Source organism: Ruegeria arenilitoris (assembly GCF_013032445.1).
In the GTDB taxonomy this organism is placed as follows: domain Bacteria; phylum Pseudomonadota; class Alphaproteobacteria; order Rhodobacterales; family Rhodobacteraceae; genus Ruegeria; species Ruegeria arenilitoris_F.
In genome coordinates this window covers 168,451-223,240 of sequence record NZ_WQCA01000006.1, presented here as the reverse complement: position 1 = coordinate 223,240, position 54,790 = coordinate 168,451, and the positions used below count along the sequence as shown (strand labels likewise).

Annotated in this window: 57 protein-coding genes, 1 other RNA gene and 1 pseudogene (2 of these 59 running past the window's edge); 36 read left to right on the top strand and 23 right to left on the bottom strand. The window is 59.2% G+C overall.

Translation table 11 applies throughout. From position 1 onward, the window contains the following. The 3 genes and pseudogenes from GOW98_RS10660 to GOW98_RS10650 form a co-directional block, all read right to left on the bottom strand. A protein-coding gene (locus GOW98_RS10660) for a toxic anion resistance protein (protein WP_170331768.1) crosses the window boundary here: on the bottom strand, positions 1-293 show its start. 898 nt of this gene lie to the left of the window's left edge; the window shows 293 of its 1,191 coding nt (coding positions 1-293); its start codon is at positions 291-293; its stop codon lies off the left edge, out of view. A gap of 30 nt (positions 294-323) precedes the next feature. Next, the gene (locus tag GOW98_RS10655; protein WP_170331767.1) at positions 324-1,238 is read right to left on the bottom strand and encodes a 5-bromo-4-chloroindolyl phosphate hydrolysis family protein; all 915 of its coding nucleotides are present in this window, start codon (positions 1,236-1,238) and stop codon (positions 324-326) included. A 177-nt stretch (positions 1,239-1,415) separates the two neighbouring features. Next, positions 1,416-2,222: pseudogene (locus GOW98_RS10650) on the bottom strand (pseudouridine synthase); the annotation flags it as partial. Positions 2,223-2,283: 61 nt separating this feature from the next. Here GOW98_RS10650 and GOW98_RS10645 point away from each other — a divergent pair. Further along, complete coding sequence (locus tag GOW98_RS10645; protein ID WP_170331762.1) at positions 2,284-2,745, top strand: nucleoside deaminase; 462 nt, start codon at positions 2,284-2,286, stop codon at positions 2,743-2,745. On the opposite strand, the gene GOW98_RS10640 is transcribed toward GOW98_RS10645, so the two are convergent. Then, the gene (locus tag GOW98_RS10640) at positions 2,735-3,427 is read right to left on the bottom strand and encodes a metal-dependent hydrolase (RefSeq protein ID WP_170331760.1); all 693 of its coding nucleotides are present in this window, start codon (positions 3,425-3,427) and stop codon (positions 2,735-2,737) included. The genes GOW98_RS10645 and GOW98_RS10640 overlap by 11 nt on opposite strands. 60 nt (positions 3,428-3,487) lie before the next feature. On the opposite strand from GOW98_RS10640, the gene GOW98_RS10635 reads away from it, so the two are divergent. Next, complete coding sequence (locus GOW98_RS10635; protein ID WP_170331758.1) at positions 3,488-4,144, top strand: ceramidase domain-containing protein; 657 nt, start codon at positions 3,488-3,490, stop codon at positions 4,142-4,144. Here GOW98_RS10635 and GOW98_RS10630 read toward each other — a convergent pair. After that, a complete protein-coding gene (locus GOW98_RS10630; RefSeq protein WP_170331757.1) occupies positions 4,135-4,698 on the bottom strand; it encodes a DUF4202 domain-containing protein in 564 nt (187 codons plus the stop codon). The genes GOW98_RS10635 and GOW98_RS10630 overlap by 10 nt on opposite strands. A 145-nt stretch (positions 4,699-4,843) precedes the next feature. Continuing rightward, positions 4,844-5,002, bottom strand: a complete 159-nt coding sequence (locus GOW98_RS10625) for a hypothetical protein (RefSeq protein ID WP_170331755.1) — start codon at positions 5,000-5,002, stop codon at positions 4,844-4,846. 228 nt (positions 5,003-5,230) lie between these two features. On the opposite strand from GOW98_RS10625, the gene gatC reads away from it, so the two are divergent. From gatC to rnpB, 5 genes are all read left to right on the top strand, one after another. Further along, positions 5,231-5,518 (top strand): Asp-tRNA(Asn)/Glu-tRNA(Gln) amidotransferase subunit GatC, encoded by a 288-nt coding sequence (gene gatC, locus GOW98_RS10620; protein WP_170325838.1) that lies wholly within the window; start codon positions 5,231-5,233, stop codon positions 5,516-5,518. 3 nt (positions 5,519-5,521) lie between these two features. Beyond that, positions 5,522-7,009, top strand: a complete 1,488-nt coding sequence (gene gatA, locus GOW98_RS10615; protein WP_170331753.1) for an Asp-tRNA(Asn)/Glu-tRNA(Gln) amidotransferase subunit GatA — start codon at positions 5,522-5,524, stop codon at positions 7,007-7,009. Positions 7,010-7,049: 40 nt separating this feature from the next. Next, positions 7,050-7,763, top strand: coding sequence for a hypothetical protein (locus tag GOW98_RS10610; RefSeq protein WP_170331751.1), 714 nt, complete (start codon positions 7,050-7,052; stop codon positions 7,761-7,763). A gap of 58 nt (positions 7,764-7,821) precedes the next feature. After that, entirely contained in the window at positions 7,822-8,433 is a 612-nt protein-coding gene (locus GOW98_RS10605; RefSeq protein ID WP_254437972.1) for an N-acetylmuramoyl-L-alanine amidase, read from the top strand. A gap of 91 nt (positions 8,434-8,524) precedes the next feature. After that, positions 8,525-8,916, top strand: an RNA gene (gene rnpB / locus GOW98_RS10600) — RNase P RNA component class A. 8 nt (positions 8,917-8,924) lie between these two features. Here the strand turns inward: rnpB and GOW98_RS10595 are convergent. From GOW98_RS10595 to GOW98_RS10585, 3 genes are all read right to left on the bottom strand, one after another. Further along, complete coding sequence (locus tag GOW98_RS10595; protein WP_170331747.1) at positions 8,925-9,257, bottom strand: GYD domain-containing protein; 333 nt, start codon at positions 9,255-9,257, stop codon at positions 8,925-8,927. 70 nt (positions 9,258-9,327) lie between these two features. After that, on the bottom strand, positions 9,328-10,164 hold the full coding sequence (locus GOW98_RS10590; RefSeq protein ID WP_170331745.1) for a DUF2182 domain-containing protein: 837 nt from the start codon (positions 10,162-10,164) through the stop codon (positions 9,328-9,330). 11 nt (positions 10,165-10,175) lie between these two features. Beyond that, positions 10,176-10,811 (bottom strand): DUF1326 domain-containing protein, encoded by a 636-nt coding sequence (locus GOW98_RS10585; protein ID WP_170331742.1) that lies wholly within the window; start codon positions 10,809-10,811, stop codon positions 10,176-10,178. Between the two features lie 346 nt (positions 10,812-11,157). Between GOW98_RS10585 and GOW98_RS10580 the strand changes: the two genes are divergently transcribed. The 3 genes from GOW98_RS10580 to GOW98_RS10570 all read left to right on the top strand — a co-directional run bounded on the left by GOW98_RS10580 (position 11,158) and on the right by GOW98_RS10570 (position 12,866). Further along, positions 11,158-11,862 carry a tellurite resistance TerB family protein gene (locus GOW98_RS10580; protein ID WP_170331741.1) on the top strand — a complete coding sequence of 235 codons (705 nt, stop codon included), beginning with the start codon at positions 11,158-11,160 and terminating at the stop codon, positions 11,860-11,862. A gap of 127 nt (positions 11,863-11,989) precedes the next feature. Continuing rightward, positions 11,990-12,157, top strand: a complete 168-nt coding sequence (rpmG, locus tag GOW98_RS10575; RefSeq protein WP_010441901.1) for a 50S ribosomal protein L33 — start codon at positions 11,990-11,992, stop codon at positions 12,155-12,157. 202 nt (positions 12,158-12,359) lie between these two features. Beyond that, on the top strand, positions 12,360-12,866 hold the full coding sequence (locus GOW98_RS10570) for a hypothetical protein (RefSeq protein ID WP_170331739.1): 507 nt from the start codon (positions 12,360-12,362) through the stop codon (positions 12,864-12,866). 183 nt (positions 12,867-13,049) lie between these two features. Here GOW98_RS10570 and GOW98_RS10565 read toward each other — a convergent pair whose 3' ends face one another. Both GOW98_RS10565 and GOW98_RS10560 read right to left on the bottom strand, forming a co-directional pair. Then, a complete protein-coding gene (locus tag GOW98_RS10565; RefSeq protein WP_170331737.1) occupies positions 13,050-13,829 on the bottom strand; it encodes a Bax inhibitor-1/YccA family protein in 780 nt (259 codons plus the stop codon). A gap of 183 nt (positions 13,830-14,012) precedes the next feature. Then, positions 14,013-14,222 (bottom strand): DUF1127 domain-containing protein, encoded by a 210-nt coding sequence (locus GOW98_RS10560; protein ID WP_170331735.1) that lies wholly within the window; start codon positions 14,220-14,222, stop codon positions 14,013-14,015. Between the two features lie 127 nt (positions 14,223-14,349). Between GOW98_RS10560 and GOW98_RS10555 the strand changes: the two genes are divergently transcribed. Continuing rightward, the gene (locus GOW98_RS10555) at positions 14,350-15,231 is read left to right on the top strand and encodes a LysR family transcriptional regulator (RefSeq protein WP_170331733.1); all 882 of its coding nucleotides are present in this window, start codon (positions 14,350-14,352) and stop codon (positions 15,229-15,231) included. Here GOW98_RS10555 and GOW98_RS10550 read toward each other — a convergent pair. Then, the gene (locus GOW98_RS10550; RefSeq protein ID WP_170331732.1) at positions 15,228-16,184 is read right to left on the bottom strand and encodes an NADPH:quinone oxidoreductase family protein; all 957 of its coding nucleotides are present in this window, start codon (positions 16,182-16,184) and stop codon (positions 15,228-15,230) included. The genes GOW98_RS10555 and GOW98_RS10550 overlap by 4 nt on opposite strands. Positions 16,185-16,517: 333 nt before the next feature. Here GOW98_RS10550 and GOW98_RS10545 point away from each other — a divergent pair, with 333 nt between their 5' ends. The 3 genes from GOW98_RS10545 (at position 16,518) to GOW98_RS10535 (ending at position 19,177) form a co-directional block, all read left to right on the top strand. Next, positions 16,518-16,889 carry a helix-turn-helix domain-containing protein gene (locus GOW98_RS10545; RefSeq protein WP_170331730.1) on the top strand — a complete coding sequence of 124 codons (372 nt, stop codon included), beginning with the start codon at positions 16,518-16,520 and terminating at the stop codon, positions 16,887-16,889. 45 nt (positions 16,890-16,934) lie between these two features. Then, on the top strand, positions 16,935-17,726 hold the full coding sequence (hisN, locus tag GOW98_RS10540) for a histidinol-phosphatase (protein ID WP_170331728.1): 792 nt from the start codon (positions 16,935-16,937) through the stop codon (positions 17,724-17,726). Between the two features lie 116 nt (positions 17,727-17,842). Next, entirely contained in the window at positions 17,843-19,177 is a 1,335-nt protein-coding gene (locus tag GOW98_RS10535; RefSeq protein ID WP_170331726.1) for an 8-oxoguanine deaminase, read from the top strand. Here the strand turns inward: GOW98_RS10535 and guaD are convergent. Beyond that, complete coding sequence (guaD, locus tag GOW98_RS10530; RefSeq protein ID WP_170331724.1) at positions 19,174-20,463, bottom strand: guanine deaminase; 1,290 nt, start codon at positions 20,461-20,463, stop codon at positions 19,174-19,176. The genes GOW98_RS10535 and guaD overlap by 4 nt on opposite strands. Positions 20,464-20,603: 140 nt before the next feature. Between guaD and mgtE the strand changes: the two genes are divergently transcribed. Both mgtE and GOW98_RS10520 read left to right on the top strand, forming a co-directional pair. After that, on the top strand, positions 20,604-21,998 hold the full coding sequence (mgtE, locus tag GOW98_RS10525; RefSeq protein WP_170331722.1) for a magnesium transporter: 1,395 nt from the start codon (positions 20,604-20,606) through the stop codon (positions 21,996-21,998). Continuing rightward, positions 21,995-22,558: a 5-formyltetrahydrofolate cyclo-ligase gene (locus GOW98_RS10520; protein WP_170331720.1), complete on the top strand. Its 564-nt coding sequence runs from the start codon at positions 21,995-21,997 to the stop codon at positions 22,556-22,558. The genes mgtE and GOW98_RS10520 overlap by 4 nt, the downstream gene beginning before the upstream one ends. Positions 22,559-22,563: 5 nt before the next feature. Here the strand turns inward: GOW98_RS10520 and GOW98_RS10515 are convergent, their stop codons facing one another. Further along, complete coding sequence (locus tag GOW98_RS10515; RefSeq protein ID WP_170331718.1) at positions 22,564-22,797, bottom strand: putative hemolysin; 234 nt, start codon at positions 22,795-22,797, stop codon at positions 22,564-22,566. Between the two features lie 89 nt (positions 22,798-22,886). On the opposite strand from GOW98_RS10515, the gene GOW98_RS10510 reads away from it, so the two are divergent. The 3 genes from GOW98_RS10510 (at position 22,887) to GOW98_RS10500 (ending at position 26,397) form a co-directional block, all read left to right on the top strand. Next, on the top strand, positions 22,887-23,702 hold the full coding sequence (locus tag GOW98_RS10510; RefSeq protein ID WP_170331716.1) for a TIGR00282 family metallophosphoesterase: 816 nt from the start codon (positions 22,887-22,889) through the stop codon (positions 23,700-23,702). Between the two features lie 80 nt (positions 23,703-23,782). After that, positions 23,783-25,561: an SLC13 family permease gene (locus tag GOW98_RS10505; RefSeq protein WP_170331714.1), complete on the top strand. Its 1,779-nt coding sequence runs from the start codon at positions 23,783-23,785 to the stop codon at positions 25,559-25,561. Positions 25,562-25,656: 95 nt separating this feature from the next. Next, positions 25,657-26,397, top strand: a complete 741-nt coding sequence (locus GOW98_RS10500; protein ID WP_170331712.1) for a YbaY family lipoprotein — start codon at positions 25,657-25,659, stop codon at positions 26,395-26,397. A gap of 10 nt (positions 26,398-26,407) precedes the next feature. On the opposite strand, the gene GOW98_RS10495 is transcribed toward GOW98_RS10500, so the two are convergent. From GOW98_RS10495 to GOW98_RS10480, 4 genes are all read right to left on the bottom strand, one after another. Continuing rightward, the gene (locus GOW98_RS10495; RefSeq protein ID WP_170331710.1) at positions 26,408-28,069 is read right to left on the bottom strand and encodes an FAD-binding dehydrogenase; all 1,662 of its coding nucleotides are present in this window, start codon (positions 28,067-28,069) and stop codon (positions 26,408-26,410) included. Between the two features lie 11 nt (positions 28,070-28,080). Beyond that, positions 28,081-28,938 (bottom strand): bile acid:sodium symporter family protein, encoded by an 858-nt coding sequence (locus GOW98_RS10490; RefSeq protein WP_170331708.1) that lies wholly within the window; start codon positions 28,936-28,938, stop codon positions 28,081-28,083. A 72-nt stretch (positions 28,939-29,010) separates the two neighbouring features. Further along, positions 29,011-29,745 (bottom strand): glutamine amidotransferase, encoded by a 735-nt coding sequence (locus tag GOW98_RS10485; RefSeq protein WP_170331706.1) that lies wholly within the window; start codon positions 29,743-29,745, stop codon positions 29,011-29,013. Positions 29,746-29,761: 16 nt separating this feature from the next. After that, on the bottom strand, positions 29,762-31,534 hold the full coding sequence (locus GOW98_RS10480; protein ID WP_170331704.1) for an SLC13 family permease: 1,773 nt from the start codon (positions 31,532-31,534) through the stop codon (positions 29,762-29,764). Positions 31,535-31,644: 110 nt separating this feature from the next. Between GOW98_RS10480 and GOW98_RS10475 the strand changes: the two genes are divergently transcribed. Beyond that, the gene (locus tag GOW98_RS10475) at positions 31,645-32,385 is read left to right on the top strand and encodes a YebC/PmpR family DNA-binding transcriptional regulator (RefSeq protein WP_170331702.1); all 741 of its coding nucleotides are present in this window, start codon (positions 31,645-31,647) and stop codon (positions 32,383-32,385) included. 125 nt (positions 32,386-32,510) lie between these two features. Then, complete coding sequence (locus GOW98_RS10470; protein ID WP_170331700.1) at positions 32,511-33,785, top strand: permease; 1,275 nt, start codon at positions 32,511-32,513, stop codon at positions 33,783-33,785. Positions 33,786-33,794: 9 nt separating this feature from the next. Here the strand turns inward: GOW98_RS10470 and GOW98_RS10465 are convergent, their stop codons facing one another. Further along, positions 33,795-34,685: a LysR family transcriptional regulator ArgP gene (locus GOW98_RS10465; protein WP_170331698.1), complete on the bottom strand. Its 891-nt coding sequence runs from the start codon at positions 34,683-34,685 to the stop codon at positions 33,795-33,797. 87 nt (positions 34,686-34,772) lie between these two features. Here GOW98_RS10465 and GOW98_RS10460 point away from each other — a divergent pair, with 87 nt between their 5' ends. The 6 genes from GOW98_RS10460 (at position 34,773) to GOW98_RS10435 (ending at position 40,540) form a co-directional block, all read left to right on the top strand. After that, on the top strand, positions 34,773-35,372 hold the full coding sequence (locus GOW98_RS10460) for a LysE/ArgO family amino acid transporter (RefSeq protein WP_170331696.1): 600 nt from the start codon (positions 34,773-34,775) through the stop codon (positions 35,370-35,372). 40 nt (positions 35,373-35,412) lie between these two features. Continuing rightward, the gene (locus tag GOW98_RS10455) at positions 35,413-36,321 is read left to right on the top strand and encodes a DMT family transporter (RefSeq protein WP_170331694.1); all 909 of its coding nucleotides are present in this window, start codon (positions 35,413-35,415) and stop codon (positions 36,319-36,321) included. Positions 36,322-36,411: 90 nt separating this feature from the next. Then, positions 36,412-36,984, top strand: coding sequence for a choline-binding transcriptional repressor BetI (gene betI, locus GOW98_RS10450; protein ID WP_170331692.1), 573 nt, complete (start codon positions 36,412-36,414; stop codon positions 36,982-36,984). Next, positions 36,981-38,489 (top strand): choline-sulfatase, encoded by a 1,509-nt coding sequence (betC, locus tag GOW98_RS10445; protein ID WP_170331690.1) that lies wholly within the window; start codon positions 36,981-36,983, stop codon positions 38,487-38,489. The genes betI and betC overlap by 4 nt, the downstream gene beginning before the upstream one ends. A gap of 74 nt (positions 38,490-38,563) precedes the next feature. Then, positions 38,564-40,222, top strand: coding sequence for a choline dehydrogenase (gene betA / locus GOW98_RS10440; protein WP_170331688.1), 1,659 nt, complete (start codon positions 38,564-38,566; stop codon positions 40,220-40,222). A 78-nt stretch (positions 40,223-40,300) separates the two neighbouring features. Next, positions 40,301-40,540: a YdcH family protein gene (locus tag GOW98_RS10435; protein WP_170325806.1), complete on the top strand. Its 240-nt coding sequence runs from the start codon at positions 40,301-40,303 to the stop codon at positions 40,538-40,540. Between the two features lie 55 nt (positions 40,541-40,595). Here GOW98_RS10435 and GOW98_RS10430 read toward each other — a convergent pair whose 3' ends face one another. Then, positions 40,596-41,993, bottom strand: coding sequence for a helix-turn-helix domain-containing protein (locus GOW98_RS10430; protein WP_170331686.1), 1,398 nt, complete (start codon positions 41,991-41,993; stop codon positions 40,596-40,598). 65 nt (positions 41,994-42,058) lie between these two features. Then, complete coding sequence (locus GOW98_RS10425; RefSeq protein ID WP_170331684.1) at positions 42,059-43,264, bottom strand: multidrug effflux MFS transporter; 1,206 nt, start codon at positions 43,262-43,264, stop codon at positions 42,059-42,061. Between the two features lie 183 nt (positions 43,265-43,447). Here GOW98_RS10425 and GOW98_RS10420 point away from each other — a divergent pair, with 183 nt between their 5' ends. The 3 genes from GOW98_RS10420 to GOW98_RS10410 all read left to right on the top strand — a co-directional run bounded on the left by GOW98_RS10420 (position 43,448) and on the right by GOW98_RS10410 (position 46,051). Then, positions 43,448-44,980: an acyl-CoA carboxylase subunit beta gene (locus GOW98_RS10420; RefSeq protein ID WP_170331682.1), complete on the top strand. Its 1,533-nt coding sequence runs from the start codon at positions 43,448-43,450 to the stop codon at positions 44,978-44,980. 98 nt (positions 44,981-45,078) lie between these two features. After that, positions 45,079-45,564, top strand: a complete 486-nt coding sequence (locus GOW98_RS10415) for a DUF6497 family protein (protein ID WP_170331680.1) — start codon at positions 45,079-45,081, stop codon at positions 45,562-45,564. 133 nt (positions 45,565-45,697) lie between these two features. Continuing rightward, positions 45,698-46,051, top strand: a complete 354-nt coding sequence (locus GOW98_RS10410; protein WP_170331678.1) for a hypothetical protein — start codon at positions 45,698-45,700, stop codon at positions 46,049-46,051. 87 nt (positions 46,052-46,138) lie between these two features. Here GOW98_RS10410 and GOW98_RS10405 read toward each other — a convergent pair whose 3' ends face one another. Next, on the bottom strand, positions 46,139-47,290 hold the full coding sequence (locus GOW98_RS10405; RefSeq protein WP_170331676.1) for a DcaP family trimeric outer membrane transporter: 1,152 nt from the start codon (positions 47,288-47,290) through the stop codon (positions 46,139-46,141). Between the two features lie 650 nt (positions 47,291-47,940). Here GOW98_RS10405 and GOW98_RS10400 point away from each other — a divergent pair. Both GOW98_RS10400 and GOW98_RS10395 read left to right on the top strand, forming a co-directional pair. After that, positions 47,941-48,144, top strand: coding sequence for a hypothetical protein (locus GOW98_RS10400; protein WP_170331674.1), 204 nt, complete (start codon positions 47,941-47,943; stop codon positions 48,142-48,144). Between the two features lie 114 nt (positions 48,145-48,258). Beyond that, on the top strand, positions 48,259-50,304 hold the full coding sequence (locus GOW98_RS10395; RefSeq protein ID WP_170331672.1) for an acetyl-CoA carboxylase biotin carboxylase subunit: 2,046 nt from the start codon (positions 48,259-48,261) through the stop codon (positions 50,302-50,304). Positions 50,305-50,380: 76 nt separating this feature from the next. Here GOW98_RS10395 and GOW98_RS10390 read toward each other — a convergent pair whose 3' ends face one another. After that, positions 50,381-50,827: a DUF4174 domain-containing protein gene (locus tag GOW98_RS10390; RefSeq protein WP_170331670.1), complete on the bottom strand. Its 447-nt coding sequence runs from the start codon at positions 50,825-50,827 to the stop codon at positions 50,381-50,383. A gap of 284 nt (positions 50,828-51,111) precedes the next feature. Between GOW98_RS10390 and GOW98_RS10385 the strand changes: the two genes are divergently transcribed. From GOW98_RS10385 to GOW98_RS10370, 4 genes are all read left to right on the top strand, one after another. Continuing rightward, positions 51,112-51,744: a hypothetical protein gene (locus GOW98_RS10385; protein ID WP_170331668.1), complete on the top strand. Its 633-nt coding sequence runs from the start codon at positions 51,112-51,114 to the stop codon at positions 51,742-51,744. 26 nt (positions 51,745-51,770) lie between these two features. Further along, positions 51,771-53,897: a methylmalonyl-CoA mutase gene (scpA, locus tag GOW98_RS10380; RefSeq protein WP_170331666.1), complete on the top strand. Its 2,127-nt coding sequence runs from the start codon at positions 51,771-51,773 to the stop codon at positions 53,895-53,897. A 102-nt stretch (positions 53,898-53,999) separates the two neighbouring features. Then, on the top strand, positions 54,000-54,602 hold the full coding sequence (locus GOW98_RS10375) for a VOC family protein (RefSeq protein WP_170331665.1): 603 nt from the start codon (positions 54,000-54,002) through the stop codon (positions 54,600-54,602). Further along, a protein-coding gene (locus GOW98_RS10370; protein ID WP_170331663.1) for a GNAT family N-acetyltransferase crosses the window boundary here: on the top strand, positions 54,599-54,790 show its 5' end (the start). 300 nt of this gene lie beyond the right edge of the window; only the first 192 of its 492 coding nucleotides appear in the window; it begins with the start codon at positions 54,599-54,601; its stop codon lies off the right edge, out of view. The genes GOW98_RS10375 and GOW98_RS10370 overlap by 4 nt, the downstream gene beginning before the upstream one ends.

Sequence of the window (54,790 nt, the reverse complement as noted above, 5' to 3'; positions counted from 1 at the left end):
ACAATGTTGCGCAGGCTGTCCCCGGCGGGCCCTACATCCTTGTTGCGTACGTCCGCAAGCATCGCCTGGCTGATCTCCTGCAACTCGGCCTGTGCGGACGATCCGAAAGAGACGATCGAGTTGGTGTTCTCCATGTCGATCTCGTCCATCCGCTTGCGGATTTCAGCGCTTACAGGTTCGTCTGCTTCTTCAAGAGAGACAACTTCGGCAACAGGCTCGGGCAGAGCAACGGCGGTTACTTCCTGAACCAACGTTTCGGCCTCGACCGCCTTGTTCTTGATTGCATCGGACATGGGGTAATCCTTTCTCAAATAACTGTCCGGTCAGTCCAACCGGACGCCTTCGCGCTGTAACCGCTCGCGCAATACGTCAATTTCAACCGTCAGATCACTACGGTCATCCAAAAGCATCTTGCGGGTGCGGGCCGCGAAATTCTGTTCCAGATCGTCTAGCAGGGCGGTGTAGTCAGCCAGCGCCTGCGCATCACGGGTTCGGGCATAGACATCGGAGAACTTCACTGTCGCATCGCGCGCACCCTGCAGATAGACAGTCAGATACTTGCGGGCACCGGCCAGATCGCGCGGGTCTTCCTCGACCGTGCGGAACAGGTCGCGGGCTGTGTCCTGAAAACGTTCGACCCGTGCCTCGACCCGTCGATCGCCGGCGCGCTTGATGGCGTCGGTCATTTCGGACAGGTGCGTTTCGGCGTCTTCGACCACACGGGCGACGCGGTCCTGTTGAAAGGTATCGATCCCTTCCATGCCCTTGTCCTTCATCGGGTCCAGCCCGAAAGACACCGAATGCAGCACCGTGGCCACCGCGCCAAACAGGATAGGGGCCACCAGACTGGCCTGCGCGGCGGTCTCGGCGTCCAGATACTCGGACCGATAGGCGGCCAGCGCAGTACCAAGGCCGGTTAGAACGCTGGCGATAATCTTGCGGGGAAAGGCAGGGCGGCGCGCAGTGCGGCGTGCGTTAAAGGCAGCCTCGGCGCGCAAACCCTCGCGCAGCATAAAGGCCGCGCCGGTCAGCAGGCCTGCTGCGATCAGCCCGATCGTCATCCCGATTGCGCCGTCGTTCAGCGACAGAAATACCAGCGGAATGGCAGGCAGGAACAGGATGTTTACCCGCGCGCCCGCCGGTTCGACCCGTGCGCCGTGGAATTGCCCGCGCGGCGGTTTGTCGTCGTCAGACCCGCCGCCTTGTGGGCTGAATTTTCCGCCATATCGCTGTGACATGCGCTACAGGCCCCCCAGCACGCCGGTGCAGACACCGAACAACAGCACCAACAGGGCCGCGTAGGCCAGTTTTTGAACTCCGGTCCCTGACATGACGCCCCCCAAAAGCAACGCTCACGGAAAATTTAGGCGATACGAGGGCTTGGCGCTAGGGGGAAGGTTACTAAACCCGCGTCACTTGCGAGATTTCTTGCCGACAGGTGCCCGTTTTCTTTGCGGTCGCGCCGGACGTTTCGGCTTGGTTTCGGGTTCCGCGTCCAGCCCCAGCTGATCGCGCATCACGCGGCGGCGGATCTCCTCAACCTCTCCCGGTTTCAGACTGCCCAGCTGAAATGGCCCGTAGGAGACGCGCAGCAGGCGGTTCACCGCATAGCCGATATCTTCCATCGCGCGGCGAATCTCGCGGTTCTTGCCTTCGCGCAGGCCGATGGTCAGCCAGGCGTTTGCGCCCTGCTGACGGTCCAGCGAGACATCCATGGGCAGAAAACGCTCGCCCTCTATCACCAAACCTTTGCGCAACGGCGCAAAATCCTCGTCCTTAGGCCGTCCATTCACCCGAACACGGTATTTCCGCAGCCATCCGGTCGAAGGCAGTTCCAGCTTTCGCTTGATACCGCCATCGTTGGTCAGCAGCAGCAACCCTTCCGAATTCAGGTCCAGCCGCCCAACGCTCATGACGCGGGGCATATCCTCGGGCAGGTTGTCGAAAATGGTCGCGCGGCCTTTTTCGTCGCGCGTCGTCGTCACCAGACCGGGCGGTTTGTGATAGAGCCACAGGCGCGAGGGTTCCGGTTCGGACACCGGTTTGCCATCCACGGTGATCTTGTCTTTGCCGGTGACGTTCAGGGCAGGGCTGTCGATGGTCTTGCCATTCACGGTCACACGACCGGCTTCGATCATGCGTTCCGCTTCACGGCGCGAGGCGATACCTGCGCGGGCAAGGACTTTGGCGATCCGGTCGCCGGGAGGAGGGGTTTTGGTCATCCGCAGGCCATAGCGCATCCCGCCCGCTTGCGAAAGGCAGGTTTCTGTAGCAGTCAGAGGCATGGAGTTCAGATCGCATATGGATAAGGCGCTGATTGAGGCGCGCGCAGCGGCAGATCGTGGAGAGGTGCCGGTGGGGGCCGTCATCGTCGCGCCTGATGGTCGTGTTGTCGCGGCTGCGGGCAATCGGACGCGCGAACTGAACGACCCCACCGCCCATGCCGAGATTCTGGCCCTGCGCGCCGCCTGCGCTGAGGCCGGGTCTGAACGGCTGCCCGACCACGACCTCTATGTGACGTTGGAACCCTGTGCGATGTGCGCGGCGGCGCTGGCCGCGGCGCGTATCCGGCGGATTTATTACGGCGCCGCTGATCCGAAATCCGGCGGCGTGGCGCATGGTGCGCGTGTATTCTCTCATAAACAGGCGCACCATGTTCCCGAGATTTACGACGGCATCGCCGGGCAGGAATCCGCAGACCTGCTGAAAGCCTTCTTTGCCGAACGGCGTGATCCTAGAGAGTGATCGGTTTCATCAACTCCGGTTCGATCACATCCACCCCAGGCAACCCGTCGATCAACGCCTGAGCGGATTGTTCCAGAATCGGGAAGGTCTTGTAGTGGCAGGGAATCACTGTCTGGAAGTTGAAATACCGCTTGGCTGCGTAAGCCGTGGCTTTCATATCCATGGTGAAATGACCGCCCGCTGACAGGATGCCGATATCGGGTTTGTAGTAGTCTCCCATCCAATCCATGTCCGCCATGATGTCGGTGTCGCCTGAAACATAGAGCATATGCCCTTCCGAGGCGATCATAAAACCGACCTCGCTGCCACCGGTACGCAAGCCGTCGGGCGTTGAGAACGTCGAACTGTGAGAGGCCGGAACCATCGTCACCTTGACGCCGTTCAGGTTCACCGTGCCGCCTTTGTTGAAACCTATGGTTTCAAGTCCTTCGGCCTCACTCCAATACCCCATCAGGTCGTACTGGCCTACAACGGGCACTTTCAGATGCTTGGCCAGTGACACCACGTCGGCCACATGATCGAAATGCGTGTGCGTCAGAAGGATATGCGTCGCCCCGTCCAGAGCATTGTCGTGATGCGCTTCGTCCAGCACCGGATTTCCGGTCAGCCAGGGGTCGATCAGTAGAACCTGCCCTTCGGTTTCGATGCGAAAACTGCCGTGCCCCAGCCAAATGATGTTCATGAAAACGTCCTCCCAAAACAAGCTCTTGGCATCAGCCTAGCATCGGTTATGTAAAAGTTCATGGACTGGTTTCAGGAAATTGACGGATATTGCGAGCGCCTGTCGCCCGCCTATTGGGCTGAGCCGATAAACGCGGTGACAAATGCGGCGTTTCTGGTCGCGGCGTTCATCATGTGGCGGCGCGTACGCGGGCAGCGGATGCCTCTGGCGATGGTGCTGGTGATCATCCTCGCGGGAATCGGATTGGGCAGTTACCTGTTTCACACCCATGCGCAGGTTTGGGCGGCAATGGCCGATGTTGCGCCGATCTTGCTGTATATCCTGGTCTATATCTTCGCCATCAATCGTGATGTCTGGCTTATGCGTCCGACCTATGCCCTGATCGTCGCCGCCCTGTTCGTGCCGTACGCTGTAGCCACAATCCCCTTGTTTCAGTTCATCCCGGGTTTGGGCGGGTCGTCGGCTTATGCTCCGGTGCCGCTACTGATTCTGATCTACGCATTTCTGCTGCGCAAACGCGTACCCGACACTGCGCGCGGCCTTGCGATCGGCGCAGGCATCCTGATCGCCTCAATCACCTTCCGCGCGTTGGATGAACCCCTTTGTGCCCTGCTTCCGCTGGGCACGCATTTCATGTGGCACATTCTGAACGCCACCATGCTGGGCTGGATGATCGAGGTTTATCGCAGGCACATGGTCCGTGCGTCTCAGCCCTGAAAGGCTGCAGCCAGATGTTCCGGCAAGTCAAACTCGGACAGAACCCGCGCGCGGCCCTCGGCCGACATCTTGCGTGCGGTCTTTTCGACGATGTTCTGGATTTTCTCGGCTGAGTGTTTCTCGGCGAAAGGCGCGAAATACCATTTCAGGAAAACGAAGCAGATCACATCTTCCAGCGCCTGAACCTCGTCGTCGCGCTTGATGCCCTGTTTGCGCAGCATCCGCCCGGCGGCTTCGATCTCATCCGCACTGTAACCGGCCTGTTCCATAATCGCCATGACAACGTCCGCGTGATGGACGCCTTGCGCCTTGCGCCAGGCCAGATATCCGGCGCGGCCCTCGGGATATTCGCTGCGCGCCAGTTTCCAACGTTCAACATGCTGACCCCGAGCCGCAATCTGCAGCACATCCGAAGCGTCCGGGAAAAGTCGGTCCAGTTCGGCGCTCATGCGCTGGCCGTACAGCAACTCGATCGGTTGGCCGTTATCATGGTTGGGGTCTTGGGTGTTGGCCGCATCAATTGCGTCCAGAACTGCTTGTTTGCGCGCGCTCATATTCCGCTCCGTTGGCTTGCCGAACCTGATGCTTGGTTCGGCGGATCACTGTGTTCACCCTAGCGGTTGGCCGTATTAAGCGCAGCAGTCAATTGCAGCTTTTCCGGGCCGGACGTCGAATACCCGACCCGGACAGGGGGTTATGTCATTTACCCAGTTTGGTCTGATCCTGCGTGACGGGCGCCGAGACTGTTTCGGGGAATGTCAGGTCGCGCGTCAGGGTGTTCATGGTGGGGCCAAAGGCCTGGGCCTGGGCAGCAAGAACAGTGGTGGCCAGTACAAATGCAGTCATGAACGTTTTCATTGTCTTTCTCCGGTTTAAGGCTGTGCCGTGACATTTGAAATGAACAGTTCGGTTCACTTTTTCAAGCATCAAAATGAACTATTCGGTTTACTTTTACGTATAGGGGATATGCAAAATTGAATGGCACTTGCCATGTGCGGGCCGAAACGGGGTGGATCGACCCCTCGGCGGTCTTGCGACCCGGACCCCAGACAGGTAAATGCCCCCTAACGCATATGAGGTTTTCCGATGTCGATTGACCAAAGCACCGCCGCCAAGGTGGCCAAACTGGCCCGGATCAAGGTCGAGGACGACGCGCTGCCCGCGCTGGCGTCCGAGTTCAACACTATCCTTGGGTTCATCGAGCAACTGAACGAAGTGGATGTCGAAGGCGTCGAGCCGATGGTCTCGGTCGAGCCGATGCGCTTGAAGCGTCGTGAGGATGTGGTCACCGACGGAAACCAGCAGGACAAGGTTCTGGCCAATGCCCCCGACGCGCGCGAAGGCTTTTTCGCAGTCCCCAAAGTGGTGGAGTAAGACATGAGCGATCTGAACAAACTGGGCCTGGCCGAGGCCCGCGACGCGCTGCGCAAGGGTGAAGTGACCTCGGTTGAACTGACCGAATCCTGCCTGAAGGCCATTGATGAGGCCGACGCGCTGAACGCTTTTGTCCATAAGACGCCCGAGATTGCGCTGGAACGCGCCAAGGCTGCGGATGAGCGGATCAAGGGTGGCGACGCGCCGTCCATGTGTGGCCTGCCAATCGGTATCAAGGACCTGTTCTGCACCAAGGGCGTGCCCTCGCAGGCGGCGTCGAAAATTCTGGAAGGGTTCAAGCCCGAATATGAATCCACCGTGTCGCAGCAACTGGCCGATGCTGGCGCTGTGATGCTGGGCAAGCTGAACATGGACGAATTCGCTATGGGTTCGTCCAATGAGACCTCGGTCTATGGCAACGCGGTCAGCCCTTGGCGTCGCGGCAATGATGATGCGCAGTTGACCCCGGGCGGCTCGTCGGGGGGCTCGGCGTCGGCTGTGGCCGCTGATCTGTGTCTGGCGGCAACCGGTACCGACACCGGTGGCTCGATCCGTCAACCTGCCGCGTTCACTGGCATCACCGGCATCAAACCGACCTATGGCCGTTGCTCGCGTTGGGGCATCGTGGCCTTCGCGTCCTCGCTGGATCAGGCCGGTCCGATGACCAAGAATGTGCGCGATGCGGCGATCATGCTGGAAACCATGTGCGGCCACGACCCCAAGGATTCCACCAGCGCCGAACTGGCCGTGCCAAATTTCGAGGCGATGCTGACCGGCGACATCAAGGGCAAAAAGATCGGTATTCCGAAAGAATACCGCATGGATGGTATGCCCGCCGAGATCGAAAAGCTCTGGGCCGACGGTGCCGAGATGCTGAAAGCCGCAGGTGCCGAGATCGTTGATATCTCGCTGCCGCATACGAAATACGCGCTGCCTGCGTATTATGTGATTGCCCCTGCCGAGGCATCCTCGAACCTCGCCCGCTACGACGGTGTCCGCTATGGCCGTCGTGCGCAACTGGCACAGGGTGATGGCATCACCGAGATGTATGAGAAAACCCGCGCCGAGGGCTTCGGCCACGAGGTTCAGCGCCGTGTCATGGTTGGTACCTACGTGTTGTCGGCCGGTTTCTACGACGCCTATTACAACCGCGCCCGCCGTGTCCGGACCCTGATCAAGAAAGACTTCGAGGATGTCTTTGCCGCAGGTGTCGATGCGATCCTGACCCCGGCAACGCCGTCGGCTTCGTTTGGACTGGGCGAGATGACCGAGGCTGATCCGGTTCAAATGTACCTCAACGATGTCTTCACCGTGACGGTGAACCTTGCCGGTTTGCCGGGTGTCTCGGTGCCTGCCGGTCTGGATAAGCAAGGCCTGCCGCTTGGTCTGCAACTGATCGGGCGTCCTTGGGAAGAGGGTGATCTGCTGAACACTGCTTATGCGCTGGAAAGCGCCGCCGGGTTTGTGGCCAAGCCGGGCAAATGGTGGTAATCCTCAGGTCAGGCAAGACAACGCAAAACGGAGCAGTTGGATGCGCTTTACGCTTCTGATCCCCGCAATCGGATTGGTCGCCGCCTGTAATACGGTGGCTCCTGTTGGTGGCCCGGACTTCAACACACCCGCCTATCAGGCGCAGCGTGAAGCTCAGCTGGCAGGGCAGGGATACACCGGAAATCCGCTGCTTGGTCCCTCTGAAGTGACCGAACAACAATTGGGTGCGCCGGGAACTGATGCGCCTGTTCCTTCAGGTGACAATGCAGACCTTGCTTCGGCGACTGCAGCCGCGCTGGCCAGCACGTCCGGTCAAAGCACTATAATTTCAGAACCGTCGCCGGTCGAAGATCCAATCAGCAATGGAATCTCTGACGAACAGGATTTCGAAGCGGTTTCTGGTCGTCGCACTATCGAATCCGATGCTGCAAGGATCGAACAGAACCGCCAGACCTATCAGGTCGTCGAGCCTACGGCCGTCCCTCAGCGGGGAACCGATGGCCAGCCGAATGTTGTGCAATATGCGCTGAACACATCGAATCCTGTCGGAACCCAGCTGTACAGTCGCGCTGGGTTCAACCTTGAGGCCAAAGCCCAGCGTAACTGTGCCCGCTATCCTTCTGCGGATCAGGCGCAGATTGATTTCTTGTCCAACGGCGGGCCGCAGCGAGATCGCAAAGGGCTGGATCCGGATGGTGACGGATATGCCTGCGGCTGGGACCCAAGCGCGTTCCGCAGTGCCGTCAACAACTGAGCCGCTAACGCCCATTTGGCATCCGTCCCCTAACTTCGGTGAACGAAGGGACGGGCTGATGCCCTCTTTGGTGGTCATCCATTACACCGCGATGGACAGCGCTCAGGCTGCACTGGATCGTTTGTGCGATCCCGAATGTGAAGTTTCGGCGCATTACCTGATAGGTCGCGATGGCACGGTGTGGCAGATGGTGCGGGAAACCCATCGCGCCTGGCATGCCGGGGCAGGAGAGTGGCATGGTCAAAGCGACATAAACTCCCGCTCGATCGGAATTGAGCTGGACAATACTGGCTTTCATCCCTTCTCAGAACTTCAGATGACCGGGCTTGAAATCTTGCTGCGTCAGATCATAAAGCGGTGGTCGATCACGCCAGAAGGGGTGATTGGGCATTCTGATATGGCACCTGGACGTAAGTTCGACCCTGGCCAACGGTTCGACTGGCAGCGTTTGGAACGCCTTGGATTGGCTGCTCGGCGCGGCGTTGATGAAGGGCCGCAGGACGCTCCACCGGCTTTGTTCAGGGCATTGGCCCACGACGCGGGCTTCACCGCCGATACTGATGACGCAACTTTGCTTGAGGCTGTGCGCCTTAGGTACCGCCCATGGGGCAAAGGCCCACTGGCACCCGCCGATTTCACTCCGTTCGGGAAAACGGCTTTCAGGGCGTGATCTACTTTTTAACAGGTAAAGGCCGATGCGTGGGTTCAAGCCAATGGCTACTCTTGACGCGGTCGAGGCCACGGACTACGCAAGCGCTCGCGCGGAGGGCCGGATGGCCGCTGGGGCTTTGGCCCGAGAGGAAAGTCCGGACTCCACAAGACAACGGTGCCGGGTAACGCCCGGGCGGGGCAACCCGACGGAAAGCGCCACAGAAATCAGACCGCCCTGTTTTCAGGGTAAGGGTGAAACGGTGGGGTAAGAGCCCACCGCGCCGCTGGCAACAGTGGCGGCACGGCAAGCCCCACCGGGAGCAATGCCAAATAGGGTCCCCGCGCGGGTTGGTCGGCGTCAGCCGATACCACCGCTAAGCGCGTCTTGGCCGAGAGGGACCGGGTTGGCAGCTTGAGCCGCGCAGCAATGCACGGCCTAGAGGAATGGTCATCGAAGGGGGCAACCCCGGAACAAGATCCGGCTTACAGGCCCTCCGCGCGTTTTCCTGATTACTTGCCCGGCGGTTGATAAGCACCCGTCAGTTTCGCTGCTTTTTTGGCAACTGAGACGAAGTCGTCCGCTGTCCACGCCCGCACCGTATGTATTTTGGACACCGCGCCCGAGGCCGCAACGGCCATTCCTATTGCTACGGCATCTGTTCCATCCGGTGCTTCGCTGATGACAACGACATCGTTTTCACCTGTGGTCATGTAAAAGGCGATCAATTTGCCTCCGGCCTTTTTCAACAGAGCCTTTACGGGCGCCGTACGGTTCGCTGGTTTTTTCAACATTCCTTTGATGCCATCCTCCGAATAGGACGCATATGTAATGAAGATAGGCATATGTACCTCCTTTTAAACAAGTCGAAGCAGGACCCGTAATTTGGCCGGTCCCTTGGCCTGCATGTGCATTTCAACCTGTCGCGATTAACGGGGTCGCGATCAGCCAAATGCCCATTACGATCAATGCCACGCCAGTAAGGGGAACCAGCCATGTGGCCCGTGGCATCAGTTTTTCCAGCGCAACGTAAATTGCGATGCCGACGATCCAGTAGAGGTTCATTACCCCTCCTGCGAAGAGCAGCAGCATCAGAGCCCAGCAACAACCAAGGCAATACGCGCCATGCAAGGCTCCGGCACGAAACGCTCCATAAGAGCCGGGTTTGTTGTGTTCGGCCAGAAATTGGGCCGGGCTGCGGCAATGGCGCAGGCAGGCGGATTTCAGGCTCGACAATTGGTACACACCAGCCGCAATCAGCACACATCCCGCAGCCGCCGGGGACCGGACTGTCATCATCGGCCCGTCCGAAAGCTCCAATACCTCCAAAAGCCACTGCGCACCCGTCGCAACTAGGCTGAACACAGCCCAGGCCACCAGGTAACCGGAGAGGAAAAACAAACCTAGCTGCGAGGCATTCGCCTTGTCCGGGCCCACCCGTTTGATGGCTGTGTACAAGAGAACGGTCGGGGCAGCGCTGGGCGTCATCATTGCGATCATCATGACCCACCACATCAAGAAAATCAGTGTGGTGTATTCCAGGGTCCAGTGCACTTGGATTGCCATCTGCATGGGGTCGCCAATCGGCCCGGCCATCCGAGTCATGTCGATGGCGGTCATGTCCATGCCAATTCCGGCGATGGTGTACCAAGAGGCTCCCAGTATGATGAAAAGGACGCAGATCAGAACAATGCTGCGATCACGCTGCAGCGCCAGATCCACCATCCCGGGTCTGGGCGGAGGCGTCGTCATATCGGCCCCCGTCACGCGCCGAGGACGCCATGCCCCGAGATGTTGAGATGCGCCAGATGCGCGTGGGTCGCGTCTAAGGTCAGACTGATCGCGCTGCCTGTTGTTTTTGCGGTCCCCGATGCTGCCTCGGCGTGGCGGTATTCAAACCCGTGAGGCAGCTGAATAGACGCCCGGTGTGGCGCCCCTGAGACGATATGCGGGATCGGGCTGACCTCTACGTCAAAAACGCCGTGAACCTTGGCATATCCCGTGCGCTCTTCTCGGCTCCAATTGACTTCTATCGCGGCACTGAGAGTTTCGTGCTTCGTTGGTGCCATCGCGCTGAAGACGTACCACATCGTTGCCATCTCGTCGGTGTCTTCACCCGTCATGATGGCTTGTAATGCCGCCCTCTGATCCGCTGATGCGCCGTCGTCAATGATCAACTGCATCTGGCCGTTGCCTTCGTGTATCGCCCCAGGCCAATGATAGACACCCGCTGCCCGAACCCCGGCTAGGTCTGTGTCGCCGTAATGTCCGGATGTAATATCGAAAACAACGACCGCTTCGCAATTCCCGTGAGAGGGGAGAACACTGAATTGGCAAGGACACCCAAAGTTACAGTTGCAATTGGCCAGTTCTTCGGCCTGAAGTTTCCATTCAGTCATGACAGCCCCCCAAACATATTTAAAACCTCTGCTGACAGAGATGTTTGCTTGCTTGCGGTGCCTCGTGACCGGAATTCTTGTATAGTTTCTTGGGTCAAAAAAATTGGCATATAGGTATCATGTTTTGGTGATGTGTACAAATTCGCGGCATGCGTGTGCGGGAACGTGCTTGTTTGAGGGCCGACCTTCGAAATACCCGCAATGGTAACATGTTTCAGTTAGTCTTATTCTGGCTGAGTGCCGACGAGACGCGTCGTACCTTGTATGGTGTGCGAAGCAGCCGATACTTGGTTCACATTCATCTGCTAGGATGCAGGCAGAAATTTTAAAAGTTGGGAGGATTGCAATGAGTTTTATGAAAGCACTGGCCTCGGTTGCTGTTGGATTTGCCGCCGCTAAGGGTATGGAGAAATACAAGCAGATGGGCGGTATGGCTGGTCTGCAAGACATGATGCAGGGCGCCGGAGGGGGCTTTGGCATGGATCAGCTTGGCAAAATGGCCGAGCAATTCGGAATGCCCGGCGGAGCGGCAGGCCTTCAGGAAATGATCGGCAAACTAGGTGTGACCAACACTGCAGGCGCGGCAGGGCTGGGTGGGCTCATGAACGCCATGCAAGGTGCAGCCAAAACCGGAAGCCAGTACACCGCGGACATGATGGAAACCGTGTTCAAGGGCACACCGGGCGGCGCCATGATGGAAGAGCAGGCCAAACTGATGCTGCGCGCGATGATCCAGGCAGCCAAGGCAGACGGTGAACTGGATGAAGATGAAAAAGAGACGATCCTCGGCGAGTTGGGCGATGACATCAGCGATGAAGAGCGCGCTTTCGTTCAGGAGCAGTTGAACGCCCCGATTGATGTGATGGGCTTGGCAGCCGATTCTGGTGCGCCGCTCAAAACCCAAATCTACGCGACATCGCTGGCTGCGATTCGCTTGGACAATCAGCAGGAGGCGTCCTATCTGCATCAGCTTGCAACGGCACTGGGGCTATCAGACGCCGAGAGGGATCAGATTCATGCTTATATGGGGGCGCCGAAGCTATCAGCCTGACGCCAATCTAAACTTGGTTCCTTTGCCGTCGCGATTGCCCTTGACATGAGCGGTGCAGAGCGTAAAAGCGCACGCTCATAGGAATTCAACCGAAAGGCCCCTGCCTTTTCGGACGCAGGAGACAACCATGGCGAAGCCGACGACAATCAAGATCCGTCTGAACTCGACCGCGGGTACGGGCCATTTCTACGTAACCAAGAAAAACGCTCGCACCATGACCGAGAAAATGACCATTCGTAAATACGATCCGGTCGCTCGGAAGCATGTCGAGTACAAGGAAGGCAAGATTAAGTAATCTGCCGTCCAGCTTGGACAAGTTCAAAGGGTTCCGCTGCGGCGGAACCCTTTTTCTTTAGGCGCATCGCTGCGAAGCTTCGCGGCATTTCTTGTCGTTGCAACGACGCATCAGCGGATCAGGCAATCGGATCCTTGGTGGGTTGCTTTTTGACGGGGCTTACCCCTACGCTTCAACAAACCGTTCCAAAATGTTGGCCGTCATGAAAAAAATCTTGTTATCCACAATAGCTGTGCTGACCCTTGCTGCCTGCGAAGACCCCTTTGACCGCAAGGGTGTCGGTTTCACGGGGATTGATGGCGAACCCCGTACTATCTCGGATGTGCCTGGTTCAGCAGCTTTCGTGCCCCTAGCAACAAACGTACCGGCCGAGCTGGCCGCACTTCCAACAATTCCGGTCGTGACCGATCAGACTGACGCCGAGAAAGTTGCGCGTGTTGCAATCGATAATGGCGGACGCAGCGACACCGACGCGGTGGTTCTGACCAGCAGAGACACCAACCTGTTCCTAAGCACAGTCAGCGTGAATGGCACTCTGTACGGGGTTCTGCGTACGCCGAGCAACAGCAGCCGCATCGACAACGCAGTAGGCGCAGCCTTTGGTCGCGATGCCGAGCAGTTCACGGGCTGTCTGCCTGCGGGTCAAGTGTACCGCAAGGGATCCTCGTCACGCAGTTCGGGTTTTGCGGTTCCGCTAAACTGTAGCTAAACGCTCCGAAATTCGATTGACTGAGGACCCGCCGTTCGGACGGGGCCTTTTTCGTGCGGATGTTGATTGGGGCTTTTGTGTCTGCCAAAGCTGGGCGTATCGGTCGGGTGTGGGCATTTGGCAAAAAGAAAGGGGCGGTTCCTTCAGGAACCGCCCCATCTAATTATTGTGTTGGTCGCAGCGCTACTCTTGCTGCCCCATGAACATCAGCAGGAACTGGAACATGTTCAGGAACGAGATGTACAGGCTCAGCGCTCCATCGATTGCCGCTTTGTCCAGCCATTCCTGGTCACCGTGGGTTGCGTGTGCAACGTAGGTGTTCTTGATGTCCTGAGTGTAGAATGCAGTCAGGCCAGCAAACACCAGCACGCCGATGGCCGAGATTGCGAACATCATCGCGGGCGATTGCAGGAAGATGTTGATGACCATTGCCACCAGCAGCCCAATCACGCCCATCATCAGGAACGTGCCCATGCCGCTCAGATTGCGCTTGGTGGTGTAGCCAAACAGGCTCAGGCCAGCGAAGGCAATCGAAGTCACGATGAACGTCTGTGCAATCGAGTACGGGGTGTAAATCATGAACACCGAGCTCATCGATACGCCCATTACGGCCGCGAAGACGAAAAAGCCCAGTTGAACTGCCGCAGCCGAACCACGACGCAACAGAGCGCCCCAGCCAAAGAGCAGGAAGGCTAGCGGTGAGAAGATTACGACCCACTTCAGCGGCGACATGAATAGTGCGCCACCCAAGCTGGTCAGATAACGGTCTGCGCCGATCTGAGCCACCGCGTTAGTCGGATCAGAGGTTACTGCAAGACCGGCAATTGCCCAGGCGGCGAGCGCCGTGATCAGCATACCTACGGACATCGTGCCGTAGACTTTGTTCATGTGGGCGCGCAGGCCCTCGTCAATCTGGGCAGCGCGCGCGCCGGCCGCCGTCCGGATCGTGTCAAATTGTGCCATAAAAGGGTCTCCCTTCACATAATTCTTATCGTGGTCCGAAAGTCGGACCCCGTTCTTGGCAAATATCGGCAACTGCGGATCATGTTTCAAGGGTTTAGCGCCGGATTCCAGCTAAAACACGAAACAAAAATGGCGACCTGCGGGTGCGGGTCGCCATTCATTGAGAAAAGATGAATGTCAGAATCATTTTTGCCAAAATTCCGGCGCGTCCCAGATTGGGCGGGCGGCCTCGGCCTCTGCCTGTTCACGGGTGATTCCGATGTCTTCCAGCGCTCTGGCATCCAGCCGTGCCAAGGTCCGCCGCTGACGGTGTAGCGAAAGCGAATCCAGCAGCATACTTAGGCCAAAGCGGCGACGAGGTGGGCAGTGTCTGTCTATCGCAATTTGGGTCATAATTTTTGTCCTTTCTGTGATCCTCGATGAGTTTTTGCTTTCCCATCAAGTTCCTTGATTTATATGGCCTGCTGTGACACATTTTAAAAATGAATGTTTATGAAGTGATGCATAAGGATTCGTGAAGATGCGAAATCTGGATATTACAACCTTGCGGTCATTCGTGGCGGTGGCGGATCAGGGTGGCGTGACACGCGCCGCCGGGTTTCTGCATCTGACGCAATCCGCCGTTTCGATGCAGCTAAAGCGCTTGGAAGAGCTGCTGGGCCTTGAACTGCTGGACCGCAGCGGACGGACCATCGCGCTGACCGCGTCTGGTGAGCAACTGCTGGCCTATGCCCGTCGCATGATCGCGCTGAATGATGAGGTGATCTCGAAACTCACCGATCAGGCGTTTGAGGGTGAGGTGGTGCTGGGTGTGCCGCATGACATCGTTTACCCGGCGATTCCGAGGGTATTGCAGCGCTTCAACGCGGATTTCCCGCGGGTGCGGGTGCAGTTGGTGTCTTCATACTCGCTGCAACTGAAAGACATGCTCAAACGCGGGGAATGTGACCTGATCCTGACGACCGAGGCTAACCGGGGCGATGGTGCCGAAACCATTGCCGAACTGCCATTGCGCTGGATCGGCGCGCCTGGCGGATCGGCCTGGCGTAAACGACCGATTCCCATTGCCGTCGGGCGTCGTTGCATGTTCCGGCCGCAGATGATCGCAGCGCTGGATGAGGCTGGCCTTCCATGGGAACTGTCGGTGGAAACCGAAAACGACCGCACCATCGAGGCCACCGTGTCTGCCGATCTTGCGATTCACGCCATGCTGGATGGCACCGAGGCTGCACATCTGGTGCAGATTGATGACGGCGGCGTTCTGCCCGATCTGCCCGCACACATGATCAACCTGTACGGAGGAGACCCCGGACGCGGCCCCGTGGTCGAAGCGCTGGCTGATCTTGTCCGGCAGAATTTCCGATTGATTGGCAGCAGCCCTCTGAAAGCGGTTGTTGGTTAGGGCGTGATCACGACCTTGCCGGTCGCCGTACGGTCGCGCAGCAGTTGTAAGCCTTTCTCGGCGTCCGACAAGGGCAGCACGTGGCTGATGTGCGGCTTGATCCGCCCCTCGGCGTGCCAGCGGAACAGTGTTTCAAAACTGTTCTGAACGATCTGAGGTCGAAAGTTCAGGTACCCTCCGATATAGAACCCGATCACTGTCAGATTCTTGACCAACAGGTGATTGGCGGGAATCTGCGGAACCTCTCCGCCCGCAAAACCGATCGGCAGCAGCCGCCCTTCGGGGTTCGTGGCGCGGAAAGCGGCTTTGAAAACGTCGCCGCCGATCGCGTCGTAAACGACGTCCGCGCCCCCAAGCTCCTTGACACGCGTGCGCATATCCTCGGATGCGTCGATCAGGTGGTCCGCCCCTGCGGCCTGCGCCACGGCCAGTTTGTCCGCGCCACGCGCCTGAGCGATCACGGTTGCACCCATCAGTTTGCCGATCTCAACCGCTGTCAGGCCAACACCACCCGCCGCCCCAGTGACCAGAAGTGTCTCGCCGGGTTGAAGGCGGGCGCGGTGATCCAACGCGATGTGGCTGGTGCCATAGGCGATCTGAATGGCAGCAGCATCTTCAAAGCTCATCGAATCGGGCAGGGGAATCGCGCGCTCTGCGTCGAATACTCCAAATTCCGCCAGACCGCCCTGACCCGAATAGACCGCGATCCGGTCACCTGGTTTTAGGTGCGATACGTCGGGACCCGTTGCATCCACGACGCCAGCAATCTCCATACCCTGTGTAAACGGGGCAGGGGGGGTATCCTGATAGGTGCCCTTCTGCATTAGCAAGTCCGCAAAGTTCAGACCGCAGGCTTTGATCGCAACACGGACCTGACCTGACAAAGGGCGAGGAACGTCCATATCACAAAGCCGGGCGGCGGCACCTTGAGACAGAATTCTGTAGGCCAGCATAGTTGCGCTCCTTTAGTTTGGCGCATAGGTTCTTGCCGTGTAGGGATTGTCAATCTCTAAGCCGATCACGCTGGCAGGGAATGGTTTGGGCGCTGTAGGCTTACCAAAGGTCAGCGACGTGTGCCGGGCAGAAGTGGCACAACCTTAAACGTCTGTCCGAGGAATCCGATTCAACCTTCTTGAAAAAAAACCCAAAAAGAGCAATATTGTGAGAGTTGATGATTTGGGGGCATGTTCCTGATTAGGAAGTAGTTAAGGGCGGCTCGCTAGTGTTGCGGTAGTATAGTTATGTCGCGCACCCGAATTGGTTGTGTGTAAAAAAGGAGAATACCAATGACCCATCACGTCGATGTCCATGTGGGTAAGCGCGTCCGGCATCGCCGCTGGCTGATTGGCATGACCCAACAGCAGTTGGCGCAGCAAGTTGGTATTAAGTTTCAACAAATCCAAAAGTATGAAACTGGTGCCAACCGTATCAGCGCTTCTCGCCTGTGGGACATCGCCGAGGCATTGGATGTACCTGTCAGCTTTTTCTTCGAAGGTTTGGAAGAGACTGAAAAGGGAACGAGCGGCAAGAAGTCCGTTCCAGCAGATTTAATGGGTGACAAGGAAGCTCTGGATCTGGTGCGCTCCTACTATGCAATCCCTGAAAACCAACGCCGCCGTCTGTTTGAGCTTGCACGCGTCCTCAGCGACGTCGCCTGAGCGAACAGGGTTGACTCTGGTACGCGTGGGCCGCACGGGTAGCGCATGCAAGAGACCTTTTTAAGCGATCTGGATGTTGCCGAAGAAATGGCCGACGCGGCGCGCGCGGCCATTCTTCCGTTTTTCAGACAAACCAATCTTGAGACCGATAACAAACTGGCCGAAGGCTTTGATCCGGTGACGGTTGCCGACCGGAGCGCCGAACAGGCCATGCGCGCGGTTCTGGCCAAACACCGGCCCGATGACGGTATCTTTGGTGAAGAGTTCGGCCAGGTTCAGGGCAGCAGTGGTCGGACGTGGGTGCTGGACCCGATCGACGGCACTCGCGGTTTCATCAGCGGCACACCCACCTGGGGCGTGCTGATCGCGCTGAGTACGCAAGACGGCCCGATCATGGGCATCATCGACCAGCCTTATATTGGAGAGCGTTTTGTGGGAGCGGTTGATATTGCTCAGGTGACGGGCCCCACCGGCACGGCACCATTGAAGACCCGTCCGACTTCCAGCCTGGATCAGGCGATTCTATTCACCACCTTCCCCGAGGTCGGCTCCCCCGAGGAACGCGCCGGGTTCGAGGCCGTGGCGCAGCAGGTGCGTCTGACACGTTATGGCATGGATTGTTATGCCTATGCTCTGCTGGCTGCGGGGCAGGTCGATCTGGTGATCGAGGCTGGGCTGAACGCCTATGACATTCAGGCGCCGATTGCGGTGATCGAAGCCGCCGGCGGGATTGTCACTGACTGGCAGGGTGGCCCGGTGCATGAGGGCGGGCGCGTGCTGGCGGCCGCGAATGCAGAACTGCACGCGGTGGCGCTGGCGCTTTTGCGCAAGCATTGAAAGTTATTGCCGGGTTTGAACTGGTCGGGTAGGGTTTGCCCGGCTGGTTCTTGTACCCGTTTTCCGCCAGCCGACGCTCTTCTTGCACGAAACGGGTGTAAAGCAAGGAGGGCGGAATGACCGAAATCCTGATCAAGAATGCAGACACCATCCTGACAATGGACGATTCGCGCCGGGAACTCTATGGCGCGGATATCCTGATCCGTGGGGGAAAGATCGAACAGGTCGGCCACGGTTTGAAGACAGCCGGAGAAATCCACGATGCCGCCGGGTGTGTTGTGACGCCGGGCTTGGTGAACACCCATCACCACCTTTACCAAACCCTGACACGGGCAGTGCCCGGCGGGCAGGATGCGCTGCTATTTGGCTGGCTGAAGACGCTCTATCCCATCTGGTCCCGCTTTGGGCCGGAAGAGATGTTCGTCTCGGCCCAGATCGGTCTGGCCGAACTGGCACTGTCGGGATGCACGCTCAGCGCTGACCACCTGTATCTGTATCCGAACGGTGCACGGCTAGACGATACGATTGCCGCTGCCGCAGAGATTGGCATGCGTTTCCACCCCACACGCGGCGCGATGAGCATTGGGGAAAGTGACGGAGGGTTGCCGCCGGACGCGTTAGTAGAGCAGGAGCAAACCATCCTCGACGACATGATCCGTGTGGTCGATGCGTTCCACGATCCGTCCGAGGGGGCGATGGTCCGCGTTGGGTTGGCGCCGTGTTCGCCGTTTTCCGTCAGCCGTGATCTGATGCGCGATGCTGCGATCCTGGCGCGGGACAAGGGCGTGATGCTGCACACTCATCTGGCGGAGAATGACGAGGATATCGCCTATTCGCAGGCTCAGTTTGGCTGCCGCCCGGGGCAATATGCCGAGGATCTGGGCTGGACCGGCCCGGACGTCTGGCACGCCCATTGCGTCAAGCTGGATGGGGCCGAGATTGACTTGTTTGCCAGAACCGGGACGGGCGTTGCCCATTGTCCCTGCTCCAATTGCCGTCTGGGGTCAGGCATCGCGCCGGTGCGTGCCATGCGCGACCAGGGCGTTCCTGTTGGATTGGGAGTGGATGGGTCAGCCAGCAATGATATCGGCAACCTGATCCTTGAGGCGCGTCAGGCCATGTTGCTGCAACGGGTTGCGAAGGGTGCGGATGCCATGTCCTCCCGCGAAGTGCTTGAGATCGCAACGCGCGGTGGTGCCGATGTTCTGAACCGCCCCGACTGCGGGCGGCTGGAACCCGGCAAGCGCGCCGACATTGCCATCTGGGACACGCGCGGCATCGAAAGCGCAGGCAGTTGGGACCCGGCGGCGTTGCTGCTGGCGGGGCCGATGAATGTGAAACATCTGTTTGTCGAAGGCCGCCAGATCGTGCGCGATGGGCATGTCACCACGTTGGACATGCCCCGTGTGATCGAGCGGCAGAACCAGCTGGCCCGCGCTCTGCAACCCTAGTGGGTGACGCGTTCACCGCCGATCCAGACCTCGGAAATCGCCCGGTCGTCGCCCATCATGATGGTAGGGAAGATGGCCTCCCACAGATCGTCGGCGCAGGCCTCGCGCTGGGCGATGGCCGGGGTTGAGGCGAGGTCGAGGACGACCAGATCGGCCTCCATCCCCGGTGCGACGTTGCCGATGCAGTCGTCCAACCGCAATGTGCGCGCCGATCCGACGGTGCCCAGCCACAGCAGTTGAGCGGCGTGTAAAGGTGCACCCCTCAGCTGCCCGATCTCATAGGCCGCGGCCATCGTGCGCAGCATCGAAAAGCTGGACCCGCCGCCAGTATCTGTTGCAAGGCCAACCCGGTGGCCGTCGGTCATCAGTCCGGTCATGTCGAACAGCCCCGAGCCGATGAAGGTGTTCGAGGTCGGGCAGTGTATCAGCGCCGCGTCGACCTCACGCAGCCGGTCGCGTTCGCGGGCTTCCAGATGGATGACGTGGCCGTAAACACCATGCGCGCCCAGCAGGCCGAACTTCTCATAGGTGTCCAGATAGTCGCGCGCGTCCGGGAAGAGCTCGCGGACCCAGGCGATCTCGTCGGTTTGCTCGCTCAGGTGGGTTTGCATCAGGCAATGCGGATGTTCGGCCCAGAGCGCGCCCATCGCCTCAAGCTGTTCGGGTGTGGAGGTGGGGGAAAAGCGTGGGGTGATGGCATAAGACAGCCGATCAATTCCGTGCCATTTCGCAAGCAACGCATCGGACTGGTCGTAGGCCGTCTGCGCCGTGTCCCGCAGCCCCTCGGGCGCGTTGCGATCCATGCAAGTTTTACCAGCGACCACACGCTGATTACGCTGCCGCGCAGCTGTGAAGAAGGCATCCACGCTTTCGGGGTGGATGGTGCAGAAACTGCACATGGTAGTGGTGCCATGCGCCGCCGTCAGGTCGAGATAGCGGTTGGCGATCTCGGACGCATAAGCGGGGTCGCCGAACTTCATCTCTTCGGGGAACGTGTAGGTGTTCAGCCAGTCGATCAGGCGTTTGCCCCAACTGGCGATCATGGCGGTCTGCGGATAGTGCACATGGGCGTCCACAAACCCGGCCATGATGACGTGCTGGCCGTGATCCACCACGTTGGCGTCCGGATGGGCAGCGCGCAGGCTGTCAGCATCCGCCACAGCGGAAATGCGGCCGTCTTCGATCAGAACGGCTTCGCTGATTTTGACGGCCTCGGTCGGCTCACCCTCGAACGGGGAGCCGGTGAAACTCAGAACACGCCCTTTCAGCAGCGTTTTTTGCGCCATTTTTCTTCATCTCCGCCTGTATGGGACTAGGAAACAGCATAGGCGGGCGAAACTTGTCGGTAAATCGCCGCATTGTCATTGTTTTCCGGTAGCAGCTTCTTCTAATTAGGGGCCAATGACCGAATGATACGGGGGCAGACATGACGACAGGCTTTGATGAACCCGTAACCGATGCGACCAGCGACGAAGATGTCTATGCGCTGGATCGCAAGACCGTAGCCGCCATTCTGTACGCAGTCGACGTGGACGACCGCGACAAGCTGATCGAGCTGATGGATCCGCTACACCCGGCCGACATCGCTGACCTTCTGGAACAGATCAATCCCTATGACCGTGCGCGTCTGATCCGTCTGTATGACAAAGAGTTTGACGGTGACATCCTCTCGGAACTTGATGAGGCGGTGCGTGAAGAGGTCATCAATGTGCTGCGCCCGGACGTTCTGGCCGACGCCGTGCGTGACATGGAAAGTGACGATGTTGTCGACCTGCTTGAAGACCTTGAGGAACCGCAGCAGGAGGCGATCCTTGACGCGCTTGAGGATTCCGAGCGGATCGCGGCTGAACAGGCGCTGTCCTACCCGGAAAACTCCGCCGGTCGTCTTATGCAGCGCGAGGTGGTCATGGCACCCGAGCATTGGTCGGTGGGGCAAGCCATCGACTTCATGCGCGCCAATGACGATCTGCCCGAGCAGTTCTATCATGTGGTGCTGGTCGATCCGCGGCTGAAGCCCGTAGCGCAGGTTACGCTGGGCAAACTGATGGCCACACGGCGCGATGTGCCGTTGTATGACATCGCCGAAGAGGAATTCCACTCCATCCCTGTCGATCAGGACGAAGAGGATGTGGCCTATGCCTTCAACCAGTACCACCTGATCTCGGCCCCCGTTGTGGATGCGGATGGGCGGTTGGTCGGTGTGATCACCATCGACGACGCGATGGTCGTTCTGGATGAAGAACACGAAGAAGATATTCTGCGTCTTGCAGGTGTGAGCGACGAAAGCTCGATTTCGGACAGTGTAGCCGCGACTAGTCGGCGGCGTCTGCCGTGGCTGGCCGTGAACCTTTGCACAGCGATCTGTGCCTCGCTGGTGATCTCACAGTTCGAGGCGGCAATTGATCAATTGGTGGCGCTGGCGATTCTGATGCCGATCGTGGCGTCGATGGGCGGCAATGCCGGGACGCAGTCGTTGACGGTTGCGGTGCGGGCGCTAGCAACGCGCGACCTGACCAACGCCAACGTCATGCGCGTAATCCGGCGTGAGTTGTTGGTGGGGATGCTGAACGGGCTGTGTTTTGCCATCGTGCTGGGCACCGTAGGGATGATGTGGTTTGATTCTCCGATGCTGGGTGTCGTGATCGGATCGGCCTTGGTCGTGAATATGGTCATCGCAGGCTTTGCAGGTACGGTAGTACCGGTGGTGCTGGATCGCATGGGTGTTGACCCTGCGCTGGCGTCGGGAACCTTTGTGACGACCACAACGGATGTCATGGGGTTCTTTATCTTTCTGGGGCTTGCCAGCGTGGTGCTACTGTGACCGATCTGACCGACATAAAAGCTGCCGCGCGCAAGGCGGCTTTTGCGCGCCGCAAGGCTGCGTTTGACACCCGTTTGCCCGGAGCCGCCGGGCGTTTATCCGAGGTTCTGGCCGGGCACCGGGGCGTGCCGATTTCAGGCTACATGCCGATCCGCACCGAGATTGATCCGCTGGCTGCGATGGCCGAGGCCTCTGCCTATGGCCCGGTCGGTGTGCCGGTGATTCAGGCCGCCGGACAACCGTTGAAGTTTTCCCGCTGGACGCCAGAGGGCGTACTGAAAGACGGTCCCTTCGGTGCCAAAGTGCCCGAGGTTGATGATTATTTCGACCCCGAGATCCTGATTGTTCCGCTGGTCGCATTTGATGCGCAGGGCGGACGGTTGGGCTATGGCGGCGGCTTTTATGACCGCACGCTGCAAGGGTTGCGCGCCAAACGCCCGACACTGGCCATCGGATTTGCCTTTGACGCGCAAAAAGCCGAGGAGCTACCGCTGGAGCCCACCGATCAGCCGTTGGATATGGTGATCACGGAAAGCCGCGTGCTGACGTTTTCGGCCTGATCGTCTCAGGTCGGGCTGTTTTCGCGGAAGTATTCCCAGGCATCAACTTCGCGCCCGTCCGGCAGAATGCAGACACCGGTCTGCCCTTCGTCGCCGTCGCGGATTTCGTATTTCGCACCGCTTTCTACACAGAACGTGGCCGCAGGGTTTGCCAGTTGAGTGTTTGAATCTGAAGTCGGTGCCTCTTCACAGGCGGCGAGTGTGGTCAGACCAATGGCAGCCAAAAGGGTGCGTGTCATTAAGATTCTCCTGTCTAAAGGGCTTTGGCAGTTTATGCAGGCAGCTTAACCACTTGTGCTTGGCCATTACCACACTTAGGACAGGTTGGATGAGGATACTTTTTCTGGGTGACGTCATGGGCCGTGCGGGACGCACGGCCATTCAGCAACATCTGCCGCGTCTGCGTGACGAATGGCGGTTGGATTTTGTTGTGGTCAATGGTGAGAACGCCTCGAACGGGATGGGTCTGACCGGGGATCACGCCAAATTGCTGCTGGACGCCGGTGCCGACTGCCTGACTCTGGGTGATCACGCGTTCGACCAGAAAGACATGCTGCAATTCATCGAGAAAGAACCGCGCATCGTGCGTCCGGTGAACTTCGCCAAAGGCGCACCGGGGCGGGGCTATCGCCTGTTCACCGCACCGGGAGGCCGCAAGGTGCTGGTGGTGCAGGTGCTCGGGCAGGTGTTCATGAAACGGCCCTTTGATGATCCGTTCTCGGCCATTGAACCGATCCTGAAGTCGCACCCACGCGGTGGTCAGGCGCAGGCCATCATCGTAGATATGCATTGCGAGGCGACGTCCGAGAAGATGGCCATGGGTCACTATTGCGACAAACGCGCCAGTCTTGTGGTAGGGACGCATACCCATGTGCCGACCGCGGATGCTCAGATCCTACCGGGCGGAACGGCCTACCTGACCGATGCGGGAATGTGCGGGGATTATGACTCGGTGATCGGCATGGACAAGGTTGAACCGATGCGCCGTTTCATCACCGGCATGCCCAAGGCGCGGTTCACTCCGGCCAATGGTGAGGCAACGCTGAGCGGTGTGTTCGTCGAGACCGATGACCGCGACGGGCAGGCGAAATCAGTGCAGATGGTGCGCGTAGGCGGGCGTCTGCAACAAGCTGGGCCGCAGTAAGGCTTGCTCTGCCGCGCGCAATGCGGGAAACTGACCGGCGGGCGCGCAAGCCAAGCCAAGGTTCGGACACAAAACCAAGAATGCAATTCCTTCAACTGACAGAAATGGGCAGCGCAATTGTGGCGCTATTGGTTGTTGCAGGCATGTTCGTCATGTTCTTGCGTGAAACCTACCCGACTGAGGTCGTTGCCATCGGCGGAGTAGCGGTGATGTTGGTCACCGGCATTTTGCCGTACCAAAGCGCGCTGGCCGTACTGTCCAACCCCGCGCCCTGGACCATTGCGGCGATGTTTATCATCATGGGGGCTCTTGTGCGGACCGGAGCGCTTGATGCGTTTACCTCGACCGCGCAAAAACAGGCGCAGGTGAACCCGCGCTTTGCCATTGGACTGTTGATGGCATTTGTTGTGCTGGCCTCGGCGGTGGTGTCGAACACGCCGGTAGTGGTGGTGATGATCCCGGTCTTTGTGCAGATTGCGCGCACGCTGAATGTTTCGGCCTCAAAATTGCTGATCCCGTTGAGTTATGCAGCTATTCTGGGCGGAACGCTAACGCTGATCGGAACCTCGACCAACCTGCTGGTAGATGGTGTGGCACGGGCTCAGGGGATGAAGGCGTTCTCGATCCTCGAGGTCACGCCGCTGGGCATCGTGCTGGTGATCTATGGCATGGTCTACTTGCGTTTCATTGCGCCGCGTCTGCTGCCAGACCGGGACAGCATGGCCTCGCTGCTGTCCGACCGGTCCAAAATGAAGTTTTTCACCGAGGCCGTCATCCCCCCAGAAAGCAACCTGATCGGGCGCGAGGTGACAGGGGTGCAGCTTTTCAAACGTCCCGGTGTGCGTCTGATTGACGTTATCCGGGGCGACGAGTCGCTGCGGCGCAATCTGAAAGGGGTTGAGCTGAAACTCGGTGACCGCGTGGTTCTGCGCACAGAAATGACCGAGTTGCTGAGCCTGCAAAGCAACAAAGAACTCAAGCGCGTCGATCAGGTTTCGGCGGTTGAGACCAAAACGGTTGAGGTTCTGATCACACCAGGTTGCCGCATGGTAGGCCGGACGCTCGGCACGCTGCGTTTACGCCGCCGGTATGGTGTCTATGTGCTGGCAGTGCACCGGCGGAACCAGAATATCGGGCGCCAGCTGGATGATCTGGTGGTGCGGGTCGGTGACACGTTGCTGTTGGAAGGATCTCCAGCAGATATCCAAAAGCTGGCGTCCGACATGGACATGGTCGACGTCACCCAGCCCTCTGCCCGTGCCTTCCGGCGCAGTCATGCACCGATTGCCATCGGCGCGCTGATCGGGATTGTCGTGCTGGCCGCACTGGGGGTGGCGCCGATCCTGCTGCTTTCAGTTTTGGCAGTCGCAGTGGTGCTGGTGACCCGCTGTATCGACGCGGATGAGGCGTTTTCATTTGTCGAGGGCCGCTTGCTGGCTTTGATCTTTGCAATGCTGGCCATTGGCGCGGCGCTGGATAAATCCGGCGCCGTTTCGCTGATCGTCGAGGCGATCGCTCCGGGCCTGAGCGTGCTACCACCCTTCCTGATCATCTGGGCCGTCTATCTGTTGACCTCGGTGCTGACCGAACTGGTGTCGAACAACGCAGTGGCCGTGGTGGTGACACCGATTGCCATTGGTCTGGCGCAGGCGGTCGGGATCGACCCGCGCCCGCTGGTGGTGGCGGTGATGGTGGCTGCCTCGGCCTCGTTCGCGACACCAATCGGATATCAGACCAACATGATGGTTTACGGCCCCGGGGGTTACAGGTTCACCGATTTCCTCAAGGTTGGTGTGCCGCTGAACCTGACGGTCGGCTTGCTGGCGTCTTTGTTGATTCCGTTTATCTGGCCGCTGTAAATCTGGCGCGGAATCGCCGATCCACACCCAAGGGTCTTGTAAATACCGAGTGGGCCACGATCTTTTTACCAAAGCGGCAGTAAAAGGATTGGATCATGCCATTTCCAAAACTCGGTCAAGCCATCGTCGTGAGTGCAATTGCGCTGACAGTTCTGGTCAGCCAGGGCCATGCAGGTATGGTCACGGGAACAGCCACCTACCGCGAACGCATCGCGGTACCGCCAGACGCGACGCTGTATGTCGAGCTTCAGGATGTCTCGCTGGCCGATGCGCCTGCGATACCCCTTGCCGCGAAACGGTATGCAATGGACAGCGTGCCCGCGCAGTTTGAGCTAACCTTTGATGATGCCCTGATCAAAGACGGCCACCGTTATGTGGTGCGTGCCTCAATCAATCATGGGCAAGATCTGCTGTTTACCACCGACACGGCCTACCCGGTTTTGACCGATGGGGCAGGGGATTCCGCCGATTTGATGCTGGTTCAGGTCCAAGGGGGCGCAATGCTGGACAACACTCAGTGGACGGCTGCGGTTTTAAACGGCGCTCCGATTGAAGCAGAGCGTCGTCCTGAGATTATCTTCGCACAGGGCGGAGCCTTTTCCGGCAGTGGAGGGTGCAACCGCTTCAACGGTCAGGCCGAGATATCCGGAGCGAGCATCTCATTCCCCGACAATATGGCTGCGACGCTGATGGCTTGCCCTCCGGCCTTGGAAGAGGTCGAACGGCAGTTTTTCAAAGCGCTGCAAGGCGTAACCACCTACGCGATGGAAGGGGATGCTCTGGCTTTTCTGAATGCTGCAGGTGAGCCGATCATCAAATTCGTGCGTACCCAATAGGTTCGGGCCGTCACGCGACGGCCCTTGACCGCCCGGCATTGCGGCCTGAGAAGATGCAGCCGCCCAGAAACGAGCCTTCCAGTGCGTTGTAGCCGTGGTAACCACCGCCTCCGAAACCCGCGACCTCTCCGGCGGCGAACAGGCCGGGAACGACCTGACCATCAGAACCGATCATCTGACTGTCGAGATTGGTCTGCAGCCCGCCTAGTGTTTTGCGTGTCAACACGTGCAGCTTCACTGCGATCAGCGGGCCGTTGGCCGGATCAAGGAATTTGTGCGGCTTGGCGGTGCGGATCAGCTTATCACCTCGGTAATTGCGCGCAGCCAGAATGGCCGCCATCTGCGCGTCCTTGGTAAAGGGGTTGTCGACCTGACTGTCTCGCGCCTCGATCTGGGCGCGCAGATGGGCCTCGTCGATCAGGCCGCCACCCAGTTGGTTCATGCCGCTGACCAGTTCGGTCAGCGTATTGGCGACGATGAAATCCTCTCCGTGTTCTTTGAACGCCTCAACCGGCGCGGTGGCTTTTGAGCCGGTCAGGACGCGTTGAAACATCACCTCGCGCCAGCCGCCATCGGTCATGTCGGGGTTCTGTTCGGAACCCGACAGGGCGAATTCCTTTTTAATCACCTTCTGGGTCAGCACGAACCAACTGTATTCATACCCCGTTTCCAGGATTTCTTTCAGCGTGCCCAGTGTGTCGAACCCCGGCATACAGGGCGGTTTCAGCCGATTGCCACGCGCGTCGAACCACATGGAGCTTGGGCCGGGCAGTATGCGGATACCATGCGAGGGCCAGATCGGGTTCCAGTTGCGGACGCCTTCGGTGTAATGCCACATTCGATCGCCGTTTATCACATGGCCGCCAGCTTTTTCGCTGATGCCGATCATGCGGCCATCGACGTGAAAGGGCACGCCTGCGACCATGTCTTTTGGCGGCTCGCCCAACCGGTTGCGGGGCCAGTTCTTGCGCACCATCTCGAGATTGCCACCGATCCCGCCCGAGGTGACGATAACCGAGGGCGCGTAGACCTCGAACTCTCCAACCTCATCGCGGTTGGTCTTGGCGCCGTGAGCGGCAGTGTCATCGGCCAGAACTTCGCCCGAAACCCCCTTGGTGCCGCCGTTCTGCATGATGATGTGGCTGACCTGATGGCGGAATTTCAACTCGATCAAACCGGCGCTGACGTGTTCCTGTACACGACGGATGAAGTGTTTCAGGACGCCCGGCCCGGTTCCCCATGTGATGTGAAACCGCGGGACTGAGTTTCCGTGACCATCCGCATAGGATCCACCACGTTCGGCCCATCCGACGATAGGGAACCAGCGCAGACCCATCTCGTATAGCCAAGGCCGCATCTCACCGGCGGCGAATTCCACGTAAGCTTCGGCCCATTTGCGCGGCCAGGTGTCTTCATCGCGGTCGAATTGCGCGCTGCCCATCCAGTCGCGTAAGGCTAAATCGTGACTATCTTTGATCCCCATGCGCCGCTGTTCCGGTGTGTCGACCATGAACAGCCCGCCGAGGCTCCAGAACGCTTGCCCACCCAGAAAATGCTCGGGCTCCTGATCCAGCACGATCACCTTCTTGCCGCGATCACCCAGCTCGGCTGCGGCGGCCAGTCCGGCCAATCCGGCCCCAACGACGATGGCATCAGCAGTGTTGTTTGTCATGTCTTGTCCTTTCAGCGGCTGCGGAGCCAGGCGATATAGGGCAGGGCCACGACATACATCATGATCCCGTAAACGGCTGAGGGCAGGGCCAGCGGGCTAAACCCAGACTCAGTCCCCGTGATCAGCGCCGCCAGAGTGATCCCCAGCGTAGAGTTCTGAATGCCGGTTTCGATTGAAATGGTTTTACTCTCATTCCACGACAGTTTCGCGGCACGCGCCAGCCTCAGCCCGATGGCCAGCAGCGCGATGTTCAAAGTGACCAGCCCAGCGCCCATGATCCCAAGGTTGTCAATGAACAGCTGCCAGTTTCCGGCCAGTGCGGCGAGGACGATCAGGACAAAAAGGACTGTCGCCACTTTGGACAATGGCGCGTCGATCCGTTCTGCAAAAGTGGGTGCGAAATGGCGCAAGCTGACGCCGATGGCCACGGGCAGGGTTGTGATCAGAAACAGGGCGATGGCCAGTCCGGTGATCGAGACCTCGGGCGCGTCCTCGCCCATGAAGTGATTGATCGACCAGGCGGCCAGAATGGGCACGGTCACCATCGATAACAGGCTGATCACCGCAGTCAGGCTGACCGAGAGTGCGACATCTCCCTTGGCCAGTTTCGACAGGATATTGCTGGTCACGCCGCCGGGGCAAAAGCTGAGCAGCATGAAGCCCACCGCGATCTCGGGCGGCAGGGCGAACAGCTTGACGGTGATGAAGGCGGCGATGGGCAGAAGCACCACCTGACTCAGCGCACCGATGGCGAAGGGGTAGCCCCGGGTCAGAACGCGCCGAAAATCAGCGACATGCAGTCCGACACCCAGAGACAGCATGATTATGGCCAGCGACAGCGGCAGGCCGACATTGATAAGCAGATCCAAGAACAACTCCTCCCAAAGCCGTTCGGGTCAGCCTATGCGAGGGGTGAAGTTGCAGGCAACCGCGCCGTTGGGTCACATATAGCGCTTGGCGAAACGGCGCAGGATTTCGCCGGGTTGGGAAACGTCGGCCGCGTGGCAGATATCGATCAGGCGCTGGGCGTCCTCGGGCGGAAAATAGCCGTGGTGCTTGTAGATGTTGATACGCTCTTCAAAGTCGCGCGCGTCGGCTTCGGGGTGGAATTGCGTAGCATAGACGTTCTGGCCCCAGCGGATCATCTGAAACGGGCAGGGGTCCGAGGCGACAAGGTGAACGCACCCTTCGGGCAGGGTCTGCACGGCCTCTTTATGGCCGACAAATGCGTCGAAGGTCTGGTCCAACCCGGCGGTCAGCGGATCGCTCGTACCGTCCTCGGTCAGTTGGCAGGTCGAGGGGCCGACGGGTTCTCCGTACTGGTTCTTGCTGACCTCACCGTCCAGATGTGCGGCCAGAATTCCAAGACCATAACAGCATCCCATGAACGGGTGATCATTGGCGGTAATCTGCGGCATCAGGCCCATGATGGCGGCTTCGATACGCGCTTCCATTGGGGACTTTGTAGCCGGATCGTCACTGACACAGCCAGGGCCGCCGCCAACAATCACGCCGGCATAGTCGGTGACATTCAGCCCTGCAGGCAGGTCCTCGCAATCCAGTCGGATGCGGTGGGTCTGGTCCGGCGACAGGCCGGTCTTGTCCAGTATCGACGCGAATTCGGCGTCCGAGGCTTCGGTTTCGGGGCGCAGCTGCAGGATCAGAAATCGTTTCATGCGGTGCCTTTACCCGTCATAGCGGCCAAAAGACAAGAATGGCAGGAATGGAAACCGCGACGATGAGGATTTCCAGCGGCAGGCCCATGCGCCAGTAGTCACCAAAGCGATAACCGCCGGGGCCAAGAACTAGCGTATTGTTCTTGTGTCCTATGGGCGTGAGGAACGCGGCCGAGGCCGCTACGGCGACCGTCATCAGGAACGGGTCGGGTGAGACCTCAAGCGTGCGGGCCATCTGGATGCCGACGGGGGCAGCGACGATGGCGGTGGCGGTGTTGTTCAGCACATCCGACAAGGTCATCGTGACGATCATCAGAACCGTCAGAATGGCCCATGCGGGTAGGCCGTCGGTCAATTGCACCAGCGCATTGGCGATCAGTTCGGTCCCGCCCGAGGTCTCCAACGCGCTGCCCAGCGGGATCATTGACCCCAGCAACACGACCACAGGCCATTCGATGTGGTTGTAGATATCGGCAATCGGCATGATCTTGGTCAGCACATAAGCGACCACGACCAGCCCCAGTGCAATCGGCAGATAGATCAGCCCGACACTGGCGGCCAAAACTGCGGCGGCGAACAGGCCGATGGCCAGCCAAGCCTTATCATTGGCGGTGACGTTCAGGCCACGCTCGGCTAACGGAAGGCAGCGCAGCCATTCGGTGACATCCGCACTGCGATCGCGTGGGCAAAGCAGCAGCAGGATGTCTCCTGCCTCAACCTTGGTCTTGCGGACTTGCTCGGTGATGCGGCGGCCTTGGCGCGAGATGCCCATCAGCACGGTGCTTTGCCGCCACGCCAGCCCAAGCCCCTGCGCGGTGCGCCCGGTGATGCGGGAACTTTCGGGGGCGACGACTTCGATCACTTCCAGTCCATCGCCCTCGGCGGTCAGCAACTCCTGCCTCCGGGTGTCCGAGAAATCGAGGTTCAGCGCCGCACGGAACTCATCCAGCGCCTCTGGACGGGCCTCAAGCACCAGCGCATCACCCTGTTTCAGCGTGGTATGGGCCGAGCGGCCATAGCGCCGCTTGCCGTCGCGGATCAGGCCGATAATGGCGACGTCGGATTTCTCGGCGGCTTCATAAAGCTCGCTAACCCGCTTGCCGATATGCGCGGATTCGGGCGGGACGGTCAGTTCTGCGATGTATTCGGCCAGTGCCTCGGAAGATTCCTCCTGCGGTCCACGGTTTGGAATAAGCCGCCATCCGATCAGAGAGACAAAGGCCAGCCCGGCAATGGCCGCCACCCCGCCGACAGGGGCGAAGTCGAACATCTTGAACGGCTCGCCCAGCGTCTCCTGCCGGATTGAGGCGATGATAATGTTCGGAGGCGTCCCGATCAGCGTCGCCATGCCGCCCAGAATGGTAGCAAAGCTCAGCGGCATCAGCGTCAGGCCGACCGACCGCCCAGCCTTGCGTGCTGTTTGGATATCGACGGGCATCAGCAAAGCCAGAGCGGCGACGTTGTTCATGAAGGCTGACAGAACCGCGCCGATTCCACCCATCAGTGCGATATGTGCGCCAAGGCCCCGCGAGGCATCAACCAAGGTGCGGGTGATCAGAAACACAGCGCCGGATCGGACTAAGCCGGCCGACACGACGAGAACAAGCGCGACGATGATGGTCGCGGGATGGCCAAACCCGGCAAAGGCGTCGTCTACGGGCACAACACCCAGCACGACTCCGATCAACAACGCGGAAAACGCCACAAGATCATAGCGGAAACGCCCCCACAGAAGCATTCCGAATACAGTTGCGAAAAGGGCAAAAAGAATAATCTGATCTGTCGTCATGCCGTCACCATAACCGCAAGACGGTATTGAACAAGCCGCTCTCTTGATCCCATGCCCCGCAAACGTCTATATGAGCGCCGAACACGCAATCACTATCACGAGGACGCACCATGGCAGGCCATTCCAAATGGGCCAACATCCAGCACCGCAAGGGACGTCAGGACGCCGCGCGGTCCAAGCTGTTTTCCAAGCTGTCGAAAGAGATCACCGTAGCCGCCAAGATGGGCGACCCCGATCCAGACAAGAACCCGCGCCTGCGTCTGGCCGTTAAAGAGGCCAAGTCGAACTCGGTCCCCAAGGACGTCATCGACCGGGCGATCAAGAAATCGGTTGCAGGCGAAGGCGACGAATACGAAGAAATCCGGTACGAGGGCTATGGCCCCAACGGTGTCGCTGTGATCGTCGAAACGATGACCGACAACCGCAACCGGACGGCCTCGACCGTGCGTTCGACCTTCTCAAAGAACGGCGGCAACCTGGGCGAGACCGGATCGGTCGGGTTCATGTTCGAACGCAAGGGTGAGGTTGTTTACTCAGCCTCCGTGGGCGATGCCGACACCGTGTTCGAAGCGGCCATCGAAGCAGGCGCTGAAGACGTCGAAAGCTCGGACGAAGGGCACATCATCTGGTGCGCCGATACCGATCTGAACGATGTGTCGAACGCGCTGGAGGCGGCGCTGGGCGAGACCGAGTCGACCAAGCTGGTCTGGAAGCCGACCACAACGACCGAGCTGGGTCTGGACGACATGCAAAAGCTGATGAAGTTGGTCGACGCGCTGGAAGACGACGATGACGTGCAGCGCGTCACCACCAATTTCGAGGCCACGGATGAGGTCATGGCGCAGCTCTGATCCGCGTCAAACAGCAGTATTTGGAAACCCGGCCTTTGGTCGGGTTTTTCTTTTTCTGTTCGCCGGAACCTTATAGGCTGGACGCTAAGCATTGTGTCCGTAGGGCATTTGAAATCAATGAGAGAATGACGGACAGCCCGGCAACCACACCTAAACGGAACATCCCGGTTCTGGCCGGGCAGAGCATCCTGTCACAGGTCGCGTGGACGCTGGGTAGCCCGTCCGTAGTGCTGCCGTTTCTGGCCGTGTCGCTGGAGTTGCCGATGTTCATTGCCGGGGCTCTGGTGTCGATCCGGATGGCGGGCAGCATGATCTCGGACGTGTTTCTGGCGCAGCCGATTGCGGCGCGGCCACAAAAGAAACGCGGGATTGCCCTGACCGAAATTGCGATCGGGGCCTGTCTTGTTATGGCGGTGGTGGTGGCTTGGACCGGAGTGGTTCCAGCCATTGGCGTGGCCTTCGTTGCGGCGTTTTTTCTGATTGGTCTGATAGAAGAGATTCAGTCGCTGATGTATACCGACCTCATTGGCGATCACGTGCATTCCAAATCGCGAATGGTTTTGCATTACCTGCAACTTGGCATCGGCGGATTGGGCGCCATCGGGCTGGCTCTGCTGGTGCATGAGATAACCAAGGAAAACCCACCTTTTTCGCGCCATTCGGCGGTGATTGCCGTTTCGGTCGCGTTCTTCGTGCTCTCGGGCCTGTCCATTTTGGCCATGTCCGAGGTTGCCAAGAAGACAGAAACCAAGGGTGACGCGCCGCCTGCGCGGAAACGGAAATTCTCGGAAAACTTCACCGACATCATCGCCATGTTCGATCAGGCCTGGTTTCGCCACTACATGGTCATGCGCATACCCTTGGTCGTGGTGTCCTTGTCAGTGCCATTCTTTGCCCTGATCGCGGCAGAGGCGCATCACGCATCAGCCAAGGGTTTGACCGCGATGATCATCTCATCGGCGTCGGGGTATCTGGTCTCAGCCCCTTTGTGGCAATTGGTGAACATGAAATCGCACCGCGCTGTAATGGTGGTGGGCAACCTGATGGTGGCTTTCACCGGGGGCGTGTTGCTGGCAGTGCACTTTCTGGGGGTCGATCACGCTGTGCATCTTCACGCGGTAGCCTTGTTTATCGTGACGGTGGCCGTGACGGGCATCAGCGGGGCGAGAAAGCTATACTTTTTGGACGTGGCCCCCAAGGACCAGCGCGTCAAAGGGGCGGCCGCGATCAAAAGCATATGTAGGATCACAGCGGTCATCCTGTCGGCCGCGCTTGCTGCCGTTGCTCATATGCACGAAGTCGCCTGGGCAGTATTCTTCATCGTTCTCGTCAGCCTGTTTGCCGCCATCACCTGCTATCGGGTGGTTTTGCCGAACACAAAGAAGTCCGAGGTGGCGTGACACGGCCCATCAGCGCCGAGTGGTTAGCAACGCCTGTGCCGCAACTTGTTTGACCGAAGCGGTCAGTGGTGCCAGCGCAGAGGACAATACGCGGCCCACTTGCCATGTCAGCGGTACGTCCAAGGGCGCTTCAGGCAGCAACGGAACCAATCGCCCGTCATCCAATGCCTGCTGTGCCAGCCCGATCGGGTTCATACCCCAACCCATCCCCGCCATTGCCGCGTCCACGAAACCCTGCGGTGAGGGCAGGAAATGCGAGGGCGGCGCAATCCTCTGACCGGTCTGATTGGTAATCCACGACTTTTGCAGACCATCCTTGCGGTTGAAGGTCAGGCAGGGTGCCCGGGCCAGCGTGCGCGCAGTCACACCATCGGCAAACCACTGGCGCACATAGCTCGGGCTTGCGGTCGCGATATAACGCAGCGCCCCCAAATCCAAAGCATCGCAGCCCGCCACCAGTTGGCTGCCCACCGTGATGGCGGCGCTGACCTCTCCGCGCCGCAACCATTCCGCCGAGTGGTCCTGATCATCGACCACCAGATCGAACAGCAGACCATCGACCTGTGCCATGGCGTCGATGAACCACGTCGCTAACACGTCGGCGGGAACGGCCACGCGGACACGCGCGGGGCCGCTCGCCTGATCCAGAGTTAGTTCCCGGGCCAGTTTGGCCTCGAGCAATCCAATATCCTCGGCATGTTGCGCAATTCTCAACCCGGCCGGAGTACCCGTGCATGGCGTACCGCGATGGATCAGGGCCGCGCCGACGCGATCCTCCAGCGCCTTGATCCGCTGCGATATGGCTGAGGGTGTGACGGCCAGCTCGGTAGCGGCGGCCTCAAAGCTGCCGTGTCGCAAGATCGAAGACAGCGCCGACAGGTGATTGGGATCAAGCAGCATTAGCTAAACTTAACTGAGGTCAACATCTTTAATTTGATAGAGGGCCGCAATACCCGTAGTCAATGCCTCGTAACCAAAGGAGGTCACATGTCTACATCCTTGATCGCAGGCTTCGTTTTGGGCTTCAGCCTTATTCTTGCTATCGGAGCACAGAACGCTTTTGTGCTGCGTCAGGGGCTACGACGCGAGCATGTGCTGCCTTTGTGCCTGACCTGTGCTGTGTCCGATGCCATACTGATCGCCGCCGGAGTTGCGGGGTTCGGCGCGCTGGCCTTGGCAGCACCTTGGTTCGAAACGGTGATGCGCTATGGCGGCGCGATCTTTCTGACATGGTATGGCTTGCGCAGCTTGCAATCGGCGTGGCGCGGCGGTGCGGTGATGGACGTGGCTGAGGGGCAGCGCGCCAGCCTGAGGTCGGTTCTGTTGACCGTACTGGCTTTCACCTGGCTGAACCCGCATGTCTATCTGGATACGGTGGTGCTGATCGGGTCGATCTCGGCCCAATATGATGACCGATTGGCCTTTGCGCTGGGCGCGATGCTATCCAGTTTCGTGTTCTTCTTTTCACTGGGTTACGGGGCTGGCGTTCTGTCTCCTGTCTTTGCCAGACCGCGGGCATGGCAGGTTCTGGATGTGGCGATCGGCGTGGTAATGCTGGGGATCGCTTACAAACTTGTGGCGATGTGAAGGGTTGCCCCTGCAGGGGTTTCGGTGCTCTACCGTTAAAATGACAACTCTTGCGCCAACATATCGCCCGCTGGTGGGCATGTTCTGGATGTTCGCCGCCGGGGTGTCCTTTGTGGTCATGACCGCGCTGGTCAAGTCGCTAGGCTCGACGATGGACCCGATTCAGGCGGCGTTTATTCGGTTCGTCTTTGGGCTGGTCTTTCTGTTGCCCGCCCTGAAACTGGTCCTGACGACGCACCTGACGCGCCGACACCTGACCCTTTTTGGGGCGCGCGGGATCGTGCACGCCGTGGCGGTGATGCTGTGGTTTTTCTCAATGACGCAGATTCCCTTGGCCGAGGTCACGGCGATGAATTACATGACGCCCGTGTATGTCACCTTGGGTGCGGCGCTGTTTCTGGGTGAGAAACTGGCCTTTCGCCGGATTGCCGCGATCTGTGTGGCGGTGATCGGCGTCATCATCATTCTCCGGCCCGGGTTCCGCGAGGTTTCAGCAGGCCACCTGACGATGCTGGGCACGTCTCTGGCGCTTGGTGCGTCTTACCTGATTGCAAAAGCGCTTGTGCGGGACCTGCCGCCGTCGGTGGTCGTGGCGCATATGTCGATCTGGGTGACGATTGCCCTGATCCCATTTGCGGTGGCCGTCTGGACCCCGCCCAGCCTGCGCGATCTGGGCGTTCTGTTTCTGGTCGCCAGCTTTGCCACCGCCGGTCACTACTTCATGACGATTGCGCTGAAAGCCGCACCTGTGGCGGTTACGCAGCCGGTGACCTTTTTGCAGCTGATCTGGGCCACACTGGTAGGTGCCTTAGTTTTTCACGAGAGCGTCGATGTTTGGGTTGTCGCGGGCGGCTCGCTGATCCTGTCGGCTGTCAGCTTCATCGCCTGGCGTGAGGCGATATTGAACCGCAGTAACCTGACCACACCCAGTATTGCGCCCAAGATTTAGCGGCATTCAGCGCGTGAAAAAGGTTATTAATTGACGAGTCAATAAAAACCCCGTAGCGTTTTTCCCACCTAACGTTGGGAGAGGACAGCTATGCCGAAACTCGGAATGGAGCCAATCCGTCGCGACGCGATCGTACGCGCGACGATAGCCGAGCTTGGGTCGAAAAAGTCCCTCGACGTGACTGTCAGCCAGATCGCCAAGCGGGCCGGAATGTCCAGTGCCCTGGCGCATCACTATTTTGGCGGCAAAGATCAGATTTTTCTGGCCGCAATGCGACGCATCCTGTCCGATTTTGGTGCCGAGGCGCGTGGGGAACTGAAAACCGCGCCTCCGAAGGAGAGGGCGCAGGCTATCATCCGTGCCTGCTTTGCGCCGTCGTGCTTTACGCCTGATGTCATCGCGGCATGGATGACGTTTTACGTTCTGGCCCAGACAAACGACGAAGCCCTGCGGCTTTGGCAGATTTATCAGTCGCGTATCCGATCCAACCTGATCGACGCCCTGCGCCCGTTGATGAGCGATCCGGTCGAAGCGGCCGAGAACATGATTGCCCTGATCGACGGGCTGTATATTCGCGCTGCCCTCAGCGCTCCGGAAGAACCCCAACTGGCCGTGAACCACGCGATGCGTGTTCTCAATACTCTGCTCGAGGCTGAAAAATGACAAAACCAAACATTCTGATCCTGATGGTGGATCAGCTCAACGGGACCCTCTTTCCCGACGGTCCCGCAGACTGGCTTCATGCTCCGAACCTGAAGAAGCTGGCGGAACGGTCGACGCGGTTTGCCAATGCCTACACCGCCTCGCCATTGTGCGCGCCGGGGCGGGCCAGCTTCATGTCCGGCCAGTTGCCCTCACGCACGGGCGTTTATGACAACGCGGCCGAGTTCAACAGCGACATCCCAACTTATGCGCACCACTTGCGCCGCGCGGGCTATTACACCTGCCTGTCGGGCAAGATGCACTTTGTTGGCCCCGATCAGCTGCACGGGTTCGAAGACCGTCTGACCACCGACATCTATCCCGCCGATTTTGGCTGGACGCCGGACTATCGCAAGCCTGGTGAGCGGATCGATTGGTGGTATCACAACATGGGTTCGGTGACGGGCGCAGGTGTGGCCGAAATCTCGAACCAGATGGAATACGACGACGAGGTCGCCTACAACGCCAAGGCCAAGCTCTATGATCTGGCGCGTGGCAATGATGACCGTCCGTGGTGTGTGACCGTCAGCTTTACCCATCCGCACGACCCGTATGTGGCGCGCCGGAAATACTGGGACCTCTACGAGGATTGCGAACACCTGCTGCCCGAGGTTCCGGATCTGGGCTACGACAATCAGGACCCGCATTCCAAGCGTATCTTCGACGCCAATGACTGGCGCAGCTTTGACATCACCGAGGAAGACATCCGCAAATCCCGTCGCGCGTATTTCGCCAATATCTCGTATCTGGACGACAAGATCGGTGAGATTCTCGAGGTTCTGGAAACCACGCGGCAAGAGGCGATCATCCTCTTCGTCTCGGATCACGGCGATATGCTGGGCGAGCGCGGCCTGTGGTTCAAGATGACCTTCTTCGAAGGCTCGTCGCGCGTGCCGCTGATGATCTCGGCACCGGACCTGCCTGCAGGGCGGATTGATACACCGGTTTCGACCATCGACGTGACACCCACGTTGGGCACGCTGGCGGGCGTGGACATGGCCGAGATCGCACCATGGACCGATGGCGAAGACCTCGTGCCATTGGCGCAAGGCGGTGAGCGGACCGCGCCGGTGGCGATCGAATACGCGGCCGAGGCATCCTATGCCCCGCTGGTCTCGCTGCGCTATGGCAAGTGGAAGTACAACCGTTGCGCACTGGACCCGGATCAGTTGTTCGACGTGGAGGCTGACCCGCACGAGCAGGCCAACCTTGCCGAAGACCCCGCCCATGCCGGAACACTGGAATCCCTGCGCGCGAAATCCGAGGCCCGCTGGGATCTGGACCAGTTCGACGCCGAAGTGCGCGCCAGCCAGGCCCGCCGTTGGGTCGTCTATGAGGCGTTGCGGCAGGGTGGTTACTACCCGTGGGACTACCAGCCCCTGCAGAAAGCGTCCGAACGCTACATGCGCAACCACATGGATCTGAACACCGTTGAGGAAAGCCAGCGTTTCCCGCGCGGCGAGTAACCTCTTCACCTTTTTGAAAATACTCCTGCCGAACGGTTCCAAACGCAGTTCGGCAGGTTATGGAGACCTGAATAATGGAAGCAGATTTCGTCATCGTTGGCGCAGGGTCCGCGGGCTGCGCGATGGCTTATCGCCTGAGCGAGGCAGGGGCCTCGGTTCTGGTGATCGAACATGGCGGCACCGATGCCGGACCGTTCATCCAGATGCCAGCGGCGCTGAGCTATCCGATGAACATGGCGCGCTATGACTGGGGTTATCAGTCCGAGCCCGAGCCGTACCTGAAGAATCGCCGTTTGGCCTGCCCCCGCGGCAAGGTGATCGGCGGATCGTCCTCGATCAACGGGATGGTCTATGTGCGCGGCCACGCGCGCGACTTCGACACATGGTCCGACATGGGCGCGGATGGCTGGTCTTATGCGGATGTGCTTCCGTACTATAAGCGTATGGAAACATGGCACGATGGCGGCCATGGTGGCGATCCTGAATGGCGGGGCAAAGATGGCCCCCTGCACGTGTCGCGCGGCCCGCGTGAGAACCCTCTGTTCCAGGCCTTTGTCGATGCCGGTCAGCAGGCGGGGTACGAGGTCACCGGCGACTATAATGGCGAAAAGCAGGAAGGCTTTGGCCCAATGGAGCAGACCGTCTGGAAAGGACGGCGCTGGTCGGCGGCAAATGCCTATCTGAAACCTGCGCTCAAGCGTGAAAACTGCGAAATCGTGCGCGGATTGGCGTCGCGCGTGGTCATGGAAAACGGCCGTGCGACCGGCGTAGAACTGATCCGTGGCGGCAAAAAAGAAATCATCCGGGCCCGGCGCGAAGTAGTTTTGGCTGCGTCCTCGATCAATTCGCCCAAGTTGTTGATGCTGTCGGGGGTCGGTCCGGCGGCCCATCTGGCCGAGCACGGGATCGAGGTTGTTGCAGATCGTCCTGGGGTTGGCGCAAACCTGCAAGACCATCTGGAACTGTACATCCAGCAGGCCTCGTTGCAGCCGATTACGCTGTATAAGCACTGGAACCTTGTCAGCAAAGGCCTGATCGGGGCGCAGTGGCTGTTCACGAAAACCGGTCTTGGCGCGTCGAACCAGTTCGAAAGCGCGGCCTTTATCCGTTCGAACCCGGGGGTCGAGTATCCGGACATCCAGTACCACTTCCTGCCCATCGCTGTGCGTTACGATGGGCAGGCCGCGGCGGAAGGGCACGGCTTCCAGGCGCATGTGGGACCGATGCGCTCGCCATCGCGCGGGGCGGTCACGTTGCGTTCAGACCGACCCGAAGACGCCCCGGTGATCCGGTTCAACTACATGAGCCATGAAAAGGACTGGGAAGACTTCCGCAAATGTATCCGCCTGACCCGCGAGATTTTTGGGCAGGACGCGTTCAAACCCTTTGCAGGCAAGGAAATCCAGCCGGGCGCCGACGTGCAGAGCGATGAAGAGCTAAATGGCTTCATCGCTGAACATGCCGAAAGCGCCTATCACCCCTGCGGTACCTGCCGGATGGGCCGGGCCGACGACAAGAACGCGGTTGTTGATCCTGAGGGTCGAGTTATCGGTGTCGACGGGCTGCGGGTCGCCGACAGCTCGATCTTCCCGCAGATCACCAACGGCAACCTCAACGCGCCGTCGATTATGGTGGGTGAGAAAATGTCGGATCATCTGCTGGGCAAAGAGGCGTTGCCAAAGGCTAATGACCGCCCGTGGATTCATCCGGCATGGGCGACTGCGCAGCGGTGATTTGATCCGCGTCAAAGCGGGGTGTGAGAAATATCTATAGACCTGACTCGCAACGACATATTTTAGGAGCGAACAGGAATGTCCCACACCCCGCATGAACTGGCCGAAGAGTTTCCGGACAAAGTCGAACTGATGAGCCAGCTCAAGCAATCGGATGCGCATTTCGCCCGGCTGGCGGATGAGTATCACGAGGTCAACCGCGTAGTGCACCGCGCGGAAACCAACATTGAGCCGATGGAAGACTTGGCCGAAGGCGAGTTGCGCAAGAAGCGCGCTGCGCTGAAAGATGAGATCTGGTCGATCCTGTCTAAGGCTTAAGATCCAAGGGCGGGGGCTCTGCCCCCGTCGTGTCAGTCGGCGCTACCTCTGAAGTTCAGGTGACCTCATAGGGCAGGGTGCCGCGGGTATGGGCGTCGATGGACAGGCGGCGTTCCAGAGGCGGGACCGAGCGTTGGTGGCAGTTTTGCCGCTCGCAGATGCGGCAGGAAATGCCGATAGGTTCGTAGGCGATTGCGTTATTGATGTCGAGGTTGTCGGCATAGACCAGCGCCTCGGCATGACGCGTCTCGCACCCAAGGGCGATGGCATAGCGGCGCACGGGCGCGCCGTAAGAGCCGCCCGATTTCGATACATCCCTTGCCAGTGAGATATAGCGAACGCCATCCGGCGTTTCCGCCAGTTGCCGCAGGAAATGGCCTGGGGTTTCAAAGGCGCGGTGGACGTTCCAAAGGGGGCAGGCACCGCCAAAGCGGGCGAATTGCAGGCGCGTGGCCGAATGACGTTTGGTGATCGTACCCGCCTGATCGACGCGCACGAAGAAGAACGGGATTCCCTTGGCGCCGGGGCGCTGCAGAGTCGAGAGCCGGTGCGCCACCTGTTCAATGGACGCGCCAAACCGGTTGCTGAGAAGTTCAAGATCGTGGCGGTAGTCCTGCGCGGCAGCCAGAAAGGCATCATAGGGCATCAATGATGCCCCGGCGAAATAGTTGGCCAGACCGATCTTGGCGATGGCGCGGGCCTCGTCGCTTTGGAATTTGGCGAAATCCAGCGTGGCGTCGAGCAGCTTGTCCTGACTGATCAGCGCCACTTGCAGCAGCAGTTGAAACACCTGTGTCGGCGGTGCTGTGCGCGACGAAAGTTGCAGCGTTTTGCTGTCGGCGTCGTATTTTCGGGTTTCGGGAATGTCGACGAACTGCACCCGAATGCCGCGCTCGCCCAAGCTGCTGATGGCTGCCGCGCGGATGCCGCCGGCCTCTTCGGCGCGTTGCGAAAACCGCTCGGCCGCGCGGTCGACCGCGTCGATGTAGTTGTCGCAATAGTGGAAGAAGTCCCGCACTTCCTCCCATGGGCTGGCCTGTATCTGCGCGTCTTCACGGCCCAGGGCCTCGTCCAGCGAGGCCAGCCGTTCGTGTGTTTGACGGTATGTGCGATGCAACGCGATGAACGCGCGGGCCAGTGCGGGCGCGTTCGATGCGGTCAGGCGCAGATCGGCCAACGGCGGCATGTCGTCGAAGACGGGGTCCGCCAACGCCTCGCGCATGTCTGAGACAAGGCGCTCGCTGTCGCCGGTGCTCAGTTCGGTGACATCCATGCCGAATTCCTGCGCCAGCGCCAGAACAACTGTGGTCGAGATCGGCCGGTTGTTGTTCTCCATCTGGTTCAGGTACGGCAGAGAAACCCCCAATTTTGTGGCGAATTCCTTTTGCGTCAGGGTCAGGCGCGTGCGCATTTCGCGCAGTTTCGCACCGGCGTATAGTTTTTGGGTAGCCATCGCGTGCCTTTGCAACTTTTCTGTTGTGGCAAGCTAACTTTGCAAACCGTTCGGCGCAAGCTGTGTTACAGGCCCAATTGCCTTTCGCGCCGGATAACCGAAACGATGGCGCAGATTGCCAGAACGGATGTCGCCAGCATCAGCCATAGCAGCGGCATCGCGCCGGTTTCATGGGTCAGCAGAGCTCCGGCAAGGGCGCTGAGGCCTGCGCCGCCGCCCAGCATGATCGCGCCACTCAGGCCTGATGCAGTGGCGGCAAGATGGGGGCGTACGGACAGGGCGCCCGAAGTGGCATTGGGGATTGTCATGCCGTTGCCGATTCCCACAAAGGTCATGAAGCCGAAAAAGCTGAGCGCGGTGCCGAAGCCCGCGAGAAACAGAATGGCCGAAAGGGCGACGCCGATTGCGTTCAGCCAGCAGCCCCAGAACACCATTCGGTTCACACCAAACCGAACCGAATACCGCCCGCTGAAGAAGTTCCCAAAGAAATAACCGACGGCTGGTGCGCCAAAATAGATACCGACTTGCGCGGCACTAAGGCCAAAGAGTTCGGTTCCGATAAAGGGTGCTCCGCCCAGATAGGCAAAGAAGGAGCCTGAGGACAAAGCAGATGACAGCGAATAGCCCCAGAACCGGGGTGAGCGCAGCAATTCAGGGTATTCGCGGAACTGCTGTATCAGCGTCTTGCCGCTTTTGGCTGAGGTTTCGCCAAAGTCGACATAGGTCAGGGCCAGCGTCATGACTCCTAGTGCAAAGGGCAGCCAGAAATTGGCCTTCCAGCCAAAGCTCTCTTCCAAAACGCCACCAATCGCCGGGCCGATCATGGGGACAACGGCCATACCCATCGTGACATATCCGATCATTGAGGCCGCCTGATCCTGATCATACAGATCGCGTACCGCAGCCCGGCTGAGCACCATGCCCACAACCACAACGGCCTGACACATCCGAAAGACCAGAAACACCTCGATGTTCGGGGCGTAGATGCAGCCGAGCGTGGCGACGAGGAACAGCGCCAGCCCCCACAGTATGACAGGTCGACGACCGGCCTTGTCCGCGATCGGGCCGATCAAGATCTGCAATACTGCATTGACCAGCAGATACAGCGCAATCGACAGTTGCATCACCTTGTAGTCGGCCTGAAAGTGCAGCGCCATGTTTGGTAGGCTGGGGAGGAACAGGTTTAGGCTGAGCGCGGACAGCCCAGACAGCAAAACCAACGTCGATATCGTGGGGGGCGAGCGGCGCACCCGGGGTGAACTGAACTGCATGGTTCACAGGTATAGTGACCGTTTCAGGGATTGCTATCCCTGACTGCGTTTCACTGTGATACTTAGCAAATTTACAGTTTTCCAGAAGTTTGTTGCGGTTGGTTTGCAAATTTGCCGAAAGATGCTTTGGCCCTGATGCGTATACGTATAGTGTCGCGCGAAATCTCACAGGGAATGAGCGCCATGAAAGATATCCTTACCGAGCTTGAAGACCGCCGCAACGATGCCCGGCTGGGCGGTGGGCAAAAGCGTATCGACGCGCAGCATGGGCGTGGCAAGCTGACCGCGCGCGAGCGGATCGAACTGCTGCTGGACGAGGGCAGCTTTGAAGAGTTCGACATGTTCGTCAGCCATCGCTGCACCGATTTCGGGATGGAAAAACAAAAGACTGCGGGCGATGGCGTGGTTACCGGCTGGGGCACGATCAATGGCCGGATGGTCTATGTGTTCAGCCAGGATTTCACCGTGTTTGGTGGCTCGCTTTCGGAAACCCATGCACAGAAGATCTGCAAGATCATGGATATGGCAATCCAGAACGGCGCGCCGGTCATTGGAATCAACGACTCGGGTGGTGCGCGAATCCAGGAAGGCGTCGCCTCGCTGGCGGGCTATGCCGAGGTGTTCCAGCGCAATATCATGGCCTCGGGCGTGGTGCCGCAGATCAGCGTGATCATGGGCCCCTGTGCCGGTGGCGCAGTTTATAGCCCGGCGATGACCGATTTTATCTTCATGGTCAAAGACACCTCTTACATGTTCGTGACCGGCCCTGACGTTGTGAAAACCGTCACCAACGAGGTCGTCACAGCCGAAGAACTGGGCGGGGCCTCGACCCACACCAAGAAATCCTCGGTCGCGGATGGAGCGTTTGAAAACGATGTCGAGGCGATGGCCGAAGTGCGTCGTCTGGTCGATTTCCTGCCGTTGAACAACCGCGAGAAACCCCCAGTGCGTCCGTTCTTTGACAGCCCGGAGCGGATCGAGACGTCGCTGGATACGCTAATCCCTGACAACCCGAACACGCCTTATGACATGAAAGAGCTCATCACCAAAGTGGCGGATGAGGGCGACTTCTACGAAATTCAAGAAGATTACGCCAAGAACATCATCACCGGCTTCATCCGACTGGAAGGGCAGACTGTGGGCGTTGTGGCCAACCAGCCGATGGTTCTGGCTGGGTGTCTGGACATTGACAGCTCGCGCAAGGCCGCGCGGTTCGTTCGCTTCTGTGACTGTTTCGAGATCCCGATCCTGACGTTGGTGGACGTGCCGGGCTTCTTGCCGGGGACTTCGCAGGAATATGGCGGTGTGATCAAGCACGGTGCCAAGTTGCTCTTCGCTTATGGTGAAGCCACCGTGCCGAAGGTCACGGTGATCACCCGTAAAGCCTATGGCGGTGCCTATGACGTTATGGCGTCCAAGCATCTGCGCGGCGATTTCAACTATGCCTGGCCGACGGCCGAGATTGCGGTGATGGGTGCCAAGGGCGCGACCGAGATCATCCACCGCGCCGATCTGGGCGATGCGGAAAAGATCGCGCAGCACACGCAGGACTACGAAGACCGGTTCGCCAACCCCTTCGTCGCCGCCGAGCGTGGCTTCATCGATGAGGTGATCATGCCGCAGTCCACCCGCCGCCGTGTGTCCCGCGCGTTTGCCAGCTTGCGGAACAAGAAGCTGAAGAACCCGTGGAAAAAGCACGACAATATCCCGCTGTAAGGGATATGCCGAAGGATCCGCCTGCCAGTGACTTCTCTGTAGGCGGATCATGGCCCAGCGGTCGGAATGAAGTTTGACTTTGAGACTTAAGTTGATAAATGACTGACTCCATCAGACATAGAATAGCGCGGGCCACAAGCCATGCGCGCGCGACCCCGGAGAGAGGAGCCCGCGTCAACCGGGGCTGGGGTCGCGCCTTTATTCTGATGCTTCTGGGATGGTCATCTACCGCTGTTGCGCAAGCCGAAAATCTGTTGCCGGTCCCTTCGGGACAACCCGTGCATCTGAGCGATGTGCTACTGGACAACAACCCGGGCGAGTTGTGGGTCAGGTTCCGTTTTGTGGCACCAAAGATCGGCTATACCGCCGGGCGGATCGGCTATGACGTCGCCTCGAACGATATGGAGCACCTGTGCCAGACTCTTGCGGTTGCCTATGTAGCGCGTCATGAGCTTGATCCGGCGCGTGTCGTGATCTCGCTGTCTGACCGACCTGTCGAATTCGGTCGATCTGCGCCTGACGCCACGCAGTTTTTTGAAGCCTACCGGCTGGAGCAATCCCAATGTATCTGGGAGGGGCTCTGACCATGAAACCCAATTTTCACCACCTCAGAGCGTATCTGAATATCAATGCGACTTTGGAGGTGCGCGATATGATCCCGTCTGTTTTGAGGGGTGACTCTGTTTCCCTGAATTCCGTGAACAGCGAGGTGCCGGAATGCTGAAGCACCGCGGTTTTCCCGGACGTCTTCCGGGCACGGATTTCCAGTTCACCATACGCCGGGCCAACCCCAAAGGGGTCACGCCGATCACGCGGCGCGAGCGGTTCCGCGATCGCAAGCCGGCCGACCGTCGTGCGGACGCCGCGTTCATGGAGGCCCTGTGGCAGAACTTCGGAGATCAGCCCTTCGAGCGTGGCAATCTGGATGCCGGTCGCCTTAGCTGGCTGTTCGAGCGCGAAGTCATCGCGGCTGAAGACCCATTTGATCCGGCCAGCTATGACGCGTTGCTGGTGATTGACGCGGACGCGGCGCGGATGTCGTTTCCTGATATCTTCGACGGGGTGCGCTGAGCCGTGCGAACCGCTGTCGCACATATCCATCCGGGGGAACCTTCGGAAAAAACCCTGCCCGGTCGCGGGCAGGGCGGTTTCGTGCGTTCAGAAATTCAGCTGCGCGGCGACCTGAACACGGTTGCCGTCAAATGTCCGGCCAGTGGTCGTATCGTTCCGCTCGCCATAGATGTATTCGGCGCTCAGCGTCAGATTTTCAGTGGCCTGATAGAAAGCGTTAACGTGGATCGTCTCCAACTCGGTAAAGGACAATGTGCCGGTCGAGGTCGGCAGGTCGTAGTCTTCCTTGCCGTAAGCGATGCCGACATTCCACTTTTCACCCAGATCTTGTCGCAGTTCGATGGTGTATCCGTCCACATCGTTGGCGACGCCGCCAACGACCGGATCACCAAGCCCGATCAGGTAGGGGCCAAGCGCTTCGCCGGTAACGTAGTTGACCTGAAACAGGCCGCCTGCCCACGGACGCACCGAACCAGACAGGGTAAAGCCGGTCTGATCCACCTCAACGCCACCACCTTCGGCCTTACCGTACAACGCGGCAGCGCGGGCGATGTAGGTTCCGTCATTGTATTCTGCCGAGGCGGTCAGCACGGGGTCGTCCGAATCCGATCCGCTGACGTTTTCTTCGACCGAAACAGCGAAGGACGTGTTGGTCGCAAAGCTGTTGGTATACCGGACCTGCGGCTGACGCGCGAAGGCAATGCCGACGGGACCATTGAATTCAACCGAGGTTGGATACGTGTCCAGCGGTTGGAAATTGGTCCAGTACTGGCCGATCAGCCAATTGTCCCCGATTCGGATATTGGCGTGGCGCAATCGGAACTCGGCGGTACCGTTAGAGGCGAACAAATCGACCTCCAGTTGACCTCCAATTTCGCCAATCGCACTGGGCGTGCTGGTCAGCAGGCCGATCCGCGACTGGCGAAGGGTCGCGCCAAAGGTGCCGTCAGTGGCAGCCGAGGGTTCACCTATGACATTCACAAACGCCGTGTCACCTTGGTCAAATTCGAAGTCGTAAAAGAAGTCGGCTTTAACGTATCCGTAAACATCCAGAGTGGTGTTGCCGATCCTGAATTCCCCTGGGGTAGTGTTCGGCCCTGTGGACTCCAGAGCTTCGATCCGGGCGCGCAGTGCATCCAATTCAGCCTGGGTCTCGGCATCTTGGGCAAAGGCCAGCGTGCTGGTGGCGCTAAGGGCAGAGGCAGCCAGCAAGAATGCCTTTTTTCTCTTTATAATCATTTGGGTGTTCCCTTGTGTGCAGAAGTGCACGCGCAAGGTTTCACGCAAGTTTCTGTGTGGGAAATCACGAGAACGGGACAGAAAGCGCCAAGTTTCTCAAGCAAAAGTGCGCGGAGAGCAAGCAAGTTTCACATCAGGGTGAACAGATCAGTTAACCTTTCGTTTGGCAATGTATTTTTGCTGGCACAATCCTTGTCGGGCTGTGATGATGCAGGCGCAGAAATACACGTCGGCGTTGTGATTTGTAACGCCGATGTGACAGCGCAAATGGCTAAAGACGAGCGTTTGAAGCCGCGCGGTGTCGGCGCAAATCTGCGCGGAAATTTGCCGAATGGGCGAATTCCAGCCGGAATTCCGCTGGGAAACAATACTGTGTTTGCGGCCTTGATTGTGCCGTGCAAAGTGGTTGAGCCGTGCGGCTCTACTTTGCCTGCGCCGCACAAGCACCTACTATTCCGTACCCCTTCCTACCGCGGGCAGGTTTGTGAAACTCACAAAACCTCGCCCGCGTTTTTCTTTGAGCGTGTTTCGCGCTTAAGGCGGCATAATTCTGCGCAAAACGCCGATTTACAGCGCGTGTTATTGAATAACAGTCCCCGTTTCCGGCATCTGCGCCCAGATGCATCAAGAAACCTAAAGGGGCAGAGCGTATGCGAATCTCAAAATTCATCCTTGCCGTGGCGACCTGTGCAGGCCTCGCGGCATGCGGGGACTCGTTTGGTGAACAGGCACTGCTTGGCGGTGGCGCAGGCGCGTTGGGCGCGGCGGTTCTCAGCGCCGACCCGTTCGTCGGTGCTGCAGTTGGTGCCGCGGGCAACGTGCTCTACTGCAAGACGCAGAACAACTGCAGGTAATGTAAACTTCGGGGCGCCCGTCGCCCAGACCGTCATCGCGCAACACGCCGTCGTGGGGTTCAAGCCCTGCGGCGGCGTTTTGCGTTTCCAGAACACCAAGACAAAGGACGTTCCATGTTCAACAAGATCCTGATCGCCAACAGGGGCGAGATCGCCTGCCGGGTCATCAAGACCGCCCGTAAGATGGGCATCGGCACCGTTGCCATTTACTCGGACGCGGACAGAAACGCGTTGCACGTGTCGATGGCGGATGAGGCCGTTCACATCGGTCCCCCGCCCGCGAACCAGTCTTATATCGTGATCGACAAGGTGATGGACGCCATCCGCCAAAGCGGCGCGCAGGCGGTGCACCCCGGTTACGGTTTCCTGTCAGAAAACTCGAAATTCGCCGAGGCGCTTGAGGCCGAAGGCGTGGCGTTCGTCGGCCCCCCGGTTGGTGCGATTGAAAGCATGGGTGACAAGATCACCTCGAAAAAGATCGCTCAGGATGCGGGGGTTTCGACGGTTCCGGGTTACATGGGCCTGATCGAAGACGCGGATGAGGCGGTCAAGATCAGCCAACAGATTGGCTATCCCGTGATGATCAAGGCCAGCGCCGGTGGCGGTGGCAAGGGCATGCGAATCGCGTGGAACGACGAAGAGGCGCGCGAAGGCTTCCAATCCTCCAAGAACGAGGCCGCGAATTCGTTTGGTGACGACCGGATCTTTATCGAGAAATTCGTGACCCAGCCGCGTCACATCGAAATTCAGGTCCTGTGTGACAGCCACGGAAATGGCATCTATCTGGGTGAGCGTGAATGCTCGATCCAGCGCCGGAACCAAAAGGTTGTGGAAGAGGCGCCATCGCCGTTCCTCGACCCCGAAACTCGCAAGGCGATGGGGGAACAGGCTGTGGCTCTGGCCAAAGCCGTGAACTACGCCAGCGCGGGCACAGTGGAATTCATCGTCGATGGTGACAAGAACTTCTACTTCCTCGAAATGAACACCCGCCTGCAGGTGGAACACCCTGTGACCGAGTTGATCACAGGCGTCGATCTGGTTGAACAGATGATCCGCGTGGCTGCAGGTGAAAAGCTGACGATCACTCAGGATGACGTGACCCTGACCGGCTGGGCCATCGAGAACCGTCTGTATGCCGAAGACCCGTATCGCAACTTCCTGCCGTCGATTGGCCGCCTGACCCGTTATCGCCCGCCGCAGGAAACGGCTGCCGGTCCGTTGCTGGTGAATGAAAAATGGCAAGGTGAAGCGCCCGAAGGCGACGCCGCCGTGCGTAACGATACCGGCGTCTATGAAGGCGGCGAGATCAGCATGTACTACGACCCGATGATTGCCAAGCTTTGCACCTGGGCCCCGACCCGCGAACAGGCGATTGAAGCAATGCGCGTGGCGCTGGATAGCTTTGAGGTCGAGGGCATCGGTCACAACCTGCCGTTCCTGTCCGCCGTGATGGACCATCCGAAATTCGTCAGCGGAGACATGACAACTGCTTTCATCGCCGAGGAGTACCCGGATGGGTTCGAAGGCGTTGAACTTTCCGCAGTTGATCTGCGTCGGATCGCGGCGTCCTGCGCGGCGATGTACCGTGTGGCCGAGATCCGCCGCACACGCGTTTCGGGCCGTATGGACAACCACGAACGCAAGGTTGGCAAGCGCTGGAACGTGGCCCTGCAGGGGCAGGAGTTCGACGTCAAGGTCAAGGCTGACAAGGAAGGCGCAACCGTCAAGTTCGCCGATGGTGAGACCTTGCGCGTGGCTTCGGATTGGACGCCGGGTGATCAACTGGCTGTGGTCGACGTGGACGGAAGCCCGTTGGTCATGAAGGTCGACAAAATCTCGGGCGGGTTCCGTATCCGCAACCGGGGTGCGGACCTGAAAGTGCATGTGCGCCGCCCGCATCAGGCCGCTCTCGCCAAACTGATGCCCGAGAAGCTGCCGCCCGATACCTCGAAAATGCTGCTCTGCCCGATGCCTGGTCTGATCGTGAAGATCGATGTCGAAGTGGGGCAGGAAGTGCAGGAAGGTCAGGCGCTGTGCACTGTCGAGGCGATGAAGATGGAAAACATCCTGCGCGCCGAGAAAAAGGGCACCGTTGCCAAGATCAACGCAGGCCCCGGCGACAGCCTCGCCGTGGACGACGTGATCATCGAGTTCGAGTGATCATGACTTCGCTTTTGCCATATCGCACTGAGTCCCCGGCGTTCTGCGCCGGGAGCTTGGGGCGTGGCGAAGGCGTTCAGCCGCCTTCGCGTCGTTCGCGAATCTCGCGTTGGCGTAGGGGGGTCTTGTCGATGGACCGGCCGATTTCACGCACGCTCCATGGGGACGGTTTGCGCAATTTGACGACGCCGTCCTTGTCGACGAACACCATCTGGAACCCACGTGGCCGCAACTGCGACCGGATCGGCGACCTTGCCGCCGGATCGGTGTCGGTCAGCACAACCACATCGCGGTCGCGCATGGCTGCTTCGCCCTCGACCAACATGTCGATCTGCTGCTGGAACCGCGGGTCGGCAGGCGTGTCTGCGAACACGACTATGGGTCGGTTGACCCAAAGAAACTCACTGAGTTCGCTGTCGCCAGCGGAGCGAACAAATTCGTCCTCTGCCGGAGCAGTTCCGTCGGCGGCCAATGTGGCCAACGGGAATAGTGCCGATAAAACAAGGGCAAGCGTACGTGTCATAAGGCCTCCTGTTCCATCGAATATAGCCTCTCTGCATGGGAAAGCGACCGTTGGAATGCACGAGGGGTTCAAAAAAGTGTCGAAATCGTCGGAACCCGGTTCGGCGCTAGTAGGCGTGGTGGGTTAGGCGAATGGAAATCATAGTGCATTTTGGTGCTCATCGCTGTGCAACCACCAGTTTTCAAGAGTATTTGCGCCATAACGCTGCGGCGCTTGAACAACAGGGTGTTGCTGTCTGGGGACCGGATTTTGTACGTGAAACAGGCCTGTGCGCTCTCAGATCCATGACATCCGAATCTCAGGCAGCGTTACAGCATGATCTGGACCAGTGTCAGGAAAAGGGTGTTCGACACCTCTTGGTCAGTGAAGAGAACTTTCTGGGGATGATGCCGCAGAACTTCCACAAGGGTGAGCTTTATCCCGAAGTTGCACTGCGCGCGCAGCTTGTAGCTGAGGCCTTTAATGGGCGTGTGACCAAGTTGGCGCTCAATATTCGCGCGCTGAATACCTATTGGTCTTCGCTGGCAGCCTACGCTGTTCGGAACAAGACAAGATTCGGAACACCGATGCGGTGGGCTAAAGTTACGCAACACCCGCGTAGTTGGCAGGACGTAATCACAGATTTGGCGGGCGCTTTTCCACAGGTTCCACTGTTGGTATTGCCGTTTGAGGAATTCGCCGGTCGTCCCAACGAGCAACTTGCCACTCTGATGGATATTGTCGCGCCAACCGAGGCGGCAGACTTGTGGTTCAACAAGGACCTGGATGACGAACTGCAGGTGCCCAATGGGGCACAGGAACTGAGTTTGATGACGAAATTTGCAGAGGATTTATCGTGGCTGGCTTCGGGGGCTGATGGTTTGGCCCAACTGTGCCTGCTGCAGGAAACAGAGCGCGGCGACGTTGCACCCGCTTAAGAACGAATGGACGAGAGGAAATCGAAATGACCGATACAAAGGACTGGAAAGCGCTGGCTGAGAAAGAGCTGCGCGGTCGTCCGCTGGAAGACCTGACGAAGGAAACGCTGGAAGGCATCGACGTCAAACCGCTCTATACGCAGGAAGACACGGCCGATCTTCCGCATATGGGGTCTTTGCCAGGGGTCGGACCATTCACGCGTGGGGTGAAGGCGACGATGTATGCCGGGCGTCCGTGGACGATCCGTCAGTATGCGGGATTCTCGACTGCCGAGGAATCGAACGCTTTTTACCGCCGCAATCTGGCCGCCGGTCAGCAGGGTGTTTCGGTGGCCTTCGATCTGGCGACGCACCGCGGCTATGACAGTGACCACCCGCGTGTGGTTGGTGACGTCGGTAAGGCGGGCGTGGCCATCGACAGCGTCGAGGACATGAAGATTCTGTTCGACGGTATCCCGCTCGACAAGGTCTCGGTCTCAATGACCATGAACGGCGCGGTGATCCCGATTCTGGCGAGTTTCATCGTTGCGGGCGAAGAGCAGGGGCACGACAAATCCGTGCTGTCCGGCACCATTCAAAATGACATTCTGAAAGAATTTATGGTGCGCAACACCTATATCTATCCGCCTGAACCCTCGATGAAGATCATCTCGGACATCATCGAATTCACGTCGAACGAGATGCCGAAATTCAACTCGATCTCAATCTCGGGCTACCACATGCAAGAGGCTGGGGCGAACCTGGTTCAGGAGCTTGCATATACACTGGCCGATGGGCGCGAGTACGTGCGCGCCGCGACCGAGGCCGGGATGGACGTCGACAAGTTCGCGGGCCGTCTGTCCTTCTTCTTTGCCATCGGCATGAATTTCTTCATGGAGATCGCCAAACTTCGCGCTGCCCGCACGTTGTGGCACCGGGTGATGACCGAGTTCGGTGCGAAATCAGAACGGTCCAAGATGCTCCGCACCCACTGCCAGACTTCGGGTGTGTCGTTGCAGGAACAGGACCCCTATAACAACGTGATCCGTACAGCCTATGAAGCGATGAGCGCGGTTCTGGGCGGCACCCAGTCGCTGCACACCAACGCTCTGGACGAGGCGATTGCGCTGCCTACCGATTTCTCAGCCCGCATTGCGCGGAATACGCAATTGGTGCTGCAGGAAGAAACTGGCGTGACCGATGTGGTTGATCCGCTGGCGGGGTCCTACTATGTCGAAAGCCTGACCAATGAACTGATCGAAAAAGCCTGGGCCCTGATGGAAGAGGTCGAGGAGATGGGCGGTATGACAAAGGCCGTGGCCTCGGGCATGCCCAAACTGCGGATCGAAGAAAGCGCAGCACGCCGTCAGGCCATGATCGACCGGGGCGACGAGGTGATTGTCGGGGTCAACAAATACCGCAAGGAACAGGAAGACCCGATCGACATTCTGGATGTCGACAATGTCGCTGTGCGTGAGGCTCAGGTGGCGCGTCTGGAACGTATCCGCGCCACCCGCGACGAGGCCGCGTGTCAACAGGCGCTGGACGCCCTGACCAAGACCGCTCAAGAGGGCGGAAACCTGCTGGCTGCCGCGGTTGAGGCCGCCCGTGCCCGCGCATCCGTAGGAGAGATCAGCATGGCAATGGAAAAAGAGTTCGGCCGTCACCGCGCCGAGGTAAAGACACTGGCCGGTGTCTATGGCGCGGCCTACGAAGGTGACGAAGGCTTTGCCGCGATCCAGAAATCCATTGAGGACTTCGCCGAGGCCGAGGGCCGTCGCCCCCGCTTGCTGGTCGTCAAGATGGGGCAGGATGGCCACGACCGTGGCGCCAAGGTGATTGCAACCGCCTTTGCCGATATCGGCTTTGACGTGGACGTTGGCCCTTTGTTCCAGACCCCTGCCGAGGCCGCGCAGGATGCGGTCGATAACGATGTGCACGTGATCGGGATTTCTTCGCAGGCAGCTGGGCACAAGACACTAGCGCCGCAGTTGGTTGAAGAACTCAAGAAAGCGGGTGCCGAGGACATCATCGTGATCTGCGGCGGTGTGATCCCGCAGCAGGATTACCAGTTCCTTTATGATCATGGCGTGAAGGCGATCTTTGGGCCGGGCACCAATATCCCCGAGGCTGCGCAGGACATCCTGCGTTTGATCGGTGAGGCCAAGGGCTAAGACTGCAAGGGTTTTCGACGAAAAACCTTGTGAATCTGCCCATTAGGCGAAAACATGCGGCCAGATCCTGCGGGGTCTGGTCGCTGTGATTGGAGGGCGCATATGTTACTGGATCATCTGGCCGTAGCGGGCGAAACGCTCGAGGAAGCCTCGGCTCATATCGAACAGACCTTGGGTGTGCCGCTGCAAGATGGCGGCAAGCACGAGGCCTTCGGCACCCATAACCGATTGTTGGGCCTGCAGGATGGTCTGTATCTGGAGGCGATCGCAATCGATCCACAGGCGCCGAAGGTCGAGCGCACGCGGTGGTTCGACCTCGACCGGTTTGCCGGTTCACCCCGCCTGAGCAACTGGATCTGCCGGGTTGAGGATATCGAGGCGTCCTTGTCCGTTTTCCCCGATGGCGTTGGCCAGCCGATTGATCTGGCCCGAGGTGCGTTGCGCTGGCAGATGGCCGTCCCGCCCAACGGGCGGCTACCCTTCGACAACCTGTTCCCTGCGCTGATCCAATGGCATGGCGATTTACACCCGGCGCGAATGCTGCAGAACAGCGGCTGTCGCCTGAAGCGCCTGATTGTCTTTCACCCCGATGCCTTGGACATGGCGCGGTTGTTGGGAGTGCTGGAAGCAGTCGAGTTCGACACCGGCCCCGCAGCGCTGCGGGCCGAGTTTGAAACGCCGCACGGCCCGCGCGTGTTGGAATGATCATCAGACCGGCGCAGGTTTCAGACGCCCCCTCAGTTGCTGCAATCACCAACGCAATCATTCGCGATACGCTGGTGACCTTCACCACCGACGACCGCAGCGTGGATGCCATTGCTGAGGACATCAAAACCCGCGGCCCTGCCTATCTGGTGGCCGAAAAGGACGGGCGGATTCTGGGCTTTGCTACT

Bases quoted from the DNA above. Each gene is read 5' to 3' on its own strand.
- GOW98_RS10415 (WP_170331680.1), top strand. From the start codon at position 45,079: ATGACTGACTCCATCAGACATAGAATAGCGCGGGCCACAAGCCATGCG.
- GOW98_RS10625 (WP_170331755.1), bottom strand. From the start codon at position 5,002: ATGAAAACGTTCATGACTGCATTTGTACTGGCCACCACTGTTCTTGCT.
- GOW98_RS10420 (WP_170331682.1), top strand. From the start codon at position 43,448: ATGAAAGATATCCTTACCGAGCTTGAAGACCGCCGCAACGATGCCCGG.
- GOW98_RS10655 (WP_170331767.1), bottom strand. From the start codon at position 1,238: ATGTCACAGCGATATGGCGGAAAATTCAGCCCACAAGGCGGCGGGTCT.
- GOW98_RS10630 (WP_170331757.1), bottom strand. From the start codon at position 4,698: ATGAGCGCGCGCAAACAAGCAGTTCTGGACGCAATTGATGCGGCCAAC.
- GOW98_RS10590 (WP_170331745.1), bottom strand. From the start codon at position 10,164: ATGACGACGCCTCCGCCCAGACCCGGGATGGTGGATCTGGCGCTGCAG.
- gatA (WP_170331753.1), top strand. From the start codon at position 5,522: ATGAGCGATCTGAACAAACTGGGCCTGGCCGAGGCCCGCGACGCGCTG.
- GOW98_RS10565 (WP_170331737.1), bottom strand. From the start codon at position 13,829: ATGGCACAATTTGACACGATCCGGACGGCGGCCGGCGCGCGCGCTGCC.
- GOW98_RS10495 (WP_170331710.1), bottom strand. From the start codon at position 28,069: ATGACAAACAACACTGCTGATGCCATCGTCGTTGGGGCCGGATTGGCC.
- GOW98_RS10645 (WP_170331762.1), top strand. From the start codon at position 2,284: ATGGAGTTCAGATCGCATATGGATAAGGCGCTGATTGAGGCGCGCGCA.
- GOW98_RS10375 (WP_170331665.1), top strand. From the start codon at position 54,000: ATGTTACTGGATCATCTGGCCGTAGCGGGCGAAACGCTCGAGGAAGCC.
- betA (WP_170331688.1), top strand. From the start codon at position 38,564: ATGGAAGCAGATTTCGTCATCGTTGGCGCAGGGTCCGCGGGCTGCGCG.
- betC (WP_170331690.1), top strand. From the start codon at position 36,981: ATGACAAAACCAAACATTCTGATCCTGATGGTGGATCAGCTCAACGGG.
- GOW98_RS10390 (WP_170331670.1), bottom strand. From the start codon at position 50,827: ATGACACGTACGCTTGCCCTTGTTTTATCGGCACTATTCCCGTTGGCC.
- hisN (WP_170331728.1), top strand. From the start codon at position 16,935: ATGCAAGAGACCTTTTTAAGCGATCTGGATGTTGCCGAAGAAATGGCC.
- GOW98_RS10385 (WP_170331668.1), top strand. From the start codon at position 51,112: ATGACATCCGAATCTCAGGCAGCGTTACAGCATGATCTGGACCAGTGT.
- guaD (WP_170331724.1), bottom strand. From the start codon at position 20,463: ATGGCGCAAAAAACGCTGCTGAAAGGGCGTGTTCTGAGTTTCACCGGC.
- GOW98_RS10465 (WP_170331698.1), bottom strand. From the start codon at position 34,685: ATGCTGCTTGATCCCAATCACCTGTCGGCGCTGTCTTCGATCTTGCGA.
- GOW98_RS10460 (WP_170331696.1), top strand. From the start codon at position 34,773: ATGTCTACATCCTTGATCGCAGGCTTCGTTTTGGGCTTCAGCCTTATT.
- GOW98_RS10510 (WP_170331716.1), top strand. From the start codon at position 22,887: ATGAGGATACTTTTTCTGGGTGACGTCATGGGCCGTGCGGGACGCACG.
- betI (WP_170331692.1), top strand. From the start codon at position 36,412: ATGCCGAAACTCGGAATGGAGCCAATCCGTCGCGACGCGATCGTACGC.
- GOW98_RS10410 (WP_170331678.1), top strand. From the start codon at position 45,698: ATGCTGAAGCACCGCGGTTTTCCCGGACGTCTTCCGGGCACGGATTTC.
- GOW98_RS10555 (WP_170331733.1), top strand. From the start codon at position 14,350: ATGCGAAATCTGGATATTACAACCTTGCGGTCATTCGTGGCGGTGGCG.
- GOW98_RS10550 (WP_170331732.1), bottom strand. From the start codon at position 16,184: ATGCTGGCCTACAGAATTCTGTCTCAAGGTGCCGCCGCCCGGCTTTGT.
- GOW98_RS10545 (WP_170331730.1), top strand. From the start codon at position 16,518: ATGACCCATCACGTCGATGTCCATGTGGGTAAGCGCGTCCGGCATCGC.
- GOW98_RS10595 (WP_170331747.1), bottom strand. From the start codon at position 9,257: ATGCCTATCTTCATTACATATGCGTCCTATTCGGAGGATGGCATCAAA.
- GOW98_RS10640 (WP_170331760.1), bottom strand. From the start codon at position 3,427: ATGAACATCATTTGGCTGGGGCACGGCAGTTTTCGCATCGAAACCGAA.
- GOW98_RS10435 (WP_170325806.1), top strand. From the start codon at position 40,301: ATGTCCCACACCCCGCATGAACTGGCCGAAGAGTTTCCGGACAAAGTC.
- GOW98_RS10480 (WP_170331704.1), bottom strand. From the start codon at position 31,534: ATGACGACAGATCAGATTATTCTTTTTGCCCTTTTCGCAACTGTATTC.
- GOW98_RS10610 (WP_170331751.1), top strand. From the start codon at position 7,050: ATGCGCTTTACGCTTCTGATCCCCGCAATCGGATTGGTCGCCGCCTGT.
- GOW98_RS10635 (WP_170331758.1), top strand. From the start codon at position 3,488: ATGGACTGGTTTCAGGAAATTGACGGATATTGCGAGCGCCTGTCGCCC.
- mgtE (WP_170331722.1), top strand. From the start codon at position 20,604: ATGACGACAGGCTTTGATGAACCCGTAACCGATGCGACCAGCGACGAA.
- GOW98_RS10505 (WP_170331714.1), top strand. From the start codon at position 23,783: ATGCAATTCCTTCAACTGACAGAAATGGGCAGCGCAATTGTGGCGCTA.
- GOW98_RS10455 (WP_170331694.1), top strand. From the start codon at position 35,413: ATGACAACTCTTGCGCCAACATATCGCCCGCTGGTGGGCATGTTCTGG.
- GOW98_RS10605 (WP_254437972.1), top strand. From the start codon at position 7,822: ATGCCCTCTTTGGTGGTCATCCATTACACCGCGATGGACAGCGCTCAG.
- scpA (WP_170331666.1), top strand. From the start codon at position 51,771: ATGACCGATACAAAGGACTGGAAAGCGCTGGCTGAGAAAGAGCTGCGC.
- GOW98_RS10485 (WP_170331706.1), bottom strand. From the start codon at position 29,745: ATGAAACGATTTCTGATCCTGCAGCTGCGCCCCGAAACCGAAGCCTCG.
- GOW98_RS10475 (WP_170331702.1), top strand. From the start codon at position 31,645: ATGGCAGGCCATTCCAAATGGGCCAACATCCAGCACCGCAAGGGACGT.
- GOW98_RS10405 (WP_170331676.1), bottom strand. From the start codon at position 47,290: ATGATTATAAAGAGAAAAAAGGCATTCTTGCTGGCTGCCTCTGCCCTT.
- GOW98_RS10560 (WP_170331735.1), bottom strand. From the start codon at position 14,222: ATGACCCAAATTGCGATAGACAGACACTGCCCACCTCGTCGCCGCTTT.
- GOW98_RS10500 (WP_170331712.1), top strand. From the start codon at position 25,657: ATGCCATTTCCAAAACTCGGTCAAGCCATCGTCGTGAGTGCAATTGCG.
- rpmG (WP_010441901.1), top strand. From the start codon at position 11,990: ATGGCGAAGCCGACGACAATCAAGATCCGTCTGAACTCGACCGCGGGT.
- GOW98_RS10535 (WP_170331726.1), top strand. From the start codon at position 17,843: ATGACCGAAATCCTGATCAAGAATGCAGACACCATCCTGACAATGGAC.
- GOW98_RS10515 (WP_170331718.1), bottom strand. From the start codon at position 22,797: ATGACACGCACCCTTTTGGCTGCCATTGGTCTGACCACACTCGCCGCC.
- GOW98_RS10570 (WP_170331739.1), top strand. From the start codon at position 12,360: ATGAAAAAAATCTTGTTATCCACAATAGCTGTGCTGACCCTTGCTGCC.
- GOW98_RS10470 (WP_170331700.1), top strand. From the start codon at position 32,511: ATGACGGACAGCCCGGCAACCACACCTAAACGGAACATCCCGGTTCTG.
- gatC (WP_170325838.1), top strand. From the start codon at position 5,231: ATGTCGATTGACCAAAGCACCGCCGCCAAGGTGGCCAAACTGGCCCGG.
- GOW98_RS10400 (WP_170331674.1), top strand. From the start codon at position 47,941: ATGCGAATCTCAAAATTCATCCTTGCCGTGGCGACCTGTGCAGGCCTC.
- GOW98_RS10430 (WP_170331686.1), bottom strand. From the start codon at position 41,993: ATGGCTACCCAAAAACTATACGCCGGTGCGAAACTGCGCGAAATGCGC.
- GOW98_RS10395 (WP_170331672.1), top strand. From the start codon at position 48,259: ATGTTCAACAAGATCCTGATCGCCAACAGGGGCGAGATCGCCTGCCGG.
- GOW98_RS10585 (WP_170331742.1), bottom strand. From the start codon at position 10,811: ATGACTGAATGGAAACTTCAGGCCGAAGAACTGGCCAATTGCAACTGT.
- GOW98_RS10425 (WP_170331684.1), bottom strand. From the start codon at position 43,264: ATGCAGTTCAGTTCACCCCGGGTGCGCCGCTCGCCCCCCACGATATCG.
- GOW98_RS10580 (WP_170331741.1), top strand. From the start codon at position 11,158: ATGAGTTTTATGAAAGCACTGGCCTCGGTTGCTGTTGGATTTGCCGCC.